A 49133-nucleotide genomic window follows, 5' to 3' on the forward strand; every position below is an offset into this window, starting at 1 on the left:
AGATGTGTATAAGAGACAGGCCCAGACGCGCGCGCCCGACATCGCGGTCACGGAAGACGACGTCGAAGGCCTCGTCGGCCAGCTGCGCGTCGACACGCGCGCGGCCTTGTCGCGCGTGGAGATCGCCCAACTCGAATCGCAGCCGCAAGCCGGCTTGTGGATGGTGGAGATTCCTCTCGCCGCCGCCGGCGGCTACGACGTGCTCCAGTTGCGCATCGAGGAAGGCAAGCCGGCACCCGGTGAACCGGAGGGGCCGTGGACAGTCGGCTTCGCCATCGATCCGCCTTCTCTGGGCGCGGTCCAGGGTGAAATCCAGCTACGCGTACCGCGCGTTTCCGTACGCCTTTGGGCGCAGCACGCGGCCACCGTCACGCGCCTGGAGACGGAGTTCGTCTCCTTGCGCCGCCTGCTCGAGAAGAGTGGGCTGGTGCTCGACCACTTCGCCTGCATGCACGGTTTGCCCGTGCCCACCACCGCCTACAGCGCCGTGCTCCTGGAAGCGCGCGCATGAACCCGTCGCTTCCCTCGCCAAGGCGGAGCGTCACGCTCCGCCTCGCTTCGCCCACCAGCAGCGGCAATACGCAGCGGATCGATGCCGAGGGCGTGAAGGCCATGCTCGAGCGCGCGCAGGCGCTCGGGCTGGCTCCCCAGCTGGATCCGCAGATCGCCACCCTGCTCGCGGCGGTGCGTCTGCGCGACGACGTGCCGCCCGAGCTGTATGCGGCACTCGCCGCCGTCGTCGGCACGCTGCTCGCCGCCGTCGACGACTGACCCTACTTCTTGCGCGGCCGCCTGGCCGTGGACGACGCCCGCTTCACAGGTGCCGACTTGCGGGCAGGCGCGGCCTTCTTCACCGAGGTGCTGCGCAGCACCTTCTTCGCCGCCGCGCGCTTCGTCGCGGCGCGCCGTTCGGGCGATTTTTCGGCCGGCGACGCATCGACCTTCGCCTTGCCGGCGCGCCGGGTATTCAGTTCCGCCGCCGTGTTCAACGGGCGCCACGAGCGGCCCCCCATGGCCAGCAAGGTATCCGCGGATGCAGGGCCCGCGCTTCCGGACGCATAGTTCGGGAAGTCGGCGGGCGTGCGCTGCGACCAGTCGTCGAGGATCGGCTGCACCGCGCGCCAGCAGGCCTCGACCATGTCCGCGCGCTGGAACAGCGTGGCATCGCCGGTCATGCAGTCGTACAGCAGGGTTTCGTAACCCACGTTCGGTTCGGCGCGGAACCAGTCCGCGTACTTGAAGTCCATGCGCACCGGCGCGAGCTCGACGCGCGGCCCCGGCCGCTTCACGTCGAACTGCAACGAGATGCCCTCGTCCGGCTGGATCTGCAATACCAGCCAGTCCGGCCCGAACGCGTCCATGCCCGTGCCGCGGAAAGGCGCGAACGGCGCCGACTTGAAACGAATGGCGATCTCGGTGGTGCGCCGGCCCATGTGCTTGCCCGTGCGCAGGTAGAACGGCACGCCCGACCAGCGCCACGTGTCGATGGAAAGCTTCATGGCGACGAAGGTCTCCGTCACCGAATCGGGCGCCACGTCCGGTTCATCGCGGTACGAGGCGGCGAGTTGCCCGTTCACGGCGCCAGGACCGTATTGGCCGCGCACCGCGTCCTCCGGTTGCACCGGACGGATGGCATCGATGGTTTCCGCCTTGCGCGTGCGCACCGCCTCCGCATCGAACGAGCTGGGCGGCTCCATGGCCACCATGGCGAGAAGCTGGAACAGGTGGTTGGGCACCATGTCGCGCAGCGCGCCGGTCTGCTCGTAGAACGAGCCGCGGCGTTCCACACCCACGGTTTCCGCGACGGTGATCTGCACGTGGTCGATGCGGTCCCGGTTCCAGATCGGTTCGAACAGGCCGTTCGCGAAACGGAAGGCCATGATGTTCTGCACCGTCTCCTTCCCGAGGAAGTGGTCGATGCGGTAGATCTGGTCTTCGCGCAGTACCTTCAGGATGCGCTCGTTGAGTGCACGCGCCGAGGCGAGGTCGTGACCGAAGGGTTTCTCGATGATCACCCGGCGCCAGAAGTCGCCATGGGGACCGCCATCGTCGACGAGTCCCGCGTCACGCAGCTTCTCGATCACGTCGCCGAAGAAACGCTCCGGCGTGGCGAGGTAGAACAGCACGTTGCCCTTCGTGCTCCGCTTGCGCTCCACCTCGCGCAGGCGCACCGCCAGGCTCTGGAAGGCCGAGAGGTCGTCGAAGTCGCCGGCGTGGTAGCTCAACTGCCCGCTCAGCCAGTTCCAGGCGTCCTCGTCGAGCTTGCTTCCGGAGTTGCCGACGAAGCGCTCGAGGGCCGTGCGCAGGTTTTTCTTCCACGCGTTGTCGGTCATCTTGCCGTGGTTGAAACCGATGACCGAGAAGTTGTCGGAAAGCAGGCCCGTGCGCCGCATGTTGTACAGCGAAGGAACGACGAGCCGGCTGGTGAGGTCGCCGGCGGCGCCGAAGATCACGACCGTACATGGATCGGCAGGATGGGCCCGCGAGGTCGCGCGCTTCGGTTGGGCTGGGCTCATGCAGGGGCTCCTTGGGTATCGAGTGTTTCGGGTGTGGCGTGTACGTCTGCCGTGGCGCTGTAGCCCCTGGCGAGACTGAACGCGGCGTTGATCAAGGCGACGTGCGAGAAGGCCTGGGGAAAATTGCCGAGCAGCCGCTTCGAGCGGGGATCGTACTCCTCGGAAAGCAGTCCGAGATCGTTCGTGAGCCCGATGAGGCGCGAGAACAGTTCGCGGGCTTCGCCGAGCCGCCGGAGCAGCACATAGTTCTCGACCAGCCAGAAACTGCAGGGAAGGAACTGGCCTTCGCCCGGGGGCAGGCCATCCACGCCCGTGCTCGTGTGGTAACGCAGGACGAAGCCTTCCACGAGCAGGTCTTCCTCCACGGCCTTCACCGTGGCGACCACGCGCGGATCATCGGGCGGCAGGAAATCGGTGAGCGTCACCAGCAACAGGCTGGCGTCCAGTTCTTTGGAGCCATAGGACTGGGTGAGGCAGCCCCGCTCCGGGTCCACGCCCTTGGCGAGGATGTCGGCTTTTATCTCGTCCGCGATAGCGCGCCAGCGTTGGGTGAAGTCCACGTCGCGCCCGCTGCGTTCCTGCTCCGAGGCGCGTTGGAAGGCCAGCCAGGCCATCACCTTCGAATGCACGAAGTGGCGGGGTTCGCCGCGGATCTCCCAGATCCCGTTGTCGGGATGGCGCCAGATGCTGGCCAGGTGCTCCAGGAACACCGACTGCACGCTGTCGGCGGTGGGTTGCCACACCACGCCATGGCGAACCGCATGCGCGAACGCGCCGACGAGTTCCCCGTAGATGTCCAGCTGGAACTGCGTGGATGCCGCATTGCCGATGCGAACCGGCCGCGACCCCTCGTATCCGGCCAGCTCCGGCACTTCGAATTCTTCGAGGCGGCGTTCGCCCGCCACGCCATAGAGCACCTGCAACTGCTCGGGCGACCCGGCCACCGCCCGGCGCACCCAGTCGCGCCATGCGCTCGCTTCGTCGTGGTACCCGGCGTTGACCAGGGCCGAGAGCACGAACGTGGCGTCGCGCGCCCAGCAGAAACGGTAATCCCAGTTACGCTCGCCGCCGAGCTGTTCCGGCAGCGACGTGGTGGGCGCGGCGATGATGCCGCCTGTGGGCAGGTAGCTCAGCCCTTTCAGCACAACCAGCGAGCGGCGGACGATCTCCGACCATTCGCCGGCACCGTTGCAGCGATTGGACCAGCCCTCCCAGAAGGCCAGCGCATCGCGCAGGGCGGCGTGTGGATCGAGTGCCTCCGGCGCCGGCAGGTGCGACGGACCCCATGCCAGTTCGAATGGAATGGCATCGCCCGCACCGACCTTGAAGCGCGCCACGCTGTGCATGCCCTCCCCTTCCACGGCCACCGGGCTGCGCACCACGATGAGGTCGGGGCCCGCCACGGCGGTCAGGGTCGTGTCGTCGACGCGCGTGACCCAGGGGACGGCCGTGCCGTAATCGAAGCGGATGGTAAGAACAGCCTCGAAGTCCACGCGCCCCTCCAACCCCTCGACGATGCGCGTGACACCGGACTGCTCGCCGGCGAACGGCATGAAGTCGATGACGCGGGCGCGCCCCGTGGCTGTCGTCCATTCGGTTTGCAGGACCAGGCTGCCGTCGATATAGGTACGCTCGCAGGTGGCGTCCGGATCGGCCGGCGCGATGCGCCACCGTCCATTGTCGGCGGTGCCGACGAGGGCCGCGAAGCACGAGGCGGAGTCGAAACGTGGCAGGCACAGCCAATCGATCGAGCCGTCCCTCGCCACCAGCGCCGCGCTACGGCAATTGCCGAGCATCGCGTAATCCTCGATGCGGGAAGCCATGCTGTCCTCTTGGTGGCCGTGATTTCTCTTACCGTAGCTGGCCGATTGTTATCGCTGCGTATCCGGGAAAGATTGTACGGGCGCGCTGGCGCGTTGCTGGTTCAGTGGCCGGCATCGCGCCGCGGCTGCACCGCCTCGAACATGCTTCGCGCAAGTTCCTGCTCCCCGTAGACGACTTCGCTGGCGCCGAGACCGGTCAGGTGCCCGACGCATTCCGGCGTATGCGCCCGGGCGACGATCGGCAGGTCCGGCCGCAACGCCCGCGCGGCACGCACGACCTGCCCGCCTTCGAACGGATCGGACACCGCGACGATGAGCGCCCGGGCGCCGGCGAGGTTCGCCTCGGCAAGCACCGGCGCCGCGGCGGCATTGCCGATAACCACTTCCACCTCGCCCCGTGCGCGCGCTTCGCGCAGGTCGCGCACGGCATCTTCGTCCGACTCGATCAGGAGCGTGCGCGCACCGCTCGCCTGCAATTCCGCCAGCACGCGGCGACCGACACGGCCGTGCCCCACCAGCACGGTATGTCCAGCCATGTCGGGATGATCGTCGGGTGCGTCCGCGTCGTGCCGCGCGACCCAGCGATCGAGCGCCACGAACAGGAGCGGATTGACGAGGATGGACACGATGGCCGCGGCGAGCAGGATGTCGCGGCCTTCGGCGCTCAGCAGGCCGAGCGAGACGCCCAGGCCGGCGAGGATAAAGGAGAACTCGCCGATCTGCGCCAGGCTGGTGGCGATGGTCAGCGCCGTCTTCGGCGGCCGCCCGAAGGCGCGCACGATGAGGAAGGCGGCCAGCGACTTGCCCACGATGATGATGAGACACGCAGCCAGCACCACCCACGGGTGCACCAGGAGTACCTGCGGGTTGAAGAGCATGCCGATCGAGACGAAGAACAGCACCGCGAACGCGTCGCGCAACGGCAGCGTTTCTTCCGCCGCGCGTTGCGACAGCTTCGACTCGCCCATCATCATGCCGGCGAAGAAAGCACCGAGTTCGAACGACACGTCGAACAGCCGTGCCGCGCCGAACGCCACGCCGAGCGCGATGGCCAACACCGCCAGGCGGAACAGTTCGCGCGAACCACTGGCCGACACCGTCTGCAGAATCCAGGGGATCGCCCGCTTCCCGACAATGAGCATCAACGCGACGAAGACCACGACCTTGCCGATCGTCAACGCCACGGTTTCGACCAGCGCCCCTACGCTCGGTGCGGGACCGTCGTGCCCCGCACCGAGGAAGCCGCCGATGGCAGGCAGCAACACCAGCGCCAGCACCATGGCGAGGTCTTCCACGATCAGCCAGCCGACGGCGATGCGGCCGCGATCGCTGTCGAGCAGACGCCTTTCTTCCATCGCGCGAAGCAGCACCACGGTGCTCGCCACGGAAAGCGCCAGACCGAAGACGAAGCCTTGCGCCAGTGGCCAGCCAAGGGCCCAGCCCAACAACATGCCGAGACCCGTCGCCACGCCCATCTGCACGGCCGCACCCGGGATGGAGATCGCCTTGACCGCCAGCAGGTCCTTCAACGAGAAGTGCAGGCCCACGCCGAACATGAGCAGGATGACGCCGAGGTCGGCCAGTTCCTGCGCGATATGCGCATCGGCGACGTATCCCGGCGTGAAGGGACCGGCAACGACACCGGCGACGAGGTAACCCGCCAGCACGGGAAGACGCAGGCGCAGCGCGAGGGCGCCGAAGAGAAAGGCGAGGACGAGGCCACCGACGACGGTGGCGATGAGCGGCGTGGCGTCGTGCACGGGTTCTCCTGTTCGGATGCCGCGGACCAGCGGAGGCATCCGGCTAGGCTATCACCCGGCCGCCGTCAGTACCGCGAGGAAATCCCTGCCATAGCGTTTGAGTTTATTCTCACCAACGCCGCTGATGGAGGCGAGTTCGTCCTCGTTGGACGGCAGCGCACGCAGCATCGCGAGCAAGGTGGCGTCGTGGAAAATGACGTAAGCGGGCACGCCATGCTGTTTCGCGAGTTCGGCCCGCACTCTGCGCAATTCGTTCCAGAGCGGCTGTTCGATTTCCTCGATGCCGAGGGACGCTCCGGCTGTCGCGGGCGACGATCGCGTGGCACGACGGCCCTTGGCCAGGCGGGCGTCCTCGCGCAGCCACACCTTGCGTTCGCCCTTCAGCACCGGGCCGCTCTGGCCGGAAAGGCGCAGCGTGCCGTAGCCTTCCGGATCCGCTTCGATAAGGCCGGCCGCCAGCAACTGGCGGAACACCGAACGCCACTGCGTGGCGTCCATGTCCGCACCGATGCCGAAGACGGTGAGCTTGTCGTGGCCCAGGTCGCGCACGCGTTCGGACGCTTCGCCACGAAGGATGTCGATGAGGTGACCGGCGCCATAGCGCTGCCCGCTGCGGTAGACGCACGACATGGCCTTCTGGGCGGCGACGGTGGCGTCCCAGGTTTTCGGCGGCTGAAGGCAGTTGTCGCAGTTGCCGCACGGCGCCGGATAGGTTTCGGCGAACGCCTCGAGCAGCAGCTGCCTGCGGCAGCGGGTGGCTTCCGCATAGCCCAGGAGCGAGTCGAGCTTCAGGCGCTCGATGCGCTTGCGGTCGTCCCCTGCCTCCGACTGCGAGATCATCTGGCTCATGGTGACGACGTCGCCCAGGCCGTAGACCATCCACGCCTCGGCGGGCAGGCCGTCGCGCCCGGCGCGCCCGGTTTCCTGGTAGTAGCCCTCCATGCTGCGCGGAAGGTCGAGGTGCGCCACGAAGCGGACGTCGGGCTTGTCGATGCCCATGCCGAAGGCGACGGTGGCGACCATGACCACGCCGTCTTCGCGCAGGAAGCGCTGCTGGTGCCGCGTGCGCGTGTCCGCATCCAACCCCGCATGGTATGGCAGGGCCTCCACCCCGGCTTCCGAAAGCCACGCCGCCGTTTCGTCCACCTTGCGCCGGCTGAGGCAGTACACGATGCCGGCTTCGCCGCGATGGGCGTCGAGGAAGTCGAGAAGCTGGCGGCGCGCGTTCTGCCGGGGGGCCACGCGGTAACGGATGTTCGGGCGGTCGAAACTCGAAACGAAGCGGCGCGCGTCGTGCAGGTTGAGCCGCTCGACGATTTCTTCCCGCGTGCGCTCGTCCGCCGTAGCCGTGAGCGCGATGCGTGGCACTTCGGGGAAGCGCTCGTGCAGGATCGCGAGTTCACGGTATTCCGGGCGGAAGTCGTGGCCCCATTGGGAAACGCAGTGCGCCTCGTCGATGGCGAACAACGCGATGGGGATGCGATCGAGCAGACCGAGGAAGCGTCCGGTCAGCAGGCGCTCCGGAGCCACGTAGAGCATGTCCAGTTCGCCCGCGAGGAGCTGGTCTTCCACCTCGCGCTGGGTCATGGCGTCGAGGCTGGAGTTCAGGTAGCGCGCACGCACACCGGCTTCGCCGAGGGCATCCACCTGGTCTTGCATGAGCGCAATCAGTGGCGACACCACGATGCCCGTGCCCGGACGCATGAGGGCCGGGATCTGGAAGCAGAGCGATTTGCCGCCGCCGGTGGGCATGAGGACGAGCGCGTCCTCGCCGCCAGCCACCGCTTCGACGATGTCCTGCTGCTGGCCGCGAAAGCCGGGATAACCGAAAACGGAGTGAAGGAGGTCGAGCGCCTGGGACTGCATCCGCCCATGCTAACAAACCGCGGTGAAGGTCCCTCTCTGGACGACGGTCGCACGAACGTTCACTTACGCCGATTTGCGACGCGCGTCGTTTTCTTCCGGCGCGCAATAACCGCTAATGAGGCTGGGCCGGAACCCCGGACCCGTCGCGTTTTCATCCTCAAAGGGGGGATGTACATGCTCAGAGCGCTCGTTTCCGCCAGCGTCCTCGCCGGCAGCCTTCTCGCCGGCCCCGCATCGGCTTTCACCGGCGGCCGTATCGTCTTCACCGGCGCCATCGTCGAGGCCTCCTGTCCTTTGCGGCAAGACCGCCTCGACTGCCCGGCCGGCCGGCCGGCCGATGCGATAGTCCGTCACGCCGACGCCACTCGGATCCTGGGCGTCGCCGCGCACGCCCGCCTGCTCGATTACGCAGTACACCGCGACCCGTCCCGTGCCTGGGAACTGGTCGAGGTCACCTATCGCTGACGCTCAGGCAGGCAGGCCCCAGATCGCCCGGTCGAGGTCGTGATCGAGGCCGAAGGCGCTCATGGGCACGCGGCCATCCTTCACCGTGACACCCTCGGCCTTCAACCTTCGGCATTGTTCGCGGAAGCCGCGCGTGCCGGCGGGGATACCGATGCGTCCGTCGGCGCGCAGCACGCGGTGCCATGGCAGGTCGGCACGGTCCGGGGCCTCGCCCAGCACCTTGCCGATCAGGCGGGCGCGCCCGGGATATCCGGCGCGCGCCGCGATCGCGCCGTAACTGGCCACGCGGCCCTTCGGAATGGCGGCGACCGCCTCGATGATGCGTCGTGCCCGCAACCGGCTGGCTTCGTCGCCGGCGATTTCATCGCGCATGCCCATTTCCTGCATGTTCCCGAACGTCGTTAAGGACACTCTGACCAATGATCGCCAACGCCACCGAGCCTGTCTGTTCGCAGGTCACAGGGCCGTCGGCGAGGGCAGACTGGCCGTCTGTTGAGCCGGCGGACCGAAGACCTGCGGACAGACAGGCTCGGCCCTCACGAATGAAAACAAATAGATAGGGTGACGTCAGGAAGGGCCGCCAAGGCGCCCGCGCCGCTTGGAAAGGGGGCCACCCTTCCCGGCGCGACGCAGCCACCTTGGCGGCCCTTCCTGATGTCATGGCGTTGGCGATCATTGATCAGAGTGTCCTTAAGGTACCATCCGTAACTCCTCACGACGGATCCCTAGACCGGCCATGCGACACTTCGAAGCGATCCGCTCCCATGTCGGCGGCATTCACAAGCTCCGCCAGAACGAGCCTTACGTCATCAGCTTCGACCTGGAACTGCCCGACGGCCGGCACCAGGGCATCTACCTCGCGGAACTCGAGGACGGCGAGGGGCAGCGCTTCCTTCGCCTGTCCACGCCCATCGGCCCGCTGGCGGGCGTGGATGCCCGGCGTTGCCTCCGCTTCAACTGGGAGCAGCGCACCGGTTACCTCGCCGAAGCGGACCTCGACGGTTCGCCCTACCTGCACCTTTGCGAGAACCGGCCTTACGACTACCTCGACGAACGCGAGCTCGCCCGGCTCATCGAGGAACTGGGCGCCACCGGCGACCAGCTGGAGCAGATGGTGAACGGCGAAGCCGACGCGCTGTAGGAACGACTCAGAAGAACAGGTTGCCCAGCTTCACCAGGCCGTAGCCGATACCCGCGGTGATCGGCAGGGTGAGGATCCACGCCCACACCATGCGCTCGACCACCGACCAGCGGATGGCGTTGAAGCGCTTGGCCGCGCCCACGCCCATGATCGACGCGGACACGTTGTGCGTGGTGGACACCGGCACGCCGAGCATCGACGCGGTGAGGATGACGGCGGCCGAACTGCCTTCGGCGGCGAACCCGTTGATCGGATGCAGCTTCACCATCTTGTGGCCGAGCGTCTTGATGATGCGCCAGCCGCCGCCCGCGGTACCGCCGGCCATGGTGAGCGCGCATACCACCTTCACCCACACCGGAATGGGGAAGCCGCCGGCTGCCGCCGGATCGTGCGGGATGCGGAGGAACTCGAGGAACACCGGCAGGTGGTCGAAGTGCCCTGCGGCGGTGGCGCCGGCCAGCGCCAGGGCGATGATGCCCATGCTCTTCTGGGCGTCGTTCATGCCGTGCGACAGGCCCATGGCACTGGCCGAGACGATCTGCGCCTTGCCGAAGAAGCTGTTCACGAACGGCGTGCGCCCCAGGCGGCGCAAGCGGCCGCTGCGACTGGAGAAGAACCCGAGCAGGGCGTAGAGGCCGCCCATGATGAGGAAACCGATGACGAAGCCGAGGAACGGCGACACGATCATCGGCACGATCACCTTCGGGATCACGCCCTTGCCCAGCCACCAATGCGCGCCGTCCTGCCACCAGATGATCGAGTGGAAGTTGTCGTGCGCCGCGGCGAGGGCCGCGCCGCAGAGGCCGCCGACGAGGGCGTGGCTGGAACTGGACGGCAGGCCCAGCCACCAGGTGATCAGGTTCCAGATGGTGGCGCCGAGCAGCGCGCTGATGAGGAGTTGGGAGCCGACCTCGACGACGCCGGTGTCGATGAGTCCCGACGCGATGGTCGCGGCCACCGCCGTGCCCCAGAGGGCGCCGGCGAGGTTGGTGACGGCGGCCAGGAGCACCGCCTGACCCGGCGTGAGCACCTTGGTCGCGACCACGGTCGCGATGGAATTCGCCGTGTCGTGGAAGCCGTTGATGTAGGTAAAAGCGAGGGCGATCAGGACGACCGCGATGACCATGCTCATGGAGGGCGGGCCGTCAGGAGTTCTTGAGCACGATGGAGTACACGACGTTGCCGACATCGCGGCACTTGTCGACGGCCTTCTCGACCAGCTCGAAGAGGTCCTTGGCGAGGATGGCCCGCAGGGGATCGGAAGCCTCCGCATAAAGCGTGCGGTATGGATCGAGCAGCAGGCGGTCGGCCTCGGACTCCAGCGCCTGGAGCTGGTCGCGCAACTTCTTCACCGGGTCGATCTTCAGGCCGTGGCGAAGCTGTCCGATCATGGCGACCACCACGTCCGCGGAGCGCTCCAGCAGCGCCGCACGCTGGCTGAAGTCGATGCCCTGGAGGCGCTCGGCCACGATCACGTAGCGCTCGGCGAACTTCTCGATGGTCTTCGGAATCTTGTACAGCGCCGAGTTCAGCGCCTCGATGTCCTCGCGGTCCAGGGCGGTGACGAAGGTGTTCACCAGTTCCTCGCCGATCTGTCCGTGCAGGGCCTTTTCGCGGGCGCGGGCGGTGCTGAAGGCCGCCATGACCGGCGTGCGGTCGGTCTGGGTCACGAGTTCGTGCATGGCACGGGCGCTTTCGCGGGCCGCTTCGGCGCTGGCCTCGAGCAGACCGTAGAACTTGTCGCCCTTACCGAACATCGTCTGGAGTGAAAACATGGCGTCGCCTGGGAACCTGGGGGGATTTGTGACGGCAATGTTACCGGACTGGCCCTCGCCTTGCGCCCGGAGCGTCGGGCCGAGAGGCCGGAGCGTCCCCTCGGGGGCCACTCGCACGCAATCCTGCCCCGGGCCATCTGCTATATAAGCCCCCGATGCTCACCGAAATCCTGCTGGTCCTCGTCCTTTCCCTCGGCAATGGGTTCTTCGCCCTGTCCGAGATGTCCGTGGTCGCCTCGCGCAAGAGCCGCCTGAAGCAGATGGCCCGCGACAGCCGCCGTGCCAGGGTGGCCCTGCAACTGGCCGAAGCGCCGGAGCGGTTCCTCTCCACGGTGCAGGTGGGCATGACCTTGATCATCCTGGTCACCGGTGCACTGGCGGGCGACCGGCTGGGCGAGCATTTCACGGCCCTCATCCATGGCGGCGGTGCCGCCTGGCTCGAGCCTTATGCCCGGATCCTCGGCTGGCTGCTGGGCTTCCTCCTCATGTCCCTGGTCCAGATCGTCATCGGCGAACTGGTGCCCAAGCGCGCCGCCCTTTCCGCCCCCGAACGCATCGCCTGCCAGATCGCGGTGCCGATGCTGGTGATCTCGCGCATCACATGGCCGATGGTGTGGATGCTCAACCACCTGTCGACGGGCATCCTCCGGGTGCTGCGCCTGCACCGCGTGGGCGCCAACGCCGCGACCGAGGAAGAGATTCGCCTGCTCGTGGCGGAAAGCGCCGAGCAAGGCATCCTCGACAGCGACGAGCGCAACATGGTGAACCGCGTACTGCGCCTGGGCGACCGCAGCGTCGGCTCGGTGATGACCCCGCGCATGAAGATCGCCTGGCTCGACGTGGCCGCGCCTCACGAAGACAACCTCGCCGTGCTCCGCGAGACCCAGTTTTCCCGCTATCCCGTATACCGCCACGACGAGAGCGAGGTGATCGGCACCGTCGAGGTGAAATCGCTCGTCGTCTCCCTCGAACGCGGGCACGTCGACCTCTTCGAGCACCTGTCGCGCCCGCTCTTCGTTCCGGCGACCGCACGGGCGCTGGATCTCCTGGAGGCGTTCCGCGACGCGGACACGCAACTGGCGCTGGCCGTGGACGAATACGGCGACATCGAAGGGCTGGTCACGTTGAACGACCTGCTCACGGCGGTCGTCGGCGCGACGGCCCCGGCCACGGACGACATCGATCAGGACGGCCCGATCATCCGGCGCGACGACGGCAGCTGGCTGGTGGACGGCGCCCTTTCGGCCGACGACCTTCGCGAACTGCTGCAGCTCGACCGCCTGCCCAACGAGGAGGAGCACGATTTCCGCACGGTGGCGGGCATGATCACTACGCAGTTCGGCCACATTCCGCGCGCGGGCGAATCGTTCACGTGGCAAGGACATCGTTTCGAAGTCGTGGACATGGACGGCGCCCGCATCGACAAGGTGCTGGTGAGCACGGTGCAGACCGATGACGTCGCCGTCGAGGAATGACCGTGGCGGTTCAATGCGGGTTCAAGGCCCTGCGGCGACAGTCGTGGCATGACGAAGGAACACGAGCCCCATGAAGAAAAGACCGCCGCCCTGCTGAGGGCGGCACTCATGTCCACGCCCGGCGAGCGGGTCGCCATCGAGCAATTGCTCGAACCCTTGCGCCGCCGTGCGTTCGGATTCCTCCTGTTGCTGCTGGCGATTCCCAACTTCCTTCCCGTGCCGGTCGGCATCGGCGGCATCATGGGCGTGCTCGTCATCGCCCTGGGCCTGGAGATGCTCATCGGCCTGGAACATCCATGGATTCCGGGCTTCCTGCGCAAACGCACGGTGTCGCGGGAAGGCCTGCTGCGCTTCCTCGACCGCATCGAGCCGATGACGCGCCGCCTGGAGAAGATCTGCAAGCCACGGCTGCAGCGACTCACGCGGCGGCCCTTCACGTTCGCATCGGGCGCGATCATGATCCTCGTCGGCATCCTGCTCGCACTGCCGATTCCGTTCACCAACTACGTGTTCGGCGCCATGCTGATCGCCTTCGCCTTCGCCCTGGTGGAACGCGATGGCGCCCTCCTCTTGGGCGTCTGGGCCACCACCGTGGCCATCGTCATCGCCTCGGCCACCTTCAGCCGTGCGCTGGCGGGATTCTTCCGCGACCTCTTCTGATCCCGCCTGGCGGGAGTTCCTCGATCAGGGCTTGTCCTTGTGGGCCAGCTCCGCCATGCGCTGCGCATCGGCCAGGATGCCGTGCAGGATGCGCAGCTCGCGCAATTCCGGCCGGGCACGGAGGAACAGCTTGCGCAGCTTGAGCATGATGGTGGTGGGCGAGCGGCCCTTGTGGAATTCGATGTCGTCGAGCGTTTCCGCGAGGTGGGTGAAGAAGCGCTCCACCTGCTCGGCGTCGGCGGGGGCTTCGTCAGGGTCGACATCCGCCGCCGGCGCGCGCCCTTCCTCGGCCAGCATCGCCATGCGCAGTTCGTATGCCACCACCTGCACGGCCTGCGAGAGGTTGAGCGAACTGAAGTCGTCCACACTGGGGATGCGCACCATTGCATGGCACCGCGACAGCTCGTCGTTCTCCAGCCCCGTGCGCTCGTTGCCGAACACCAGCGCCACCTGCTCGCCCCGGCGGGCCGCAGCCAGCGCCTGTGCCGCGCCCTCGCGCGGATCGAGTTCGGGCAGGTTGACGCCGCGGCGCCGCGCGGACAGGCCGAGGGCGAAGGTGCTGCCCGCGAGGCCCGCAACCAGGTCGTCGTGGATCGCCGCCTGCCCCAGCACGTCGTCCGCGCCCGCCGCCAGCGCGGTCGCTTCCGGGTCCGGGAAGCGGTGCGGCGCCACCAGCGTCAGGCGGTCGAAGCCCATGGTGCGGATGGCCCGCGCGGCCGAACCGATGTTCCCCGAGTGCGAGGTGCGGACGAGGACGAATCGGAAGAGGGCGTGGAGTTCGTGAAGGGCCATGGCTGGCGATACGGCTGGGTGAGGACCGGAAAGTCTACAACGGCAACGACTTGGGCGAGGCGGGGCGGAGTGCTAAACTTCCGGGCTGATGCGGCTTTCGACCGCTCTCCCGTTCTTTTGCCAAGTCGATCCCCATGCCAAGACCCGCCGTCAACGTCGCGGCGCGCGCAGCGCGCTCCGCAGGAAACATCATCCTGCGCTACATGAACCGCATCGAGGGCCTCGCGGTCGTCGAGAAGCAGCGGATGGACTTCGCCTCCGAGGTCGACCGCCTCGCCGAAGCGGAAATTATCAAGGAACTGCGCCGCGCGTACCCCACGCACGCCATCCTGGGCGAGGAATCCGGCCAGACGGGCAAGGGTCCGCTCACCTGGGTGATCGATCCACTCGACGGCACGCACAACTACCTTCGCGGCATTCCCCACTTCAGCGTGTCCATCGCGCTGGTCGAGAAGGGCGAGCCGGTTTATGGCGTGGTGTTCGATCCCCTGCGCGACGAGCTCTTCACCGCCAGCAAGGGCGACGGCGCGTACCTCAACGACCGCCGCATCCGCGTCAGCAAGCGTGAGGGCCTGGGCGGTGCGCTGATCGCGACGGGCTTCCCGTATCGCGTCCGCAACCACCTCGAATCGCAGCTTGCCATCACGGCCGCCCTGCTCAAGGAAGCCGAAGACGTCCGCCGCATGGGCTCCGCCGCGCTGGACCTTGCCTACGTGGCAGCGGGGCGCGTGGACGGCTATTTCGAGCCCGGCCTGAGCGTGTGGGACATGGCTGCCGGCGCCCTGCTGGTGCGCGAGGCCGGCGGCGTCTATGGCGATTTCGCCGGACGCGAAGGGCTGCCGGAAAGCGGCAACATCATCGCTGGCAACCACAAGATCGCCGCCGCCATGACCGAGGTCATCGGCGCGAACGCGACGCCGCGGTTGCTTGGGGTGTAAAGCGACATCCCGGGCGATGACTAAAGCCCCGGCGCCGGCCCCGTCTTCAGCAGGTCGCGCAGGAAGGGCACCGTCACTCGCCGCTGCGCGGCGAGTGACGCACGGTCCAATGTGTCCAGCAGGTCGAGCAGGGTGCCGAGATCGCGGGCATGGTGCGCGAACAGCCAGTCGAGCACCACGTCGTCAAGTTCGATGCCTCGTGCCGATGCCTGCTCACGGAGCACACCCCGGCGTTCGACATCGCCCAACGGCTTCAGCACCGCCTGCGTAAGCGAGCCCAGCCGGGACCGCAGGTCGGGCAGTTCCAGGCCCAGGGAGGCCGGCGCGCGAATGCCGGAAAAAAGCAACGCACAGCCTTCCGCCCTGTAACGGTTGAACGTGTCGAACAGCGCGTGCTCCGCGTCACCGTCGCCTGCGATCGTGTCGACATCGTCCACGGCAAGAAGATCGCTGCCCGCCATCGCGCGTATCGCCGCGGCACGTGGCGCCCGCAATGTCGCCAACGGCAGGTACTGCGCCGTGCGACCGACATCGATGGCCGCCTGACAGGCGGCGACGAGCAGATGAGTACGGCCGCTGCCGACCGGCCCCGCCAGGAATACCCATGGTGCGGCCGGATCGACCGCCAGCGCGCGAACGGCTTCCACCGCCGGGGCGTTCTCACCGGCGTGGAAATGTTCGAAGCGCTGGCGCCGCGGCCAGCGCAGCGCGAGGGGAAGCTGGTTGATCATGGGCCGCCGTGGTCCGGATTCGATGGCGGCGCCGGTTCACGTGTCACGTCCACGTCTATTTCCACCTCCACGGCCGCCACCTCTGCGGCGGGTTCCGTATAGAGGTTGCTTTCGCGATAGCGGGACATGGCATAGCGCAGGAGCACGACCACCACCGACGCGGCGGGCAGCGCCAGCAGCACGCCCAGGAATCCGAACAGGTGGCCGCCGGCAAGGACGGCGAAGATGACCGCCACCGGGTGCAGGCCGATCTTGCCGCCGACGAGGCGCGGCACCAGCACGTAGCCCTCGAGCAACTGCCCCACGGTGAACACCACAGCGACGAGGATCACGTGCGTCCAGTCGCCGTACTGCACGAGGGCGGCGATCAGCGCGGCCACGAAGCCGATCATGAAACCGAGGTAAGGCACGAAGCTCAGCAGGCCGGCCACCATGCCGATCAGCGGACCGATGGAAATGCCGATGAGGGTGAGTCCGAGCCCGTAGAACACGCCGAGGGCCAGCATCACCAACAGCTGGCCGCGCACGAACGCGCCGAGCACCTGGTCCGATTCACGCGCAAGCCGGACGACCGTCGGCTCGATGGAACGGGGGAGCATGCGCTGGATCTGCGCCATCATGGTGTCCCAGTCGCGCAGCAGGTAGAACGCCACGACGGGGATCAGCACCGCGTTGGTCAACCACATGACCACGCCCATGCCCGACTCCGTCACCTTCGCCACTGCCTTCGCGGCGATGCCGCCGACCGAGCCGATGTGTTCCTTCACTGTCGCCAGCAGGCGGTCGGTGTCGAAGACGTTCGGGTCGAGCCGCAGCTTGGACTGGATCCACGGCAAGGCCGTGTCGCGAACCCAATCGACGTAACGCGGCAGGTTCTCGGAGAGGTTCTCGAACTGGTGCTGGATGAGCGGGATAAGGAGCAGCAGCACGCCGATGAACACCAGCGTGATGACCGCGAAGACGATGCTCACCGCCCAGGTGCGGCCCATGCCCACGCGCTGCAACCGGTCGGCCAGCGGGTCGCCGAGGTACGCCAGCATCGCGGCCAGGGCGAAGGGCATGAGCACCGGCGCCAGCAGCCAGATGACGAAGACGATGACGGCGACGATCGCCAGCAGTTGCCAGCGGCGAGAGGTTTCGTGGTTCATCGTCATCCGTCAGGGGACCCAGCGCACGGCGAGGTCCGCGCCTTCATGTCCATCTGCGGCGAGCACGTGTCCCCCGGCGGAGTAACCGGCCACGAGGCGCGCGAGAGGCGCGCTGGCCGATACGTCGAAGAGCACGCCATCCGCCGTGGCTGCCACCGGTGCGATCGATTTCACCGAGGGATCGTTCTGGAACGTGGAAAGGAGCCCGGCATAGTCGGCGGCGGAGCGCAGCCCGCCCACCCAGACCTTGCCACTGGTGCTGCCGCCCTGGGTGGCGGCGAACTGGCGGTCGAGTTTGTCCGCCATGGCATTCGCACCGTTGGTCAGCAGCGCGGCGCGGGCCTCGCCACTGTCTTTCCAACTGGACGTACGGCCGGCCGAGACCAGGGTCCAGTCGGTCTGGTCGCTGCCGATCTTGCCGACGAGCACCACGGCGGTGTTGTACTGCCTGGCCGCGCCGGCCACGGCGGCAGGGTCGCCCGCCGCGAGGGCCGCAGGGTCGGGCACGGCGCCCTCTTTCGGCACGACGATCTGGTAGCCACGGGTGTCGGCCATCTGTGCCAGGGGGGCGAGTTCATCCTGACTCAGCAGCTTGCCGCCGGCGTCCCTGGCGACGACCAGGACCGGTGCCTTGGGCGCCGCGACGGAAGCGTCGCCGACCGCCAGTACGCGGCGCACCGCGCCGGGATCGAAGACGATCTCCAGGCTCAGGGGCGCGCCGTTGGCGCCGCCCGTGCGTGCGTACTGGTATTGCTGGACGAGGCCGCCCGGTTGCTTCATGGCGTCGGCGTAGCCCGCCTTGCCCCGTGGATCCGCCCCGTTCGACGCCCGGGCCAGCACCTGGGTGAGCCCCGTTGCGAAGGCTTGGTCGCGAACCGCGGCGCTGGTGTCGGCCACCGGCACCGTCACCGTATAGATGGGCGTCTGCCCCCAGGCCGTGCCAAGGCAGGCGACCGCGAAGAGCATCGATGTCGCGAGGATCCGGAGTAGGCGCATGGTGTGGGCATCGCTCTGTGAAGGCAGGAAGTCTGCCCAAACCATGCCATGCCGTCCATCCAGGGCCCGTGCAGGGCCCGGTCCGGGACCCGCTTGCTGTTAGAATGCGCGGTTTCCAACAGTGCCGGAACCGCTTATGTCCTCCGACCAGGGCTCCCTCACCTACCGCGACGCTGGCGTCGACATCGATGCCGGCAATGCCCTCGTCGAGCGCATCAAGCCGATGGTCAAGCGCACCTTCCGCCCCGAGGTGATGGGCGGGCTCGGCGGTTTCGGCGGCTTGTTCGACCTCTCCGGCCGCTACAAGGAGCCGGTGCTGGTCTCGGGAACGGACGGGGTGGGCACGAAGCTGAAGCTTGCCCAGCAGCTTGGCCGCCATGACACCATCGGCATCGACCTGGTCGGCATGTGCGTCAACGACGTGCTCGTCCAGGGCGCCGAGCCGCTGTTCTTCCTCGACTACTTCGCCACGGGCAAGCTCGACGTGGACACGGCAGCCTCTGTCGTCGGCGGCATCGCCCGCGGCTGCGAACTTGCCGGCTGCGCGCTGATCGGTGGCGAGACGGCTGAAATGCCCGACATGTATCCGCCAGGCGAATACGACCTGGCCGGCTTCACCGTCGGTGCGGTGGAGAAGTCCGCTATGAACGACGGCTCCTCCATCGTCGCGGGCGACGTCATCCTGGGTGTGTCGTCCTCCGGTCCGCATTCGAACGGCTATTCCCTGATCCGCCGCATTCTCGAGCGCGCGGGCTCGCCGCTGGATGCCGACGTGGGCGGCGTGAAGCTCGTCGATGCGCTGATGGCCCCCACCACGATCTACGTGAAGCCCATGCTGGAGCTGATCGGCAAGGTGAACGTGCACGGCATGGCGCACATAACGGGCGGCGGCTTGAAGGAAAACATCATCCGCGTCGTACCCGAGGGCCTGGCCCTGTCCATCGACGCGTCGTCCTGGGACCTGCCGCCGGTGTTCGAATGGTTGCAGCGCGAAGGCAACGTCACCGACGAAGAAATGTGGCGCACCTTCAACTGCGGTATCGGATTCACCGTGCTGCTGGAGGAGGGCCAGGTGGAAGCGGCGAAGGCCGTCCTCGCCGGCCACGGCCTCGACAGCCAGGCGATCGGCGTGGTGGTCGCCCATGAGGGCGGCGAACGCGTCCACATCGCCTGATTCCGATGGATCGCCCCCTTCGCGTCGCCGCCCTCGCTTCCGGGCGCGGCAGCAACCTTGCCGCCCTTATCGCCGCCCGTGACGCCGGGCGCCTGCCCATCGAGTTCACCCTCGTGGGCAGCGACAAGAAGCTGGCGGGCGCCCTCGCGATCGCCGCCGCCGCGGGCATCCCGACGATCGCGCTCAACCCGAAGGATTACGCCACGCGTGCCGAGTTCGACGCCGCCCTGTTCGGCCGGGTGGCCGAGAGCGGCGCCGACCTGCTGGTGCTGGCCGGCTACATGCGCATCGTGGACGCGGCGGTCGTGGCGCAATGGGAGGGTCGCGCCATCAACGTGCACCCATCCCTGCTGCCGAAATACCGCGGCCTGCATACGCACCGCCGATGCCTCGAAGCCGGCGACAGCGAACACGGTGCCAGCGTGCACTTCGTCACCGCGGAACTCGACGGCGGCCCCGTCGTCGCCCAGGCGCGCATCGCCGTACAGCCGGGCGACACCGAGGAGCACCTGGCGACGCGCCTGCTGGTCGAGGAGCACAAGCTGCTCCCCGCGGTCGTTGGAGCCATCGCCACGGGCCGGCTGCGCTGGCAAGGCGGCCCGATATTCGATGGCACACCGCTGACGAGGCCCCTGGCCCTCGGCGACCTGTAACAACCCGCATGTGGGAGCCGCTTCAGCGGCGATGGGGCTTGCAACAAGCTTGCCCGCTGCCGCGGGATCGCCGGCGAAGCCGGCTCCCACAGCAGAAGCTGCGGTATGGCCCGGCATTCAGCCTCGCGCTTTACAATCCAATTCATGACGACCCGCATCCTCCTCCGCGCCGGCCTCGCGCTGGCCCTCGCCCTGCCTGCCGCCGCGTTTGCCGCAGACGTGCCGCAGTCCTTCACTGCTACCTATCAGGTATCCAAGGGCGGCGACCCGCTCGGCGAGGCCACGGTCACGCTGAAGCCTGCCGGCGGTGGACAATTCGAGTACTCGAACCAGACCAAGGGCACGTCGGGGCTGGCCGCCATGCTCGGGGCCAACGTCTCTGAAACATCCCGTTTCACCTGGGCCGGCCAGGTCCCGCAGGCGGTGAGCTATCACTACCAGCTCGATGCGGCGATCAAGTCGAAAACCCGCGACCTCTCCGTGCAGGGCAACACCGTCCAGGTACAGGACAACAAGAAGAGCTTCAGCTACCCCGCCGTGCCGGGCATGGTCGAACGCAATACCCTGCCCCTCGCCCTCGGCGTCGCGCTGCGCTCCGGCCAGAAGGAGGTGGCGTTGCCGGTGGCGGTGAAACAGGAAGTGGAGAACCAGAAGTTCAAGGTATCCGCGACCGAGAAGGTCACCGTCCCGGCCGGTTCGTTCGACGCGGTGCGCGTCGATCGCACCGACGCCGACCGCGGATTCAACGCATGGTACGTGCCGTCGAAGTATCCGGTGCCGGTGAAGCTGGCCCAGAAGGACGGCGGTGACCTGACGATGGAACTGGTGAAGTTCCAAGGCCGCTAGCACTTGTGGGAGCCGCTTCAGCGGCGATTGCCGCGAGCCCCCATCGCCGCTGAAGCGGCTCCCACAAAAACAAGGCCCGCGAAAGCGGGCCTTGTTTTTGTGGATCGTGCGAGCGGGCTCAGCCCGGCAGGCGCCGGATGCGCGCACCCAGCACGCCCAGCTTTTCCTCGATGTTCTCGTAGCCGCGATCGATGTGATACACGCGGTCCACCGTGGTATCGCCCTCGGCAACGAGGCCGGCCAGCACGAGGCACGCCGAGGCGCGCAGGTCGGTGGCCATGATCGGCGCGCCGCTCATCTTCGGCACACCGGTGATGATCGCCGTGTTGCCTTCCAGGCGAATGTCCGCGCCCAGCCGCTGGAGTTCGAGCGCGTGCATGAAGCGGTTCTCGAACACCGTCTCGGTGATCACGCCCACGCCCTCGGCCACGCAGTTGAGCGCGGTGAACTGCGCCTGCATGTCGGTGGGGAACGCCGGGTACGGCGCGGTCGTGAGGTTCACGGCCTTCGGCCTGCGGCCCTGCATGTCGAGTTCGATCCAGTCCTTGCCGGTGTTGATGTGCGCACCGGCTTCCTCGAGCTTCTGCAGCACCGCGTCCATGGTGTCGGCGCGAGCGCCGCGTGCGCGCACCTTGCCGCCGGTCATCGCGGCACCGACCAGGAACGTGCCCGTTTCGATGCGATCCGGAAGGACCTCGTAATGCGCACCATGCAGGCGATCCACGCCTTGCACGATGAGCGTGGAGGTACCGATGCCGTCGATCTTCGCACCCATGGCGATGAGGCAATGCGCGAGGTCGACCACCTCGGGTTCCTGCGCCGCGTTCTCGATGACGGTGGTGCCCTCGGCGAGCGTGGCCGCCATGAGGATGTTTTCGGTACCGGTGACGGTCACCATGTCCATGACGATGCGCGCGCCCTTCAGGCGGCCGGACCGTGCCTTGATGTAGCCGTTCTCGACGCTTACCTCGGCGCCGAGCGCCTGCAGGCCGCGGATGTGCTGGTCGACCGGACGCGAACCGATGGCGCAGCCGCCGGGCAGCGACACTTCGGCCTTGCCGTAGCGCGCCACGAGCGGGCCGAGCACGAGGATCGAGGCGCGCATGGTGCGCACGAGGTCGTACGGCGCCACGCACGAATTCTCGGGACGGGGGTCGATATGCATTTTCATGCGGTCGTCGAGCACGACGCGCACACCCATGCGGCCAAGCAGCTCGATGAAGGTGGTGACGTCGTGCAAATGCGGCACGTTGCCGATGCTGACCGGTTCGTCGGCAAGGAGGCAGGAGGCGAGGATGGGCAGCACGGCGTTCTTGGCGCCGGAAATGCCGACCTCGCCGTGGAGCGGCTGGCCGCCGCTGATCAGGATCTTGGCCATGGAGGGGGGAGCCTTGGAAGGAATGTCGGCGAAGGAGGCAGCGGCGCGCGTATCAGCGGCGGCCGGCGGCTTCTTCGGGAGTGAGGGTCTTGAGGCCGAGGGCATGGATGGCACCGCCCATGAGGTCGCCGAGGGTGGCGTACACGAGCCGATGGCGGGCCAGGGGCAGCTTGCCGGCGAACTGTTCCGAGACGACCTCGGCTTCGAAATGAACGCCGTCGTCGCCCTGGACGTCCACCCGGGCGCCCGGCAGGCCGGCTTCGATCAGTGCCTGGATGCGCGCAGCGTCCATGGATTCTCCGGTTGAGGGGGATCGCCTCGCGGGGCCGGGTTCCGAAACGGAGCCTGAACCGCCCGTACAAGGCAGCAACGATTAATGAGAATATGTAATGGTAATGGAAATCCGGTGTCGCAGAAATGGACATCCCGGGTCACCAAGGGACTGCCCCACCCGGAACAGAGGTCGCATGAACGCCCGCACCGCACCGCCCGCCGCCAATCGCCACGTGGATGCCGACGCTGTCATCCGCAGCGCGCGCAACGTCATCAAGACCGAAGCGGCCGGCATCCGGGCGCTCGAGGCGAAGATCGACGCGGCGTTCGTCGCGGCCTGCCAGATGATCCTCGACTGCAAGGGCCGCGTCGTGGTCTCCGGCATGGGTAAGTCGGGCCACATCGGCCGCAAGGTGGCCGCCACGCTCGCGTCCACCGGCACCCCGTCGTTCTTCGTGCATCCGGGCGAGGCCAGCCATGGCGACCTCGGCATGATCCAGCCGGACGACATCGTGCTCGGCATCTCGTATTCGGGCGAAACGGACGAGCTGCTCTACATCCTGCCGGCCATCAAGCGCCAGGGTATCGCCCTCATCTCGATCACGGGCAACCCGGCGTCGTCGCTGGCCACCCAGGCCGATCTGAACCTCGACGCCAACGTCGCCTGCGAGGCCTGCCCGCACGGGCTGGCGCCCACCGCCAGCACCACCGCCGCCCTGGTCATGGGCGATGCCCTGGCCGTGGCGCTGCTGGAAGCGCGCGGCTTCACGTCGGACGACTTCGCCCGCTCCCATCCGGCCGGCAGCCTGGGCCGCCGGCTGCTCCTGCACATTTCCGATGTCATGCACGCGGGCGACGATGTGCCCCGCGTCCGCCTGGACGCCACCCTCAGCGAGGCGCTGGTGGAGATGTCGCGCAAGCGCCTGGGCATGACCGCGGTCGTCGACGGCGAGAACCGCCTCCTCGGCGTGTTCACCGACGGCGACCTGCGCCGCGCGCTGGACGACGACGGCGTCGACCTCCGCAGCGCCTCGGTGGCGCAGCTCATGACGCGTGGCCCCAAGACCATCGGCTCCGACAAGCTCGCGGTCGAGGCCGCCCAGCTCATGGAGAAGCACCAGATCAACGCCCTCCTTGTCGTGGACGCGAATGGCTGCGTCGTCGGCGCGCTGAACATCCACGACCTGCTGCGGGCCCGCGTCGTCTGAACGGCCGCACCCCGGCGCCCTCCCCCGGCGCCGATCCGTCCCCATATAACGAACCCATGGCCTACACCCACTACACCGAGATTCCCGCCGACGTCGCAGAGCGCGCGGCCCGCGTGCGCCTCGTCATCTTCGACGTGGACGGCACGTTGACCGACGGCCGCCTGTGGTACGGCGAGGACGGCCGCGAAACCAAGGTCTTCCACGTGCACGACGGGCTCGGCCTCAAGGCTTTGCAGCGAAACGGGGTCACGGTCGGGATCATCACGGCACGCATCAGCCATCCCGTGGCGCTGCGCGCCGAGGAACTCGGCATCGCCCACGTCTACCAGGGCCAGAAGGACAAGCGCGCCTGCCTCACCGGCCTGCTCGATGCGCTCGGGCTCGCGCCGGAGCAAGCCGCGTTCGTGGGCGACGACCTGCCCGACCTGCCGGCCATGGGCATTGCCGGCCTGGCCGTCGCCACGGCGAATGCCCATCCCTGGGTGGCGGAACGCGCCCATTGGCGCACGCGCCTCATCGGCGGCTACGGCGCCGCGCGCGAGGTGGCGGACATGATCCTCGCCGCGCAGGGCAAGGCGGAAGCCGAAAGGGATCGCTGGCTGTGAGCGTGTTCAACCTCTTCAAGGATCGCGGCGCGGGCGGCGTGACCGCCATCCTGGCGGCCGTCCTCGGCGTCAGCGTGCTTCTCTATTACTGGACGGCGCCCGAGAAGAAGGTGCAGGACTTCGTCGGCCCGCCGCGCTCCGGCTACGTGCTGACCAACTTCGACCTCGACTCGTACAACGAGGAAGGCAAGCCGGCTTTCAAGCTGGTGGCCCCGCACCTGGAACGGCGGGAAGGCGACGAATCGCTGTACATCAACGCGCCCGATTTCGTGCTGCCCTCCACCAAGGAGACGAACGTGCCGCCGTGGACGGGCCATTCCCAGTACGGGTGGGTGAACAAGGACGGCAGCCTGCTCAAGCTGCAGGGCAAGGTCCACATGGACCGCGTGGCTTTCCAGACCAACCCGCCGGCCAGCATCGATACATCGGAAGTCACCGCCTGGCCCAAGGAGAACCGCCTGGAAACCGCGGAAGCGGCCCGGATCGTGCAGGGAACATCTACAATGCAAGGCGTTGGCATGCGCGCCAATCTCGACACCAAGCACCTGGAGCTCCTCGATGCAGTCCACACTGTCTACCAGCCGCGCAAGCGCTAAGGCCGTCATCGCGGCGCTCGGCATGGCGCTCCTGGCGAGCGCGACCGTCTCTGCGAAACAGTCCGACCGCAACCAGCCCGCGGATGTCACCTCGAAGTCGTTCGACGGCACGCAGGCGCCGCAGAACGGCCAGCCGGGCAAGGTCATCTGGACCACGAACGTCGTGCTCACCCAGGGCACGCTGAAGATCACCGGCAGCAAGGCCACCGGCTACCTGGATAAAGACAACCAGCTCACCCGCGTCGTCGTGGACGGCGCTCCCGCCACCATCCACCAGCTCGACGACCAGGACCAGCCCATGGACGGCCGGGCGAGCAACATCGATTACAAGATCGACCAGGACTTCGCCGTCCTCACCGGCAATGCCCTCGTGAACCAGCCGGCCAAGGGCAGCGCCCAGGGCGACAAGCTCACGTACAACACCAAGGACAGCACGATGACGGGCGAGAGCAGCGGCGGCGCCCCCGTGCACATGACCTTCCAGCCGAAGAACAAGCCGCCCGGCTCGCCCGCCACCGCTCCGGCGAAGCCGGCGGACGACGCGAAGCCGGCCACCGACACCAAGAAGCCCTGATCCGATGCTCTCAGCCCAAGGCCTGCAGAAGCGCTTCCGCGCGCGCCAGGTAGTCCGCGATTTCGCCTTTTCCATCCGCGAAGGCGAGGTGGTCGGGCTGCTCGGCCCTAATGGCGCCGGCAAGACCACCTGTTTCTACATGGTGGTGGGCCTGATCCAGGCCGACGCGGGGTCGATCAAGCTCGACCAGCAGGACATCACCGGCCTGCCCATGCATTCGCGTGCGAAGCTCGGCATCGGCTACCTGCCGCAGGAAGCGTCCGTGTTCCGCCGGCTCAGCGTGGCCGACAACATCCTGGCCGTGCTCGAACTGCGCGACAACATGACCCAGAAGCAGCGCGAGGACGAGCTGGAAAGCCTGCTGGACGAACTCAAAATCGCGCACATCGCCGAACAGAAGGGCATCAGCCTTTCGGGTGGCGAACGGCGCCGCGTCGAGATCGCCCGTGCCCTGGCCGCCCGCCCGCGCTACATGCTGCTCGACGAGCCCTTCGCCGGTGTCGATCCGATTTCGGTCGGCGAGATCCAGCGCATCGTCAGGCACCTGAAGGAGCGCGGCATCGGCGTGCTGATCACCGACCACAACGTGCGCGAAACCCTGGGCATCTGCGACCGCGCCTACATCCTGAACGACGGCGAGGTACTTTCGCGGGGCACGCCCCAGCACATCCTGGCGGACGAAAAGGTGCGCGAGGTGTACCTGGGCCGTGAATTCAGGATATGACGCGCGGCCGGGGCGGTGGACCGCTGGCCTGGACCACTTCCAGGGGTTAGGATGGATCGTAAACCCCAAGCGTCGAAGGCATGAAACCCGCACTCCAGTTTCGCCTCCATCAGCAGCTCACGCTGACGCCGCAACTGCAACAGGCCATCCGCCTGCTGCAATTGTCGCAGCTGGAGCTTGAGGCCGAACTCCGCCAGATCGCGGAAAGCAACCCGTTGCTGGAGTTCGCCGAAGATGCCGAATCGGAGTCCGATGCCGACGCCGCCGACGAGGACGGTTTCGAAGCCGCGGAATTCCCGTCCCGCGAGGAATTGCCCGCCAAGTCCTCGAAGGAAGACGACGAATCCACCGCGACACCGTCGGAGGAACTGGCTCCCGAGTGGGAGGACGACCGTTTCCAGGGCGACCCGAGCGAGTACGGCGGCAGCGCCTCCCGCGCGGGCGGCACGGACGAGGACGGTTTCGAGCCGCAGAACGCGGCGCCGGAAAACCTCCAGCAACACCTGGAGTGGCAACTCAACCTTTCCCAGTTCTCGCCGCGCGAGCACGCGATCGCCACCGCGATCATCCATGCACTGGACGAAGACGGTTACCTCCGCGACGGTGTGGCCGCGGTGGAAGCCGCGCTGCCAGCCGGCATGGCGGCCACCCCCGACGAGATCGACGCGGTGCGCCAGCGTGTGCAGCGCTTCGATCCCACGGGCGTCGCCAGCCTCGATCTTCGCGACTGCCTGTTCTGCCAGCTTTCGCAGTTCTCGCTCGACACGCCGCATCGCGAACTCGCCATCCGCATAGTGAACGAGGAACTCGAACTGCTGGCGCGGAACGACGTTGCCAAGATCGCGCGCCGGCTCAAGGCGGCGGAAGAGCACGTGGCCGCAGCCGCCGCGCTCATTCGCAGCCTCGATCCGCGCCCCGGTGCGGCGCTCGACGCCACACCCGTTGAATACGTGGCGCCCGACGTCTACGCTCGCCGCGAGAACGGCCGCTGGCAGGTCAGCCTCAATCCCGACGCCCAGCCGCGGCTGGGCCTGAACCAGCACTACTGCAACCTCATCGCCCGCGCGCGCGGCGAAGACGCCACCTGGATGAAAGGCCAGTTGCAGGAGGCCCGCTGGCTGCTGAAGAGCCTGCAGTCACGAGCGGAAACCCTGCAAAAAGTCGCCGACGTCATCGTGCGGCGGCAAAGCGCCTTCCTCGACTACGGCCCAGAGGCCATGCATCCGTTGGTTCTGCGTGAAGTGGCGGAGGAAGTCGGCATGCACGAATCCACCATTTCGCGCGTGACCACGCGCAAGTACATGCATACGCCCCGCGGCACCTTCGAACTGAAGCATTTCTTCTCGAGCGGCGTGGCCACGGAAGACGGCGGCACGGCGTCCGCCACGGCCATCCAGGCCATGATTCGCAAACTCATCACGTCGGAAGACGCGCGCCGGCCCCTTTCCGACCAGGCGCTGGCGGAAGAACTGCATCGACGCGGTATTCAGGTGGCACGACGTACCGTGGCCAAGTACCGCGAAGCGATGCGCATTCCCAGCTCCAGCGAACGCGTCCGCGCCAACTGACGGCGCGAAGGAACCCCATCGGAGGCGCACGGTCCAATCGGTTCAAGCTAAAGGAGCGACGCTCCGTCGCTCCGATCTCGCCGCCTCACGGCGGCACCCTCAGCAAGAAGGAGGCGTCATGCAAATCCAGATCAGCGGCCAGCACATCCAGATCACCCCCGCCCTGCGCGAGCGTGTTGAACAACAGATCGGCCGCTTCGAACGCCTTTTCGACAACATCACGGCCCTCGACGTCGTCCTTTCCGTCGACAAGGCCGAGCACAAGGCGGGTGGCACCCTGCACTGCTCGGGCACCCGGCTGCATGCGGACGGCATCGCGCGGCTGGAAGACGACAACAAGAACGACACCATGTACACCGCGATCGACGCCATGATCGCCAAGCTGGCCGACCAGCTCCGGAAGCATAAGGAAAAGCTCAAGGACCACCACAACAGCGAGGGCCGGGAGTCCCGCATCGCCGGCTGACCCGGCAGCCCGGCCGCCCTTGATGGCACAATAGGACCCAGGCCGGCGCGCCCCACGCGCCGGCCTTTTCTTCCCAAGGGACCAAGAGCGTGGAGCGGCTGACCGCCAGACAACTCTTCGACGGGGTACACGAGCGCATGGCCTTGCGCTGGGCCGCCGGCATGCGCGGCGAATCGCGCGTGCTCGAGCCCAATGCGAAGCAGAGCCGGCGCCCCTCGCTGGTCGGCTACCTCAACGTGATCTACCCCAACAAGGTGCAGATCATCGGTACGGAGGAGCTGAATTTCCTCGACGGCCTCGATTCGCGCCAGCGCTGGGAGGCCATCCACAAGATCGCCGCCTACCAGCCGGCGGCGCTGATCGTCACGAAGGACCAGTCCATTCCGTCCGACCTCCGCGAGGTGGCCGAGGAAACGGACACGCCGCTGTGGCAAAGCACCAAGCGCGGGCACGAGCTCCTCACCTACCTGCAATACCACCTGGCCCGCACCCTGGCGCCGCGGGTCACCCTGCACGGGGTGTTCCTCGAGGTGTTTTCCATCGGGGTGCTGATCACCGGCGAGCCCGGCTCCGGCAAGAGCGAGCTTGCCCTCGAACTGATCAGCCGAGGCCACCGGCTCGTGGCCGACGACGCCACCGAATTCACCCTGATCGCGCCTGACGTCATCGACGGCGCCTGCCCGGAACTCCTCCAGGACCTGCTGGAAGTGCGTGGCCTGGGGGTGCTCAACATTCGCGAGATGTTCGGTCACACGGCCGTGAAGCCGTCGAAATACCTGCGCCTCGTGGTGCACCTGAAGCCGCTGCAGATCGGCGAGGAAGGCGACGCCATGACCCGGCTCACCGGCGACGTCAGCCGGCGCAACGTGCTCGATGTCGACGTACCCAAGATCACCATTCCCGTGGCGCCAGGCCGCAACCTCGCGGTGCTGGTCGAGGCCGCCGTGCGCAACCACGTGCTGAAGAGCAAGGGCATCGACCCCGCGCAGACCTTCATCGACCGCCAGGCGCACCAGATGCGCCGCTTCTCCCCATGGTGACATCCCCGTGATCGACGAAGTCATGAGCCCCATCGTCGAACCCGACGCCATCCACCTCGTCGTGCTCACCGGCATGTCCGGTGGCGGCAAGACCGTGGCCCTGCGCGCCCTGGAAGACCTCGAGTTCTACTGCGTGGACAACATGCCCGCGGAGCTCATCCCGCAACTGGTCGCCGCGGTGAGCCAGGGCGAACACGGCCCGCGCCGGCGCATCGCCGTGGGCGTGGACGTGCGCAACCGCCGCATCGACCTGGCCCGCATGCCGCACGTGTTGTCCGAGCTGTCCACGGCCGGGGTGCACGTGCACCTGATCTTCCTCGACAGCCGCGACGACGTGCTCATCAAGCGCTACTCGGAGACGCGCCGGCGCCACCCGCTGGCGGCGGAGAAGCTGTCGCTGGCCGATTCCATCGCGCAAGAGCGGAAGCTGCTGCGCCCCCTGGTGTCCATCGCGGAAAAGGTCATCGATTCCAGCGACCTGAACGTGCACCAGTTGCGCCGCCTTTTCGCCACCGGCTACGCCGCGGCGTCGGACGGCACCACCCTGTTGTTCGAATCCTTCGCGTACCGCCGGGGCCTGCCTTCGGACGCCGATTTCGTCTTCGACGCCCGCTGCCTCCCGAACCCGCACTGGGATCCCCGCCTGCGGCCGTTCTCCGGCAAGGACCTCCCGGTGCGGGAGTTCCTCGACGCGAACCCGCTCGTGGGCGAGTACTATGACGACGTCGCGAAGTGGCTCGATACCTGGCTACCGCGCTTCGACGGCGAGGACCGCAGCTACGTCACCGTCTCGATCGGCTGCACCGGCGGACGCCATCGCTCGGTCTACCTGGTCGAGAAGCTGGCCCAGCATTTCCGCTCGGAACGCGGCAACGTTCTTACCTTCCATCGCGAACTCGAGTGACATGACCCACGGATCCCTCCAGCCACAGCGAAAGACCGGGCCATGACCGTCGGCGTGCTCCTCATGACCCACGAGGCCGTCGGCAAGGCGCTCATCTCCGCCGCGAAACACGTCATGCCGAAACTCCCGCTGGACGTCGACGCCGTCGAAGTACCGCCCAGCGCCGACCCGGACGTCATGCGCACGCTCACGGCGCGCCATGCCCGCGAACTGGACCATGGCGAAGGCGTGCTGGTGCTAGCCGACCTCTACGGCGCCACGCCCTGCAATATCGGCCTGTCGCTGAGTGAACTCGGCGTGCACCTGCGCTGCGTGTCGGGCCTCAACCTGCCGATGCTGCTGCGCGTTCTCAACTATTCGGAAAAATCGCTTCCCGAACTGGCTGAAATCGCAGCCAGCGGCGGTCGCGGAGGGATCTTCATCGACCATGCTTGAACGTGACATCGTGGTATCGAACCGGCTCGGCCTGCATGCACGCGCATCGGCCAAGCTCGTGCAACTGGTCGCGGGGTTCAAGTCGACGGTCTGGCTCATCAGCAAGGGCCGCGAGGTCAATGCGCAGAGCATCATGGGCGTGATGATGCTGGCCGCGGGCATGGGCACCGCCCTGACGATCCGTGCCGAAGGCTCCGACGAAGAGACCGCCGTCAATGCCGTCGTTGACCTCTTCGAGCGCAAGTTCGACGAAGGCGCCTGACCATGACGACCCGCCAGCCGCGAAGGGAGCCTCTATGAGAGTGGTGCTGACCGGAACACCCGCCGCCAGGGGCATGGCCCTCGGACGGGCGCGCCTGGTCCAGCCGAGCTTGCTCGCGGTCGACATGCGGATGCTCGAAGACGCCGAAGTTGGCGCCGAAATCGAACGCCTGCACAAGGCCATCGATTCCGCACGCACCGAACTGCACGAACTGCGCGGCAAGCTGCACGGCGCGCTCGCCCGCGAAGTGGGCGATTTCATCGACGCGCACAGCCTCCTCCTCGACGACGAGGAACTCCTGCGCGGCCTGGACGACCTCGTGGCCGTCGGCCATTACACGGCAAGCGCCGCGCTGAAGATGCAACGCGACCGTCTCGCCGCCGTCTTCGACGCGATGAACGACCCGTACCTGAAGAGCCGCGGCGAGGACATCGACCAGGTCATCGGCCGCGTCATGTCGGCGCTGAACCAGCAATCCAGCCGCGAGGAGCGCAAGCTCGCCTCCCGCGTGGGCGAGATCGTCGTCAGCGACACCATCGCCCCGGCCGACATGGCGGGCATGGCAGGCCAGGGCATGCTCGGCGTCATCGCCAGCGCCGGCAGCATCTATTCGCACAGCGCCATCCTCGCGCGCAGCTTCAATATCCCGATGCTGGTGGGCACGCGCGATGCGCTCGCCACCGTGAACGACGAAGACCTCGTGCTGATCGACGCGGAGCACGGCGAAGTCATCGTGCATCCCACGGCGCAGGACCTTGCCCGCTACCGCCAATGGCAGCGCCAGGCCGCCGCCGAAGGCCGCCGCCTGGCCGCGCTTGCCACCGCACCCACGCTCACGCGCGACGGTGCGCACGTGCGCCTTTACGCCAACGCCGAACTCGCGGGCGACGTCACCCTCGCCCGCTCGCGCGGTGCCGACGGCATCGGCCTCTATCGCTCCGAATTCCTGTTCCTGCGCCAGCGCGGCCTGCCCTCGGAAGACGAGCAGTTCGCGGCCTACCGCGATGTCGTGCTCGGCATGGGCGGCCTGCCGGTCACCATCCGCACGCTGGACCTCGGTGCCGACAAGGCGGACGCCGCGGGGCTTGCTTTAAGAGGCGAGGACAATCCGGCGTTGGGTGTGCGGGGCATCCGCCTGTCCCTGCGCTACCCGGACATCTTCAGCGTGCAGCTGCGCGCCATCTTGCGTGCGGCCTGCTACGGGCCGGTACGCATCCTGGTCCCGATGGTCACGCATATCGGCGAACTCGCTGCCGTGCGCACGCTCATCAAGAAAGCGCGCGAAGACCTCGCACGGCAGGGGCAGGAGCTTCCGGAGCGCCTGGATGTCGGGGCCATGATCGAAGTGCCCGCCGCGGCGATCGGCGTCACGTCGATCCTGGCGAAGGCGGACTTCCTGGCCATCGGCACGAACGACCTCGCGCAATACGTGCTGGCCGCGGATCGCAACAACGATGCCCTCGAAGGCATCTACGACCCGCTGCAACCGCCGTTCCTGCGCCTGATCGCGCACGTGATCGCGAGCGCGCGGCGCGCGAAGAAGCCCGTGAGCCTGTGCGGCGAAATCGCCGGGGACACACAGTTCACCGCGCTGCTCCTCGCCATGGGCCTGGAAGAGTTCAGCATGCACCCGGGCCAACTGCTCCAGGTGCGCGACCGCCTCACCATCCTGGACTGCGCTGCCCTCCGCCGCGCCGCGCCGCGCTTGTTCCGCGCCCACACAAGGGACGAAGTGGAAGCACGCCTGCTGGAAGTGGTGGCGAGGCAAGGCGGCTGCTCCTGACGCAAGCGCCGCGACAGGAAGCGCGCTTCCCGTCGTGGCGGTTACCAGGTCATGACGCGGGCCGCACGACCTGCGGCTGAAGGTTCTTCTCCGAGTCCGCGATCATCGCGAGCATGGCGCCGCTCGCCGTCGTCGGATCCCCATCGCGGATCGCCTGGAACACTTGCTGGTGATAGGGCAGCGAATACTTGAAGTTCGCCGCGGTACGAGCCGATAGCACGAAGAACGTGCCGAGTGCCGTTTCGATCACGCTGAACAGCGACGAAAGCAGCTCGTTGCCCGTGGCGCGGAGCACGGCGTCGTGGAACTGCAGGTCGGCATCGGCCCATTCGTCGAGCGTCGTCGATGCCTCCATGAGTCCCAGCGCCGTTTCGATGCTCGCGAGTTGCTGGTCGCTGCGATGACCGGCCGCGGCGGCCGCCGCAGCGGGTTCGATGATCTTGCGCATCTGCACCAGCTTATGGATGAAGTCGTCCGTGGGCATCGAGGCGCAACGCCAGGCCAGCACATCCGGATCCAGCTGGTTCCAGTACTGTTCTTCCATCACGCGTGCGCCTACTCCGGCGCGCGATTCGATCAGTCCCTTCGCCGACAGCACCTTCAATGCCTCGCGCAATGCCGTGCGGCTTACACGGAGACTTCCGGCCAGGGTCTCCTCGCGTGGAAACACCTCTCCTGGCCGCACCTTGCCGCCGACAATGCGCTGTCCCAGTTCCTGCACGACATGACCGTGCAGGTTGCGCGCCGTACCGGGTTTCTTCATTGCCGTCCGCCCCGAGGAATGCGTTAGTCCGATAAACGGACTATATGCATAACGTTTGGAGTCCCGCCATACGACATTTGCCGCAATGCGGCAAAAAGAATGCAACGATATCGGGCACTTGCGACTTTGTAGGACAATGTGTTTGACTGAGTTTCGTTCGGACAAGGGGACCGGCGACAACACGAACAACGAGCGGGCGCGCCCTCCGGCATGCCCATGGGGAAGGCTTTCCCGCGTTCGGTCGGACGCGGTCGTTGACGGGACGGGGCGGCATGACGAAGGCACGATGGGCGCTGGCGGTCGGGATGTTCGTGGCGCTGGCGACGCCAGTGATGGCGGCAGACGATGCGGCGCGCTGGACGCCCGCCCGTGCCCATGCGTGGTACGCGAAGCAGCCTTGGCCGATCGGCAGCAACTACATTCCGGCCAATGCCATCAACCAGTTCGAAATGTGGCAGGCCGATACCTTCGATGCCGCGCGTATCGACAAGGAACTGGGCTGGGCACAGGCGCTCGGCATGACCACCATGCGCGTGTTCCTGCACGACCAGCTCTGGCAACAGGATGCTGCCGGCTTCAAGAAACGCATCGACACGTTCCTCGCGATCGCCGCACGGCACGGTATCAAGCCGATGCTCGTGCTGTTCGATTCCTGCTGGGACCCGGTCGCGAAGCCCGGCAAGCAACATGCTCCCGTACCGGGCGTGCACAATTCGGGCTGGGTGCAGGGGCCAGGGGTGGCCATGGACGATCCGAGCCAGTACCCGCGCCTGAAGGCCTATACCGTCGACATCGTCAGGACCTTCGCAGCCGATCCACGCATCCTCGCCTGGGACGTCTGGAACGAACCGGACAACCCGGGCGGTGGCAACTACACCACCAATCCAAAGGACAAGTTCGACCGGGTAGCCGAGTTGCTGCCTCAGGTGTTCGACTGGGCACGCAGTGCATCGCCCACGCAGCCGCTCACCAGCGGCGTGTGGCACGACGACGACTGGGCCCCTGACGCAAAGCTCAACGCGGTGGAAACCACCCAGCTCGAGCGCTCCGACATCATCACCTTCCATAGCTACGACTGGCCCGAGACGTTCGTGAAGCGCGTGGCCCAGTTGCAGCCTTATGGCCGCCCGATGATCTGCACGGAGTACATGGCTCGCGGGGCGGGTTCGACCATCGACGAAATTCTTCCACTGGGCAAGAAGCTGGACATCGGCATGATCCAGTGGGGTTTCGTCGAAGGGAAGACGCAGACCACCATGCCCTGGGATTCCTGGGACAAGCCGTACGTGCAGAAGCCGCCCGTGCTCTGGTTCCACGACCTGTTGCGCACCGACGGTACGCCGTATCGCCAGCGCGAAGTCGACATCGTCCGCCTGCTCTCCAAGTCGCCACGGGGTGTGGTACCGCCCGATGCCGTGTCGTATCCGTTGCAAGCCTTGAAGACCGCTCGTTGAACCGCTAGACGACACCTAATCTCTGAGGGGAGATTTCCATGAAGCGCTTGTCCATTCCAACGACGCTGCTGGCGTCGATGATCGCTGCTGCCTTTTTACCTGCCCACGCCGCCCAGGCTCCGACCACGCCCGTGCCGGCCGGCGAGGCGGCCCAGGCAACGCCACCGGCCCCGCAGAAGACCGATACCACGGCCCCCAAGGACGAAAAGAAACAGGCTGCGACCGCGCAGCGCGACGCGGCCGCCAACGCCGTCAATCTCAATGCCGTCACCGTCCAGGCGTTGCGCGAGAGCCTTGCCAGTGCGCAGCAGATCAAGCAGGACTCGCGCATGGTGGTCGACTCCATCGTGGCGGAAGACGTGGGCAAGTTGCCCGACAACAGTGTCGCGGACGCGCTGCAACGCATCACTGGCGTGCAAGTGGCCCAGGGTTTCCAGGGCGAAACCACCTCGGTGGTGATCCGTGGCCTGCCGAACGTCGCCACGACGCTCAACGGGCGGGAAATCTTCTCCGGCGTCGGGCGGTCGTTCGCATTCCAGAACCTTCCGGCAACGGCGGTGAAGGCGCTGAATGTCTACAAGTCGAGCGAAGCCAGCATGATCGACGGTGGCATCGCGGGCGTCGTCGACATGCAACTCTACCGTCCACTGGATTTCGACGGCTCTCGCGTGGCGGCGACCTTCAACGAAACGCACAGCCATTACGCCGACAAGAACGACCCCGAAGGCAGCCTGTTGCTGAGCAACCGCTGGCATACGGATGCCGGCGATTTCGGCGCTCTTCTCAACATGGGTGCCGGCGAGCAGCACTACGACTACAACGCGGTCTGGGGCGATTATCCGCGCGTGCTCACGGGCGCGTCGGGCGATCCGATCCGCAGCAGCAACGGCGACCTCATTTCCGCCCCCAATGGCTTCGGCGCGGACTACAACATCGGCAAGCGCAAGCGCCAGGAAGCGAACTACGCGCTGCAGTGGAAGCCGAACGACCAGACCGAGTTCTACGTGGAGGGGCTGTATGACTGGATGAACGACCGCTACAACCAGCCCTTCTTCTTCAGCTTTCCCACGGGCGCCGTAGACCCGACCTCGGTCACGGTATCGGACACCTGCTATGCCAACCAGCAGACCGGTTCGCCGTATTACGGGCAGCGCATCTGCGACGCCAGCAATGCGACGTGGACCGGCAACAGCTATGCCGCCACGAGTACACAGGCGCACCAGCAACGCGGCCACGATATCCAGAACTCGATCGGCGCAAAGTGGCACGGCGAAAAGCTGACCCTGTCGACCGACTTCTCATGGAACTCCACGTCGTTCCACGAGCAGAACTTCATCATCGACACGTTCCTCAAGGGGCCGATAACGACGGTGTGGAGCGGCAACCAAGGCGACCACACGAACTGGGGTCTTGCAGGCAATCCGGAAACGAACCCCGCGAACTTCTATCTCAACGGACTGTTCCAGACCTGGAACAACCAATCCGCCAAGCAGTTCGCCTGGCGCGGCGACGGCAACTTCGATTTTGCCGGCGACTTCTTCCAGTATGCCGACTTCGGTCTTCGCTATTCGAACCACAAGGCGCAGTACACCGGCAGTGTTGAGATCTCGACGCCGCCGCCGGGCGGCACCGGCGACATCCCGGGAAACCCGAATCCGGACAACCAGGTGATCGCCCGCTTCCCAAGCAGCTATTTCACAGCCATGCCGACCACCTCGGCGCTACCCACGCGCTGGTTGACCGGCTCGTACGATTACCTCATCGACAATGCGGACAACCTGCGCACGCTGTATGGCCTGCCCACGGGACTGGCACCGCAGAATCCGGGCCGCTACTACCAGATCAAGGAGCAGGCGATCGCGGGTTACCTCCAGGTGGCCTACGGCAATGAGCTCTTCGGCATGCCGTACGACGGCCTGATGGGCATCCGCGTCGAGCGCAACCTGCGCCGCCTCAATGCCTTCTCCTACGATGCCGGCACGAACATCTACACGCCGATCAGCGCGGGAACCAACGCGCCCGTCTATCTGCCGAACGTAAGCTTCAACCTGCACATGACCGACCAGCTGCAATTGCGCCTGGTAGCCGCGAAGACGATCACGTATCCCGGGTTCGGCCAGCTCAATCCGTCGATCTCGCTCAATCCGCCCACCATCAACCGCGCAGGTGCGGCCGCGAGCGGCAACCCGAACCTCACACCGATCAAGTCGACCAATTACGACGCCTCGCTGGAGTATTACTTCGGCCCATCCAGCTACATCAGCGGTAACGTGTTCTATCGCGACATCAAGGGCTACATCCAGAACTACGTGACCGACGTGGTGATCGGCGGCCTGCCCTACCAGCTCTCCTCGCCGCAAAGTGCTGGCTCAGGCCACCTGGACGGTACCGAAGTGGCCTACCAGCAGTTCTTCGATTTCCTGCCCGGCGCGTTCAGCGGCCTGGGTGTCCAGTTGAACTACACGTACATCGAAGGCAGCACGCGGTCGCCGCAGTACATCGGCGGTCCCATTGTAGTCGCACCGCTGCAGAACGTCTCGAAGAACAACGGCAATGCCGTGCTGATGTACGAGAAGTACGGTGTGTCGGCACGCCTGGCCTACAACTACCGCAGCAAGTTCATCGACGGGTTCAACGCGGTGAACGTGGCGGGCGTTAACGACTACATCAAGCCGGCCAACCAGGTGGATTTCTCGCTCGCGTACGATTTCACCAAGAACCTCACCGGCGTGTTCAACGCGACCAATATCCTCGGCGCGAACCTCCACCAGTTCTTCGGCGAAGGCACGAGCCGGCCGCGCGATATTCGCTACCAGGATCGTACGGTCGGCGTCGGCGTCCGGCTCAAGCTTTGACGTTTCTTCCCCGGCGTATCGGGCATCGCGTCCCGATACGCTCTTTTTTCGAAGAGGGAACAGGACATCATGATGTTGCTCAAGCGTTCGACCCACGGTCTTGTCCTGCTCGCCGTCGCGATGTGCACGGGCGCGGCGTTCGCCGAACCCCCTGTCGGCGGCACGCACCTGGCCGATGGATCCGGGTACGTCACGGTCACACCGGTGGGCGAAGGCAACAACCGCCTGCTCATGGCCTTCGAACAGAAGGGCATGGCCGGCATCGCGCTCTGGCGCAGCGACGATGGCGGCGACCACTGGCAATCGGTCGGCAATGTCACGGACCAGGTCCATAAGGACCCGAGGTGGCAACTCCGCTGGCAGCCGCACCTCATGCGCCTGCCTCGTTCGAGCGGTGGCCTCGCCGCGGGCACGCTCATCCTTTCCGCCAACGCCACGGGTAACAATGCCGATGGCCGGGTGACGTCGCAGGATCTGCAGGTGTATGCCTCCACCGACGAAGGCGCGACGTGGCATTACCGCGGTTCCGTCATAAAGGGCGGTGGAAGGCCGGAGGACAAGGACAACAAGGGCGTGTGGGAAACCAACATCCACGTGCTCGACGACGGTCGCATGGTGGCCTATTACTCCACCGAGCAGCACAAGGCCGAGGGTTACAACCAGGCGCTGGCGCACAAGCTCTCGACCGATGGTGGCAAGAGCTGGGGACCCGAGGTACTGGATGTCGCCATTCCCGGCGGTGTCGAGCGGCCCGGCATGGCCATCGTCACGCGGATGGGCGACGGCCGCTACGCCATGACCTACGAGAACATCGACGGTCCGAACAACGGACAGGTGCATATCAAGTTCAGCCGCGACGGCCTCGACTGGGGCGACCCGCAACGCCACGGCATCCCGGTGGCGACCGCGTCGGGCGCATGGCCCTCGGCGTGCCCCGTCGTGCAGTGGTTCCCCGTGGGCGGCCCCGAAGGCACGTTGGTGATCTCCGCCGAACGCGCCGGCGGCGGTGGCGACGAGGGCGGACGCTCGTTGTACTGGAACAACGCGTCCGGCCGCGGTCCCTGGTGGGAAGCGCGGGCACCGGTGCAAAAGCGCACGGGCAACATCCACGCGGGATGGACGCAAGCCTTGCTCCGCCGCGACGATGGCCGGTTCCTGCACGTCACCACCTCGTCGTCGCCCGCGGAGCCGTCGTCCGAGTGGGCGAACGAAGTGCTCTACAACACTGCGCCGCTGGATTTCAGCCGCTTCGAAGCCGAGGACGCGGCGAAGGAAGGCAGCGTGGTCATTGCCGACGACAAGGCCTCCAACGGCCGCAAGGCGCGGCTGGCCGCCGGAAGCAACGGCCGGCTGCGCTTCGATGTGGCGAGCGTCGGCGGTGCGCAGACGCTTCGTCTTCGCTTCGCCACCGTGGGGCTGCCGGGGATTCCTGCCGTCGTCGTCAATGGTGCGCGCCAGCCGGCGGGAACCGTGCGTGACGACGGCGAGGGCTGGTCGATGCTCGAGATGAAGGTGACCCTTTTGCCCGGCATGAACACGCTGGCGATCGACGGTGGCGCGCACGTCCTGGACGTGGACTACCTGCAGGTGGGGCAGTGACGATGCGCCGCCTCGCGATGGCATCGCTCCTGTGCGTGGCCGCGGCAAGCCATGCGCAAGCGTTGCTTCCATCAGGACCTGATCCGTGGGTGGTCCAGCGGCAGGGCGTGTTCTATTACCTGAACACGATGGGCGACCGCATTGCCATCCGGAAAACCACGGACATCCAACGGCTGCGTGACGCAGTACCCGTTACGGTGTGGCGGCCGCCCGCCGAAGGCGCGAACTCGGCGGCCATCTGGGCGCCGGAGCTGCACTTCCTCGATGGCAAGTGGTACCTGTATTACACCGCGGCCGAAAAGCGGCACAACGACGATGCGCATCGCCACATTTTCGTGCTGGAGAACGCGGCAGCCGATCCCACCACGGGTACGTGGGTGGACAAGGGCATGCTGACCACGCACCTGCCGGGCATCGACGGCACCGTGTTCGAGTACCGTGGCCGTCGCTACTTCGCCTACTCCGCTTACGTCGGCGACCGGAGCGACCTGATCCTCGCCCCCATGTCCAATCCGTGGACGTTGGGCGATCCGCAGGTCGATATCGCCACGCCGACGTTTACCTGGGAGATGCAGGGTGGGCGGGAAATCCTCGAGGGCCCCGAGTTCATCGAAGGGCCGGACGGCACGGCGTATCTGACCTACTCCGGCAGCGCGTGCTGGTCGGACGACTATGCGATCGGTCTGTTGACGGCGGACAAAGACGCCAACCTGCTCGACGCGGCGTCATGGAAGAAGTCGCCGCGCCCGGTGCTGGCCAGTTCGCCACGGAACCACGTCTACGCTCCGGGCCACAACGGCTTCTTCAAGTCCGCCGACGGCAAGACCGACTGGATCATCTACCACGCCAACGGCGGCCCGGACTGGAAATGCACCGCACGCCGCGCACCGCACGCCCAACCGATGCAGTGGGATCCCCAAGGCAAACCGATATTCCCCGACCCGCGGTAAAAAAGGCCGCGATTGCTCGCGGCCTTTTTCGTGTCGCTTATGGCTTTGCTTACGCAGCGCGAACCGACTTCATCGCCTCGGCGTTGCGTACCACGTTCGCACGCAGTTCCTCGCTGTCGAAGTCGTCCACCGAGATGAACTCGGCTACCCCGTCGCGCACACGTTGCAGGAGTTCGCGTTCGGCGGCCGTGATCGCGCCCAGCTTTTCGGCCTCGGCCAGTTGCTCGTTGTACGTGTGCGAGCGCAGCTGGCCGCCCTTGAAGGCCTTGAGGAACTTGCGTTCCACCGGTTCCGCGGCGATCACGTCGGGCAGGATCTCGTTCATGCGGCCCACGGTGTTGTTCGCCGTCGGGGTGAGGTAGGTCCACGTGGTGAGGCGGTCGCGGGCTTCGCTCGGTGCCGTGATGAGCGCGGCGACACGACGGCCGAGGCGGTCGGACGGCGGAACCTCGCGGCGGCCGAACGGGAAGACCAGGGCGCGCAGCAGCCACGCCACCGGGCGCACCGGGAAGTTGCGGATCACGCCGTCCAGCGCCATCTGCATCTTCCACACGCACTCATGGAACGCCCAGGCCAGCAACGGACGATCGGCTTCCGGACGGCCCGTGTCTTCGTAGCGCTTCAGCATGGCGCTGGCGATGTAGAGATACGACAGCGTGTCGCCGAGGCGGGCCGACAGCTTCTCCTTGAATTTCAGCTTGCCGCCAAGCACGCCCATCGACACGTCGGCGCAGAGCGCGAGCGCGGCGGAGTAGCGGTTGAGCTTGCGGTAGAAGCGGCGCGTGTACGCGTCGCCCGCCGTGTCGCCGATCTTGGCCGCCGTGATGCCGAGCACGAAGCTGCGCACCGCATTGGAGAACCCGAAGCCGATGTGGCCGAACAGGGCATCGTCGAAGGTCTTCAGGCGCTCGCGGTAGTCGGCGATGTTCAGTGCCTGCATTTCCTTCAGCACGTAAGGATGGCAGCGGATCGCGCCCTGGCCGAAGATCATGAGGCTGCGCGTCATGATGTTCGCGCCTTCCACCGTGATGGCGATGGGCACACTCTGCCAGCCGCGGCCCATGTAGTTCTTCGGGCCCAGGATCACGCCCTTGCCGCCGTGGATATCCATGGCGTCGGACGCGATCTGGCGGCACCACTCGGTGGCGTGGTACTTGGCGATGGCCGACGGAACCGCCGGCTTCTCACCGCGATCCACCGCCGCGGCGGTTGCACGCGACAGCGCCTGCATGCCGTAGGTGAGGCCGCCGATGCGGGCCAGCGCTTCCTCCACACCTTCGAAGCGGCCGATGGCCAGGCCGAACTGCTTGCGCATGCGGGCGTACGCACCCGTGGCGGCCACCGCCATGCGGGAGGCGCCGGTAGCGTTCGACGGCAGCGAGATGGCGCGGCCCACGGAGAGGCATTCGACCAGCATGCGCCAGCCCTGCCCCGCCATGTGCGGACCGCCGATCAGCACGGACAGCGGAACGAACATGTCCTTGGCGTGGACCGGACCGTTCTGGAATGGCGTGTTCAGCGGGAAGTGGCGGCGGCCGATCTCCATCCCCGGGGTTTCGCGCGGCAACAGGGCCAGCGTGATGCCGAGATCTTCCTTGTCGCCCAGCAGCTTGTCCGGGTCGTACATGCGGAAGGCAAGGCCGACGATGGTGGCTACCGGCGCGAGGGTGATGTAACGCTTGTCGAAGGTGAGGCGGATGCCGACGGTTTCCTCACCGTTCCACATGCCCTTCGTGACGATGCCGAAATCCGGGATCGACGTCGCGTCGGAGCCGGCATAGGGGCCGGTGAGCGCGAAACACGGAATCTCGCGGCCGTCGGCAAGGCGCGGCAGGTAGTGGTTCTTCTGCTCGTCGCTGCCGTAATGCATCAGCAGTTCGCCCGGCCCGAGGGAGTTCGGCACGGCGACGGTGGAAGCCAGCGTCTGCGACATGCTGGACAGCTTCTGCAGCACCGCGGAGTGAGCCAGCGCGGAGAAACCCAGCCCACCGTAGCTCTTCGGAATGATCATGCCGAAGAACTTGTTCTTCTTGATGAACTCCCAGACGTTCGGCGGCAGGTCGGCCAGCTCGTGCGTGATCTGCCAGTCGTCGATCATGCCGCACAGTTCCTCGACCGGACCGTCGAGGAAAGCCTGTTCCTCGATCGAGAGTTCCGGCTTCGGCTGGCGAAGCAGTTGCGACCAGTCGGGCTTGCCCGAGAACAGCTCACCCTCGAAACCGACCGTGCCCGCTTCCAGGGCGGTCTGCTCGGTATCGGAGAGCTTGGGGGTCACCTTCGCGAACAGCGAGAGCAGCGGCGCGCTGATCTTCTTGCGACGGAAGTCGACCATCAGCAGGGGCGCCGCGACGACGCCCAGCAGGACGAGCAGCACGACGGTGGTGACCGGCGCGCCGGCGAGGAAGCCGACCACGAGGATCGTGGCCGCCGTCGCGATGGCCCACGTCTTGAGGGACGTTCGGTGGTAGGCACAGGCACCGGAGGCGATGAGCGCCGCCAGCACAACCAGGATCGCAGACATCGGTATCACCTCGTCACAGTCGGTTAGCTAAGGGTATGCATGAAACTCGCGATCTCGCGCGTAAACGCGTCGTTCGCGTCGCCGGCCACCATATGGGTGGCGTCGGCCAGGGCCACGTGACGCGCATGCGGCACGAGGCTGAGGAACTCGTCGACGGTGTGGCGAGACACCACGTCGCTGCGAGCGCCGGAAAGAAGCAGCACGGGCACCTTGACCCGGGCCGCCGCGGCGAAAAGGCGCGGCTGGTAGCGCTCGCTTTCCTGCACGATACCGTCGAGCAACGCCGGGTCCCAGTGCCAGCGGAGGCGCCCGTCGCCATCCTGCCGAAGCAGCGGCTTCAACTGGGCCTCCGTCTTGCGCTCGCCGCGATGCGGGAGATATGCCTCGATCGCCGAGGCAGCCTCGTCGTAGCTCGCGAAACCTTTCGGATGGGCGCGCATGAAGCCGAGGATACGTTCCACCCCGGCGGTTTCCCACCGCGGCGTGATATCCACCAGGACGAGCGCCGAAAACGGCGGCGCCCTGCCCTCGCCCGCCTCGCCCGCGGCGACCAGGCCCAGCAGCCCGCCCATGGACGCACCGACGAGAACAGGCGGCCTGCCGTCGGGCGCGTCCGCCTCGCTCGCCACCGCCAGGAGGTCCCCGACGAATTGCTCCATGTGGTAGTCGCCGCGCGGCATCCGCTCGCTTTCGCCATGACCGCGCGCATCGAACGTCGTGGCGTCGAAACCCTGCGCCGCCAAAGTCTGGGCCGCGCCCTGCCATGCGTGCCTGGTCTGGCCGAAACCGTGGGCGAACAGCAGCGATGGCGAACGCTCGCCGCGCCAGCGCTGGGTGGCGACGACAAGGCCATCGAACGAGACCAGGCTCGTCCGGGTGCTGGGTACATGAACGCGATCGGCAACCATACGGCCGAGTATGTAATGCCGGGAAAGGTGCGTCAATACGGCCGCGTACGGTCACGTAAGAGCTGCCAAGTCAAGGTCTTATGCAACAACACCCTGCCGCGACCGATTGCAAACGCGGAAGTCTCGGCTACCATGCGTCGATGAACGATGGTGCCAAGAACGAACGAGCACGCCTTTCCGCCGAAGACTGGGAAGACGGCGCCCTAGCCCTCATCGCCGAACAAGGGGTCGGCGCCCTCGCGGTGGAAGCCCTGGCCAGACGCCTTGGCGTCACCAAGGGCAGCTTCTACTGGCATTTCCGCACCAGGGAGGCGCTGCTCCAGGCGTCGCTGGAACGCTGGGAAGAATACGGCGAACGCGAAGTGCTGGCGGAGATCGAGCGCATTCCGGATCCGCGCAAGCGCCTGCCGGAACTGTTCCGCCGCGTGGCCCACGAACTGCAGCCCCACCGCGTCTATGCCGCGTTGCTGAAGGCGCTCGACCATCCGCAGGTGGTGCCGGTGATGTCGCGCGTGTCCCAGCGGCGCATGGACTTCCTCACGCGGATGTATACGGAAGCCGGGCTCGAGCCGGTGGGCGCTCTGCACCGCGCCCGGCTCACCTACGCCGCGTACGTGGGATTCCTGCAACTGAACTTCACGCTCGGCCTTCCACGGCTGTCGCACGAAGAGTTCGACGCCTATGTCGAACACATGATCGCAACGCTCACGCCAGAGAAATCAAGCGACCGACCCTGAACGGCAACCGGGTTTTGCTGCGCCGTACCTTGCCAATACCAGGACGCGCAAACTACTGTCTCCGCTTGCGTTTAACTGGAGACCACCAAGGATGCGTTCGCACGGCAGTTCATTGGAAGCATTGAATCGATGGGTCGACGACGTCGCCCGGCTCACGGAACCCGCCACCATCCACTGGTGCGACGGCTCCGACGCGGAATACGCCGAACTCGTCAAGACGATGCTGGCCAGCGGCGACCTGCTGCCGCTGAATGCCGAGAAGCATCCGCGTAGCTATCTGCATCGCTCGAACCCCTCGGACGTTGCGCGCGTCGAGCACCTCACCTTCGTCTGCACCCCCGAGGAAGAGGACGCCGGCCCCAACAATCATTGGATGGCACCTGCCGAGGCCCACGCGAAGATCGACGCACTGTTCGCCGGCGCGATGCGCGGCCGCACCATGTACGTCATCCCGTACTGCATGGGCCCCATCGATTCGCCGATGTCGCGCTGCGGAGTGGAGATCACCGACAGCCCCTATGTCGTCGCCAACATGCGGATCATGACCCGCATGGGTGCGCAGGCCCTGGCGCGTATCGAGCGCGATGGCAGCTTCGTGAAGGGGCTGCACTCCACCGGCGACCTCGATCCGGAGCGCCGTTTCATCATGCATTTCCCCGAGGAACTGTCGATCAAGTCGATCGGTTCGGGGTACGGCGGCAATGCACTGCTGGGCAAGAAATGCCATGCGTTGCGCATCGCCAGCCATCAGGCGCGCCGCGAAGGCTGGCTCGCCGAGCACATGCTCATCGTCGGTATCGAGAATCCGAAGGGCGAGAAACACTACATCGCCGCCGCATTCCCGTCCGCGTGCGGCAAGACCAACCTCGCCATGCTCATCCCCACCGAGGGCTATCGCAAGGCGGGCTGGAAGGTCTGGACGGTAGGCGACGACATCTGCTGGATGACGCCGGGTGAAGACGGCCGCCTGTGGGCGATCAATCCGGAGGCCGGCTACTTCGGCGTCGCCCCGGGCACCAGCGCCAAGACCAACCCCTCGGCGCTCGCCACCCTCGGGCACGATGCGATCTTCACCAACGTGGCCGTTACTGCCGACAACAGCGCTTGGTGGGAAGGCCTGGGCGAAGGCGAGCCGGTGACTGATTGGCAGGGGCGTCCCTACGATCCCGCCAACGGTCCCGCCGCGCATCCCAATGCCCGCTTCACCGTAAGCGCGAAGCAGTGCCCCAGCTGGGCTCCGGAGTCCGAGGCGCCCACGGGCGTACCGATCTCGGCAATCGTGTTCGGAGGCCGCCGGCCTTCGCTCGTGCCGCTGGTGTTCGAGGCGAAGGACTGGGCGCACGGCGTCCTCGTCGGCGCCGCCATGGGTTCGGAAACCACGGCCGCGGCCACGGGCGCGGTGGGCGTGCTCCGCCGCGACTCGATGGCGATGAAGCCGTTCTGCGGCTACAACTTCGCCGACTACTTCGCCCATTGGCTCTCGTTCGACAAGCCGGGTGCCAGGCTGCCCCGCATCTTCCACGTGAACTGGTTCCGCAAGGACGGCGACGGTCAGTTCATGTGGCCGGGGTACGGCGACAACCTGCGCGTGCTCGACTGGATGATCCAACGCGTCGAAGGGATGGCGAAGGGCGTCGACACGCCGATCGGCATCCTGCCCGCGAAGCACGAACTGAACGTCGATGGCCTGGATATCCCGCCGGGCGTCGTGGACGAACTGCTCCGCGTCGACGTGGAAGCCTGGCAGGAAGAACTGCGCGCCATCGGCCTGTACCTCGACGGCTTCGGTGCTCGCATGCCCGAGCGTCTGAAGGCCGAGCGGCTGAAGGTGAGCAAGGCGCTGGATGCCGCCGTGACCCGGCCGAGGGCCAGCGTAGCCTGATCGCGGTATTGTGGGAGCCGCTTCAGCGGCGATGAGTGCTCGCGGCAGGCTTGCCCGCTGCCGCGGGATCGCCGGCGAAGCCGGCTCCCACAGGTGAGCTGTCGTCCCATGGAAGCTGTCTCCCACAGCGAACCTGGTCGCGGCCCTCCTTAAACCGTTTGTCCCCTGCCGGCATCCAAGCTGGCAAGATGAACGCCCTATGCCTCGCCGCCACGTCCTTCATGCAGCCTGAGCTGCCTGCCGCTTCGTCGGACGACGAGATCGTGCGCGCGGCGGTGGCCGGCGACCGCAAGGCCTTCGAAACCCTCTATCGCCGGCATGCCGACCGCGTCTACGGTGCCGTACTGCGCCTCGCGGCTTTCGACCATGCCCGCGCCGAGGACCTCACCCAGGAAGCCTTCGTGCGCGCCTGGCAGAAACTCGAAGGGTTCCGCTTCGAAAGCGCCTTCGGCACCTGGGTCTACCGGCTGGCGGTGAACGTGGCGCTCATGTCCATACGCGCCCGCAACGCCGACCCGGTCAGCATCGTGGCCGACGACCACCTGCCGGACATCACCGACACCGACAATCCCGTCCGCGCGTTCGAGCGCGAGGAACTGGAACAGGCCATCGCCGCATTACCGCCGCGGGCCCGGGCCGTCCTCGTGCTGCACGACGTGGAAGGGTGGAAACACGAGGAAATCGCCGTCGAACTCTCGATGGCGGTGGGATCCTCGAAAGCACAGTTGCATCGTGCACGCGGCCTGCTTCGCCGCGCGCTGGGAGACAAACCATGAACGAACTCGACTACCTGCGCCAGATGCGCTCCATCAATCGGCCGGTCACGCCACACCGCGACCTGTGGGCGGACATCGAGGCACGGCTCGACGACGCCGCGGCCGCGCCTCGCCGGCAGCATCGTGCGCGCCCCTGGCTGATGGCCGCGGCCATCGCCGGCGTGGCGGTGCTGGGCGGCGGACTGGGCCTGCACCTGGCCGCGCCGCCCGGGACCAACGCCGTAGCCACGGCGTCGCCATGGAAACCTTCCGATCCGCGCCTCAGCGGCGCGGCGGTTGAACTCGACGCCGCACGCATGGAACTCACCCAGGCCATGCGGGATTCCCCCGATTCGGCCGCGCTGCAACGCCTGCTGCTGCGCACCGAACGCCAGCGCGATCGTCTGCGCAACCTCGACAAGCAAGCCAGCTAACGCGAACAGCCAGGACATTCCCCATGAAAACGCTCTACTTCACTCCCCTGCTGCTGGCGCTGTCGATCGGCGAGGCGTTCGCCTCGACGCCGATCAACCTCTCGAAAGACATCCGGCCCAATGCCCGCATCAGCATCGAAAACGTCAAGGGCGAGGTCACCGTCACGGCCTGGGACAAGAACCAGGTGCAGGTGTCCGGCACCTTGGGCGACGGTGCCCGGCCGCTGCAGATCGAAGGTGACGACCGCAACGTCGACATCCACGTCGAGGGCGACGAGAAAAAAGGCCGGTGGTTCAGTTGGGGCAACGATTCCAGCATGCAGGCGACCATCCTCAACGTGCGCGTGCCGAAGTCGGTGGAGGTGGACATCAACGTGGTCAGCGCGCCGGTCAGCATCGACGGTCTCGATGGCGGCCGCATCGACGTGGAATCGGTCAGCGGGCGCATCCGCGCCAACCTGCGTTCGCCGGAGGTAAGCATGCAGACGGTGAGCGGCACGATCGACCTCGCAGGCCGCGCTGGCCGCGCCGACCTGCAGACCGTCTCGGGCGACATCACGGCGCCCAATGTGGGCGACAAGGTCGACGCGCAGACGGTGTCCGGCCGCATGACCATCGGCGGCGGCCCTTGGAAGGAGGCGAACTTCAGCACGGTGTCGGGCGACACGCAGATCAACGGCGGCCTGATCGATGGCGGCAAGATCGATGTCGACTCGATGAGCGGCGACGTGCAGATCCAGTTGCCCGCCAACACGTCGGCCCGCCTCGAAGCCTCCACCTTCAGCGGCGACCTGCGCAGCGATTGGGGGAACGCCTCCAAGGGCGACGAGGGTCCGGGCAAGGAACTGAAAACGACGATCGGCGGTGGCGCCGGTAACGTGCACGTCGAATCGTTCAGCGGCGACGTGCGCGTACGCAACATGGGGCGCTGAGTGGCGCCATTCCCTCGCCCATGCCGAAGGACCAAAAAAAGCCGCCATTGGGCGGCTTTTTTTACAGGTCCTGGTGGTACTGCACGTAAGGCGTGCGCGACTGGTCGGGCTCGGGGCCCGCCGGGCTGCTGGGTACAGTGCCCGACGACCAGACATTCTGCGCACCCACGGAGAGCTCGCCGCGCCACGGTAGGCGCCAGGTGACCCCGAGGTCGATGGCGCTCCATCGGCGATCCGGATTGAGGCCGTTCACCGCGGTGGCTTCCGGCTGCATGGTGCGGCCAGTGATAGAGCCGGAAAGCGGGCCGCGGTCGACGCCGAAGCTCAGCGCCTTCTGGTCCACCGAACCGATGCCCAGAAGGTTGCCCGGCAGGAGCCGGATGCGGCCGATGCTCGCACCTAGGTCGATGCCACTACGCCCGCCCAGGTCGACCCGGCCGTGCGCATTGAGTTCGGTGCTGGACGACAAGGCCCCGATGGGAAGGCCCGAAGCGATGGCAAGGCCGGGCAGCACACGCGGCAAGGCGGCACCCGTACCTGCCGGACGGCTGGAGCCGACGCCGACGCCGACGCTGTAGCCGCTGCCACGGAAGGTGGCACCCACCTCGCTGCCCACGATGCGGGGCGGGGCGCCCGGTGAGCTGCAGCGGTCGGTCTTGACCGCCGAAGCGCCACAGGATTCGGCAGAATTGATCCAGCCCTGGCCGCTTACGTTGGCATGGGCCTGCACGCGGGGACCGAGGTCGTACTGGAGCCCACTGGAAAGGA

General features: G+C 66.7%; 47 protein-coding genes and 1 pseudogene. 31 read left to right on the top strand and 17 right to left on the bottom strand.

From position 1 onward, the window contains the following. Together fliK and ACPYOD_RS13020 are read left to right on the top strand one after the other, a co-directional pair. A partial coding sequence (gene fliK, locus ACPYOD_RS13015; protein ID WP_481302155.1) for a flagellar hook-length control protein FliK occupies positions 1–511 on the top strand: 511 nt, incomplete at its 5' end. Next, a complete protein-coding gene (locus ACPYOD_RS13020; RefSeq protein ID WP_481302156.1) occupies positions 508–771 on the top strand; it encodes a flagellar biosynthesis protein in 264 nt (87 codons plus the stop codon). The genes fliK and ACPYOD_RS13020, both read left to right, overlap by 4 nt. Before the next feature lie 5 nt (positions 772–776). On the opposite strand, the pseudogene zwf reads toward ACPYOD_RS13020, so the two are convergent. From zwf to recQ, 4 genes and pseudogenes are all read right to left on the bottom strand, one after another. Beyond that, a pseudogene (zwf, locus tag ACPYOD_RS13025) lies at positions 777–2516 on the bottom strand (glucose-6-phosphate dehydrogenase); the annotation flags it as partial. Then, positions 2513–4339 carry a glycoside hydrolase family 15 protein gene (locus tag ACPYOD_RS13030; RefSeq protein ID WP_481302157.1) on the bottom strand — a complete coding sequence of 609 codons (1827 nt, stop codon included), beginning with the start codon at positions 4337–4339 and terminating at the stop codon, positions 2513–2515. The gene ACPYOD_RS13030 and the pseudogene zwf, both read right to left, overlap by 4 nt. A gap of 101 nt (positions 4340–4440) precedes the next feature. After that, on the bottom strand, positions 4441–6099 hold the full coding sequence (locus ACPYOD_RS13035; protein ID WP_481302158.1) for a cation:proton antiporter domain-containing protein: 1659 nt from the start codon (positions 6097–6099) through the stop codon (positions 4441–4443). Between the two features lie 51 nt (positions 6100–6150). Further along, on the bottom strand, positions 6151–7965 hold the full coding sequence (recQ, locus tag ACPYOD_RS13040) for a DNA helicase RecQ (protein WP_481302159.1): 1815 nt from the start codon (positions 7963–7965) through the stop codon (positions 6151–6153). Positions 7966–8139: 174 nt separating this feature from the next. On the opposite strand from recQ, the gene ACPYOD_RS13045 reads away from it, so the two are divergent. Beyond that, positions 8140–8430 carry a hypothetical protein gene (locus tag ACPYOD_RS13045; protein ID WP_481302160.1) on the top strand — a complete coding sequence of 97 codons (291 nt, stop codon included), beginning with the start codon at positions 8140–8142 and terminating at the stop codon, positions 8428–8430. 3 nt (positions 8431–8433) lie between these two features. Here ACPYOD_RS13045 and ACPYOD_RS13050 read toward each other — a convergent pair whose 3' ends face one another. Further along, positions 8434–8802 (bottom strand): MGMT family protein, encoded by a 369-nt coding sequence (locus ACPYOD_RS13050; RefSeq protein ID WP_481302161.1) that lies wholly within the window; start codon positions 8800–8802, stop codon positions 8434–8436. A 364-nt stretch (positions 8803–9166) separates the two neighbouring features. Here ACPYOD_RS13050 and ACPYOD_RS13055 point away from each other — a divergent pair, with 364 nt between their 5' ends. Further along, complete coding sequence (locus ACPYOD_RS13055) at positions 9167–9571, top strand: hypothetical protein (protein ID WP_481302162.1); 405 nt, start codon at positions 9167–9169, stop codon at positions 9569–9571. Between the two features lie 7 nt (positions 9572–9578). On the opposite strand, the gene ACPYOD_RS13060 is transcribed toward ACPYOD_RS13055, so the two are convergent. Next, complete coding sequence (locus ACPYOD_RS13060; protein WP_481302163.1) at positions 9579–10703, bottom strand: inorganic phosphate transporter; 1125 nt, start codon at positions 10701–10703, stop codon at positions 9579–9581. 13 nt (positions 10704–10716) lie between these two features. Next, entirely contained in the window at positions 10717–11346 is a 630-nt protein-coding gene (locus ACPYOD_RS13065; protein WP_481302164.1) for a DUF47 domain-containing protein, read from the bottom strand. A gap of 155 nt (positions 11347–11501) precedes the next feature. On the opposite strand from ACPYOD_RS13065, the gene ACPYOD_RS13070 reads away from it, so the two are divergent. Next, positions 11502–12821, top strand: a complete 1320-nt coding sequence (locus ACPYOD_RS13070; RefSeq protein WP_481302165.1) for a hemolysin family protein — start codon at positions 11502–11504, stop codon at positions 12819–12821. A gap of 48 nt (positions 12822–12869) precedes the next feature. Further along, positions 12870–13481 (top strand): exopolysaccharide biosynthesis protein, encoded by a 612-nt coding sequence (locus ACPYOD_RS13075; protein ID WP_481302166.1) that lies wholly within the window; start codon positions 12870–12872, stop codon positions 13479–13481. A gap of 24 nt (positions 13482–13505) precedes the next feature. Here ACPYOD_RS13075 and ACPYOD_RS13080 read toward each other — a convergent pair whose 3' ends face one another. Then, positions 13506–14273, bottom strand: a complete 768-nt coding sequence (locus ACPYOD_RS13080; RefSeq protein ID WP_481302167.1) for an RNA methyltransferase — start codon at positions 14271–14273, stop codon at positions 13506–13508. Between the two features lie 134 nt (positions 14274–14407). Here ACPYOD_RS13080 and ACPYOD_RS13085 point away from each other — a divergent pair, with 134 nt between their 5' ends. Beyond that, positions 14408–15211: an inositol monophosphatase family protein gene (locus ACPYOD_RS13085; protein ID WP_481302168.1), complete on the top strand. Its 804-nt coding sequence runs from the start codon at positions 14408–14410 to the stop codon at positions 15209–15211. A 20-nt stretch (positions 15212–15231) separates the two neighbouring features. On the opposite strand, the gene hda is transcribed toward ACPYOD_RS13085, so the two are convergent. Genes hda through ACPYOD_RS13100 form a run of 3 tightly spaced genes read right to left on the bottom strand, consistent with a single transcriptional unit; the run spans position 15232 to position 18086 of the window. After that, on the bottom strand, positions 15232–15942 hold the full coding sequence (hda, locus tag ACPYOD_RS13090) for a DnaA regulatory inactivator Hda (protein WP_481302169.1): 711 nt from the start codon (positions 15940–15942) through the stop codon (positions 15232–15234). Further along, entirely contained in the window at positions 15939–17090 is a 1152-nt protein-coding gene (locus ACPYOD_RS13095) for an AI-2E family transporter (protein ID WP_481302170.1), read from the bottom strand. The genes hda and ACPYOD_RS13095 overlap by 4 nt, the downstream gene beginning before the upstream one ends. Before the next feature lie 9 nt (positions 17091–17099). Next, positions 17100–18086 (bottom strand): DUF2066 domain-containing protein, encoded by a 987-nt coding sequence (locus ACPYOD_RS13100; RefSeq protein WP_481302171.1) that lies wholly within the window; start codon positions 18084–18086, stop codon positions 17100–17102. A 136-nt stretch (positions 18087–18222) separates the two neighbouring features. On the opposite strand from ACPYOD_RS13100, the gene purM reads away from it, so the two are divergent. The 3 genes from purM (at position 18223) to ACPYOD_RS13115 (ending at position 20759) form a co-directional block, all read left to right on the top strand. Then, entirely contained in the window at positions 18223–19260 is a 1038-nt protein-coding gene (purM, locus tag ACPYOD_RS13105) for a phosphoribosylformylglycinamidine cyclo-ligase (RefSeq protein WP_481302172.1), read from the top strand. 5 nt (positions 19261–19265) lie between these two features. Further along, positions 19266–19913, top strand: coding sequence for a phosphoribosylglycinamide formyltransferase (gene purN, locus ACPYOD_RS13110; RefSeq protein WP_481302173.1), 648 nt, complete (start codon positions 19266–19268; stop codon positions 19911–19913). Positions 19914–20057: 144 nt separating this feature from the next. Then, the gene (locus ACPYOD_RS13115; RefSeq protein WP_481302174.1) at positions 20058–20759 is read left to right on the top strand and encodes a DUF3108 domain-containing protein; all 702 of its coding nucleotides are present in this window, start codon (positions 20058–20060) and stop codon (positions 20757–20759) included. A 118-nt stretch (positions 20760–20877) separates the two neighbouring features. On the opposite strand, the gene murA is transcribed toward ACPYOD_RS13115, so the two are convergent. Together murA and ACPYOD_RS13125 are read right to left on the bottom strand one after the other, a co-directional pair. Then, a complete protein-coding gene (murA, locus tag ACPYOD_RS13120) occupies positions 20878–22137 on the bottom strand; it encodes a UDP-N-acetylglucosamine 1-carboxyvinyltransferase (RefSeq protein ID WP_481302175.1) in 1260 nt (419 codons plus the stop codon). Positions 22138–22189: 52 nt separating this feature from the next. Beyond that, positions 22190–22429 (bottom strand): BolA family protein, encoded by a 240-nt coding sequence (locus ACPYOD_RS13125; protein WP_481302176.1) that lies wholly within the window; start codon positions 22427–22429, stop codon positions 22190–22192. A 175-nt stretch (positions 22430–22604) separates the two neighbouring features. Here ACPYOD_RS13125 and ACPYOD_RS13130 point away from each other — a divergent pair, with 175 nt between their 5' ends. The 12 genes from ACPYOD_RS13130 (at position 22605) to ptsP (ending at position 32575) form a co-directional block, all read left to right on the top strand. Then, positions 22605–23618 (top strand): KpsF/GutQ family sugar-phosphate isomerase, encoded by a 1014-nt coding sequence (locus tag ACPYOD_RS13130; protein ID WP_481302177.1) that lies wholly within the window; start codon positions 22605–22607, stop codon positions 23616–23618. 56 nt (positions 23619–23674) lie between these two features. Beyond that, entirely contained in the window at positions 23675–24223 is a 549-nt protein-coding gene (locus ACPYOD_RS13135) for a KdsC family phosphatase (RefSeq protein ID WP_481302178.1), read from the top strand. Then, a complete protein-coding gene (lptC, locus tag ACPYOD_RS13140; RefSeq protein WP_481302179.1) occupies positions 24220–24819 on the top strand; it encodes an LPS export ABC transporter periplasmic protein LptC in 600 nt (199 codons plus the stop codon). Before ACPYOD_RS13135 ends, lptC begins: the two co-directional genes overlap by 4 nt. Further along, positions 24782–25393: a lipopolysaccharide transport periplasmic protein LptA gene (gene lptA / locus ACPYOD_RS13145; RefSeq protein ID WP_481302180.1), complete on the top strand. Its 612-nt coding sequence runs from the start codon at positions 24782–24784 to the stop codon at positions 25391–25393. Before lptC ends, lptA begins: the two co-directional genes overlap by 38 nt. A 4-nt stretch (positions 25394–25397) precedes the next feature. Next, positions 25398–26117, top strand: a complete 720-nt coding sequence (lptB, locus tag ACPYOD_RS13150; RefSeq protein WP_481302181.1) for an LPS export ABC transporter ATP-binding protein — start codon at positions 25398–25400, stop codon at positions 26115–26117. 80 nt (positions 26118–26197) lie between these two features. Continuing rightward, complete coding sequence (locus tag ACPYOD_RS13155; protein WP_481302182.1) at positions 26198–27685, top strand: RNA polymerase factor sigma-54; 1488 nt, start codon at positions 26198–26200, stop codon at positions 27683–27685. Positions 27686–27803: 118 nt separating this feature from the next. After that, positions 27804–28151: a ribosome hibernation-promoting factor, HPF/YfiA family gene (gene hpf / locus ACPYOD_RS13160; protein WP_481302183.1), complete on the top strand. Its 348-nt coding sequence runs from the start codon at positions 27804–27806 to the stop codon at positions 28149–28151. A gap of 89 nt (positions 28152–28240) precedes the next feature. Further along, a complete protein-coding gene (gene hprK, locus ACPYOD_RS13165; protein WP_481302184.1) occupies positions 28241–29191 on the top strand; it encodes an HPr(Ser) kinase/phosphatase in 951 nt (316 codons plus the stop codon). 22 nt (positions 29192–29213) lie between these two features. Next, a complete protein-coding gene (rapZ, locus tag ACPYOD_RS13170; RefSeq protein ID WP_481302198.1) occupies positions 29214–30095 on the top strand; it encodes an RNase adapter RapZ in 882 nt (293 codons plus the stop codon). 42 nt (positions 30096–30137) lie between these two features. After that, a complete protein-coding gene (locus ACPYOD_RS13175; RefSeq protein ID WP_481302185.1) occupies positions 30138–30530 on the top strand; it encodes a PTS sugar transporter subunit IIA in 393 nt (130 codons plus the stop codon). Further along, positions 30523–30792: an HPr family phosphocarrier protein gene (locus ACPYOD_RS13180; protein WP_481302186.1), complete on the top strand. Its 270-nt coding sequence runs from the start codon at positions 30523–30525 to the stop codon at positions 30790–30792. The genes ACPYOD_RS13175 and ACPYOD_RS13180 overlap by 8 nt, the downstream gene beginning before the upstream one ends. A 34-nt stretch (positions 30793–30826) precedes the next feature. Then, positions 30827–32575, top strand: a complete 1749-nt coding sequence (gene ptsP / locus ACPYOD_RS13185) for a phosphoenolpyruvate--protein phosphotransferase (RefSeq protein ID WP_481302187.1) — start codon at positions 30827–30829, stop codon at positions 32573–32575. Between the two features lie 49 nt (positions 32576–32624). On the opposite strand, the gene ACPYOD_RS13190 is transcribed toward ptsP, so the two are convergent. Then, positions 32625–33338, bottom strand: coding sequence for a FadR/GntR family transcriptional regulator (locus ACPYOD_RS13190; protein ID WP_481302188.1), 714 nt, complete (start codon positions 33336–33338; stop codon positions 32625–32627). Between the two features lie 272 nt (positions 33339–33610). Between ACPYOD_RS13190 and ACPYOD_RS13195 the strand changes: the two genes are divergently transcribed. From ACPYOD_RS13195 to ACPYOD_RS13210, 4 genes are all read left to right on the top strand, one after another. Then, positions 33611–34792: a glycoside hydrolase 5 family protein gene (locus tag ACPYOD_RS13195; protein ID WP_481302189.1), complete on the top strand. Its 1182-nt coding sequence runs from the start codon at positions 33611–33613 to the stop codon at positions 34790–34792. A gap of 38 nt (positions 34793–34830) precedes the next feature. Next, a complete protein-coding gene (locus ACPYOD_RS13200) occupies positions 34831–37647 on the top strand; it encodes a TonB-dependent receptor (RefSeq protein ID WP_481302190.1) in 2817 nt (938 codons plus the stop codon). 69 nt (positions 37648–37716) lie between these two features. Then, entirely contained in the window at positions 37717–39246 is a 1530-nt protein-coding gene (locus ACPYOD_RS13205) for an exo-alpha-sialidase (RefSeq protein ID WP_481302191.1), read from the top strand. A gap of 2 nt (positions 39247–39248) precedes the next feature. Next, a complete protein-coding gene (locus ACPYOD_RS13210; RefSeq protein WP_481302199.1) occupies positions 39249–40196 on the top strand; it encodes a glycoside hydrolase family 43 protein in 948 nt (315 codons plus the stop codon). A 49-nt stretch (positions 40197–40245) separates the two neighbouring features. Here ACPYOD_RS13210 and ACPYOD_RS13215 read toward each other — a convergent pair whose 3' ends face one another. Beyond that, entirely contained in the window at positions 40246–42717 is a 2472-nt protein-coding gene (locus ACPYOD_RS13215; protein WP_481302192.1) for an acyl-CoA dehydrogenase, read from the bottom strand. A gap of 23 nt (positions 42718–42740) precedes the next feature. Then, on the bottom strand, positions 42741–43625 hold the full coding sequence (locus ACPYOD_RS13220; RefSeq protein ID WP_481302200.1) for an alpha/beta hydrolase: 885 nt from the start codon (positions 43623–43625) through the stop codon (positions 42741–42743). Positions 43626–43765: 140 nt separating this feature from the next. Between ACPYOD_RS13220 and ACPYOD_RS13225 the strand changes: the two genes are divergently transcribed. From ACPYOD_RS13225 to ACPYOD_RS13245, 5 genes are all read left to right on the top strand, one after another. After that, positions 43766–44362: a TetR/AcrR family transcriptional regulator gene (locus ACPYOD_RS13225; RefSeq protein ID WP_481302193.1), complete on the top strand. Its 597-nt coding sequence runs from the start codon at positions 43766–43768 to the stop codon at positions 44360–44362. Between the two features lie 91 nt (positions 44363–44453). After that, entirely contained in the window at positions 44454–46244 is a 1791-nt protein-coding gene (locus ACPYOD_RS13230) for a phosphoenolpyruvate carboxykinase (GTP) (RefSeq protein ID WP_481302194.1), read from the top strand. Positions 46245–46465: 221 nt separating this feature from the next. Further along, positions 46466–47020, top strand: a complete 555-nt coding sequence (locus tag ACPYOD_RS13235; protein ID WP_481302201.1) for an RNA polymerase sigma factor — start codon at positions 46466–46468, stop codon at positions 47018–47020. After that, positions 47017–47433, top strand: coding sequence for a hypothetical protein (locus ACPYOD_RS13240; protein ID WP_481302195.1), 417 nt, complete (start codon positions 47017–47019; stop codon positions 47431–47433). The genes ACPYOD_RS13235 and ACPYOD_RS13240 overlap by 4 nt, the downstream gene beginning before the upstream one ends. Positions 47434–47456: 23 nt before the next feature. Next, positions 47457–48365 (top strand): DUF4097 family beta strand repeat-containing protein, encoded by a 909-nt coding sequence (locus ACPYOD_RS13245; protein WP_481302196.1) that lies wholly within the window; start codon positions 47457–47459, stop codon positions 48363–48365. Positions 48366–48426: 61 nt separating this feature from the next. On the opposite strand, the gene ACPYOD_RS13250 is transcribed toward ACPYOD_RS13245, so the two are convergent. Next, the coding region (locus ACPYOD_RS13250; protein ID WP_481302197.1) for a hypothetical protein at positions 48427–49133 on the bottom strand (707 nt) is incomplete at its 5' end.

It is taken from the genome of Luteibacter sp. HAY1-4A (assembly GCF_056755355.1).

What these genes read in the sequence shown, in the direction of transcription:
- ACPYOD_RS13020 (WP_481302156.1), top strand. Translation starts at nt 508, where the DNA reads ATGAACCCGTCGCTTCCCTCGCCAAGGCGGAGCGTCACGCTCCGCCTC.
- ACPYOD_RS13030 (WP_481302157.1), bottom strand. Translation starts at nt 4,339, where the DNA reads ATGGCTTCCCGCATCGAGGATTACGCGATGCTCGGCAATTGCCGTAGC.
- recQ (WP_481302159.1), bottom strand. Translation starts at nt 7,965, where the DNA reads ATGCAGTCCCAGGCGCTCGACCTCCTTCACTCCGTTTTCGGTTATCCC.
- ACPYOD_RS13045 (WP_481302160.1), top strand. Translation starts at nt 8,140, where the DNA reads ATGCTCAGAGCGCTCGTTTCCGCCAGCGTCCTCGCCGGCAGCCTTCTC.
- ACPYOD_RS13050 (WP_481302161.1), bottom strand. Translation starts at nt 8,802, where the DNA reads ATGCGCGATGAAATCGCCGGCGACGAAGCCAGCCGGTTGCGGGCACGA.
- ACPYOD_RS13055 (WP_481302162.1), top strand. Translation starts at nt 9,167, where the DNA reads ATGCGACACTTCGAAGCGATCCGCTCCCATGTCGGCGGCATTCACAAG.
- ACPYOD_RS13060 (WP_481302163.1), bottom strand. Translation starts at nt 10,703, where the DNA reads ATGAGCATGGTCATCGCGGTCGTCCTGATCGCCCTCGCTTTTACCTAC.
- ACPYOD_RS13065 (WP_481302164.1), bottom strand. Translation starts at nt 11,346, where the DNA reads ATGTTTTCACTCCAGACGATGTTCGGTAAGGGCGACAAGTTCTACGGT.
- ACPYOD_RS13070 (WP_481302165.1), top strand. Translation starts at nt 11,502, where the DNA reads ATGCTCACCGAAATCCTGCTGGTCCTCGTCCTTTCCCTCGGCAATGGG.
- ACPYOD_RS13075 (WP_481302166.1), top strand. Translation starts at nt 12,870, where the DNA reads ATGACGAAGGAACACGAGCCCCATGAAGAAAAGACCGCCGCCCTGCTG.
- ACPYOD_RS13080 (WP_481302167.1), bottom strand. Translation starts at nt 14,273, where the DNA reads ATGGCCCTTCACGAACTCCACGCCCTCTTCCGATTCGTCCTCGTCCGC.
- ACPYOD_RS13085 (WP_481302168.1), top strand. Translation starts at nt 14,408, where the DNA reads ATGCCAAGACCCGCCGTCAACGTCGCGGCGCGCGCAGCGCGCTCCGCA.
- hda (WP_481302169.1), bottom strand. Translation starts at nt 15,942, where the DNA reads ATGATCAACCAGCTTCCCCTCGCGCTGCGCTGGCCGCGGCGCCAGCGC.
- ACPYOD_RS13095 (WP_481302170.1), bottom strand. Translation starts at nt 17,090, where the DNA reads ATGAACCACGAAACCTCTCGCCGCTGGCAACTGCTGGCGATCGTCGCC.
- ACPYOD_RS13100 (WP_481302171.1), bottom strand. Translation starts at nt 18,086, where the DNA reads ATGCGCCTACTCCGGATCCTCGCGACATCGATGCTCTTCGCGGTCGCC.
- purM (WP_481302172.1), top strand. Translation starts at nt 18,223, where the DNA reads ATGTCCTCCGACCAGGGCTCCCTCACCTACCGCGACGCTGGCGTCGAC.
- purN (WP_481302173.1), top strand. Translation starts at nt 19,266, where the DNA reads ATGGATCGCCCCCTTCGCGTCGCCGCCCTCGCTTCCGGGCGCGGCAGC.
- ACPYOD_RS13115 (WP_481302174.1), top strand. Translation starts at nt 20,058, where the DNA reads ATGACGACCCGCATCCTCCTCCGCGCCGGCCTCGCGCTGGCCCTCGCC.
- murA (WP_481302175.1), bottom strand. Translation starts at nt 22,137, where the DNA reads ATGGCCAAGATCCTGATCAGCGGCGGCCAGCCGCTCCACGGCGAGGTC.
- ACPYOD_RS13125 (WP_481302176.1), bottom strand. Translation starts at nt 22,429, where the DNA reads ATGGACGCTGCGCGCATCCAGGCACTGATCGAAGCCGGCCTGCCGGGC.
- ACPYOD_RS13130 (WP_481302177.1), top strand. Translation starts at nt 22,605, where the DNA reads ATGAACGCCCGCACCGCACCGCCCGCCGCCAATCGCCACGTGGATGCC.
- ACPYOD_RS13135 (WP_481302178.1), top strand. Translation starts at nt 23,675, where the DNA reads ATGGCCTACACCCACTACACCGAGATTCCCGCCGACGTCGCAGAGCGC.
- lptA (WP_481302180.1), top strand. Translation starts at nt 24,782, where the DNA reads ATGCAGTCCACACTGTCTACCAGCCGCGCAAGCGCTAAGGCCGTCATC.
- lptB (WP_481302181.1), top strand. Translation starts at nt 25,398, where the DNA reads ATGCTCTCAGCCCAAGGCCTGCAGAAGCGCTTCCGCGCGCGCCAGGTA.
- ACPYOD_RS13155 (WP_481302182.1), top strand. Translation starts at nt 26,198, where the DNA reads ATGAAACCCGCACTCCAGTTTCGCCTCCATCAGCAGCTCACGCTGACG.
- hpf (WP_481302183.1), top strand. Translation starts at nt 27,804, where the DNA reads ATGCAAATCCAGATCAGCGGCCAGCACATCCAGATCACCCCCGCCCTG.
- rapZ (WP_481302198.1), top strand. Translation starts at nt 29,214, where the DNA reads ATGAGCCCCATCGTCGAACCCGACGCCATCCACCTCGTCGTGCTCACC.
- ACPYOD_RS13175 (WP_481302185.1), top strand. Translation starts at nt 30,138, where the DNA reads ATGACCGTCGGCGTGCTCCTCATGACCCACGAGGCCGTCGGCAAGGCG.
- ACPYOD_RS13180 (WP_481302186.1), top strand. Translation starts at nt 30,523, where the DNA reads ATGCTTGAACGTGACATCGTGGTATCGAACCGGCTCGGCCTGCATGCA.
- ptsP (WP_481302187.1), top strand. Translation starts at nt 30,827, where the DNA reads ATGAGAGTGGTGCTGACCGGAACACCCGCCGCCAGGGGCATGGCCCTC.
- ACPYOD_RS13190 (WP_481302188.1), bottom strand. Translation starts at nt 33,338, where the DNA reads ATGAAGAAACCCGGTACGGCGCGCAACCTGCACGGTCATGTCGTGCAG.
- ACPYOD_RS13195 (WP_481302189.1), top strand. Translation starts at nt 33,611, where the DNA reads ATGACGAAGGCACGATGGGCGCTGGCGGTCGGGATGTTCGTGGCGCTG.
- ACPYOD_RS13200 (WP_481302190.1), top strand. Translation starts at nt 34,831, where the DNA reads ATGAAGCGCTTGTCCATTCCAACGACGCTGCTGGCGTCGATGATCGCT.
- ACPYOD_RS13205 (WP_481302191.1), top strand. Translation starts at nt 37,717, where the DNA reads ATGATGTTGCTCAAGCGTTCGACCCACGGTCTTGTCCTGCTCGCCGTC.
- ACPYOD_RS13210 (WP_481302199.1), top strand. Translation starts at nt 39,249, where the DNA reads ATGCGCCGCCTCGCGATGGCATCGCTCCTGTGCGTGGCCGCGGCAAGC.
- ACPYOD_RS13215 (WP_481302192.1), bottom strand. Translation starts at nt 42,717, where the DNA reads ATGTCTGCGATCCTGGTTGTGCTGGCGGCGCTCATCGCCTCCGGTGCC.
- ACPYOD_RS13220 (WP_481302200.1), bottom strand. Translation starts at nt 43,625, where the DNA reads ATGGTTGCCGATCGCGTTCATGTACCCAGCACCCGGACGAGCCTGGTC.
- ACPYOD_RS13225 (WP_481302193.1), top strand. Translation starts at nt 43,766, where the DNA reads ATGAACGATGGTGCCAAGAACGAACGAGCACGCCTTTCCGCCGAAGAC.
- ACPYOD_RS13230 (WP_481302194.1), top strand. Translation starts at nt 44,454, where the DNA reads ATGCGTTCGCACGGCAGTTCATTGGAAGCATTGAATCGATGGGTCGAC.
- ACPYOD_RS13235 (WP_481302201.1), top strand. Translation starts at nt 46,466, where the DNA reads ATGCAGCCTGAGCTGCCTGCCGCTTCGTCGGACGACGAGATCGTGCGC.
- ACPYOD_RS13240 (WP_481302195.1), top strand. Translation starts at nt 47,017, where the DNA reads ATGAACGAACTCGACTACCTGCGCCAGATGCGCTCCATCAATCGGCCG.
- ACPYOD_RS13245 (WP_481302196.1), top strand. Translation starts at nt 47,457, where the DNA reads ATGAAAACGCTCTACTTCACTCCCCTGCTGCTGGCGCTGTCGATCGGC.